Raw genomic sequence first — 56926 nt, 5'->3', positions numbered from 1 at the left:
TACAACACCGTGTGGTCGGCGACGTTCGAGCCCGTGCCCACGTTCTCGTTCCTGCAACGCCTCGGCCGCCAGGGCGGGTTCGCGAGCCGCCATGACCAGCCGTACCACGTCGTCGGATCCGACGCGGCGGGCGTGGTCGTGCGCGCGGGCGCGGGCGTGCGCCGCTGGGCCGCGGGAGACCACGTCGTGGTGAGCTGCGTCCAGGTGGACGACCAGGAGCCGGCCACGCACGCCGACGGCATGATGGGCGCCGAGCAGCGCATCTGGGGCTACGAGACGAACTTCGGGGGCCTCGCCCACTACGCCGTGGTGCGGGCCAGCCAACTGCTGCCCAAGCCCACGCACCTGACGTGGGAGGAGGCCGCGTCCGTGCTCCTGACCGCGGCCACGTCGTACCGCATGCTGGTGAGCGACAAGGGGGCCCGGATCAAGCAGGGCGACATCGTGCTGATCTGGGGCGCTGCGGGCGGACTCGGCGGCTACGCCCTGCAGATGGTGAAGAACGCCGGGGGCATCGCTGTGGGCGTCGTCGGCTCCGAGCGCAAGGCCGAGGCGCTGCGGCAACTCGGCTGCGACGTCGTCATCAACCGCGCCGAACTCGGTCTGGACGCGGCGAACGACCCCACGCCGGAGCAGACCATCGAGCTCGGCAAGCGGCTCGGGCGGGCCGTCAGGGACGCGCTCGGCGAGGATCCGCACGTCGTCTTCGACTACGTCGGCAAGGCGACGTTCGGGCTCTCCGTCTTCGTGGTCCGGCGCGGCGGCACCGTGGTCACCTGCGGTTCGAGCACCGGCTACGACCACCACTTCGACAACCGCTACCTGTGGATGAACCTCAAGCGCATCGTGGGCAGCCACGCCGCCAATCTGCAGGAGCAGTGGGAGTGCAACCGGCTGTTCCAGCTCGGCCGCCTGACCCCGGTCCTCTCCGACGTCTATCCGCTGGAGAAGGTCGGCGAGGCGGCCGCCCTGGTGCAGCGCAACGAACACCTCGGCAAGGTGGGCGTGCTGTGCCTGGCGCCCGAGCCCGGTCTCGGCGTCACCGACCCCGAGCGGCGTCTTGCCCTCGACCCGGAGGGCAAGAACCCCTTCGCGGCGCGGCGGCCCGCGCGGGCCTGACGGGCAGACGAGTGCGGGCCCGCGCGCTGCGCGGGCCCGCATCGGTCGGGACGGCTACTGCTGCTTGCGGTAGACCGAGACCGCGTCCCTGCTGTCGTAGTGGAACGGCTCCTTGCGCCAGCCGCCCCAGCGGTCCTCCAGCTCCAGACCGCCCAGGCGGGCCATCAGGTCCTGCTCCGACGGCCACACGAACCGCATGGTCGCCGCGATGATCTTGTTGCCCTTCTCGCTCATGATGACGTCCGTGCGCTTGACCATCTGCGTCGTCGGGTCGACGTGGTTCATCTCGAACCAGGCGAGCCGGGGGTGCCCGGCGAGGCGCCCGGAGATGCGGAACGGCTCGGTCATGCCGTAGTCGTTCTGCCGCCCGCGCTGGTAGTACGTCATGTCCGGCACGATGTTCTGGACGACGACCCGCCCGCCGGGCTTGAGCGCCTTGGCGCTGTTGGCGAGGCAGCGTGCCTGCTCGTCCTGGTCGGGCAGGACGAACAGCGTGGCCAGGGCGATGAAGACGACGTCGTACTTCTCCTCGACGTCGACGTCGGCGAAGTTGCCCTCGATGGCCTCGATCTGGTCCCCGCCGGGCTTCTCCTTGAGCTTCTGCAGCATCTTCGGGGACGCGTCGATGCCCGCCACCCGCACGCCGCGCTGCGCAAGCGGCAGGGCCACGCGGCCGGTGCCGATGCCCAGTTCGAGGGCCGTGCCGTCCTTGGCGAGCGCCGCGAGGAAGTCCGCGGCCTCCTCCGCGTCGTCCCGGCTGTCGTCGGGCGTCCAGCTGTCCCAGATGTCGGCGTAGCGGTCCCACTCCTCCGCCGCCTCTTCCTGCCACTGCTTGCTGGTCTTGCGACCGGTGTGCTGACTGGCCATCTCGTCACTCACCTCTCATCACGTGGAAAAATCCCGTTGTCACGCCGTGGCCCTGGGACGTCATCCCATGGCCTTGGCGAAGCCGGACTCGGGAAGGCGGCCCGACTTCACATCGGTGAGCGCGCCGTCGAGCGCGCCGGCTATCTCCGCCACGTCGTCCTCGGTGATGACGAGCGGCGGCATGAGCATCAGGTTCGGCACCACGCGCAGGCTGGAGCTGAGCACGCCCCGGGCCTCCAGGGCCATGCGCAGCTTGTTGACCTTGCCGGGCGACCACGAGGGGCCGCCGGGCTCGCCGAGTTCCAGGCCGCAGAACAGGCCGAGGCAGCGGAAGCCGGTCAGCTCGGGGTGCTGGGCCTGCAGCTTGCCCAGGGCGGCGAGGAGGTCCGCCTCGCGTCGGCGCACGTTCTCCAGGACGCCGTCCTCGGTGAGGGCCCCGATCACGGCGAGGGCCGCCGCCGCGGCCACCGCGTGCCCGTCGTTGGTCGAGCCGACGCTCAGCGCGGTGTCGCCCGTGGTGCGCTCGTGCAGCTGCTCGTAGAGCCGGTCGTGGATGGCGACGGCCGACATCGGTACGTACCCGGAGGTGATGCCCTTGCCCAGGGTGATGATGTCGGGCGTGACGTCGGGCAGTTGCCCGGCGCGGGTGAAGTCGCCGACGCGGCCCATGCCGGTGACGACCTCGTCGAAGATCAGGTGGATGTCGTGCTCCCGGCAGAACCGGCCGAGGGAGCCCAGGTACTCCGGGGACAGGATGTGCCCGCCCTCGCCGACGACGGGCTCCACGATCACCGCGGTCACCCGCTCGGGGCCGAACTCGCGGATCAGCCGCTCCATGTCGCTGACGCCGGGCGTCGCGCCGTGGGAGAACGGGCCCGGGGCGTGGTGCACCTCGGGGAGCATGGGGCCGGTCTGGTGGTGCAGATAGGGGACGCCGGTCACCATGCCGGCGCCGGGGCCCTGCCCGTGGAAGCCGTCCCACATGGCGAACACGGCCATGCGCTCGGGCTGTCCGGCGCGCAGCCGAAGGAAGCGGGAGAGCTGCAGGGCCATCTCCACCGCCTGGGCGCCGTTGCTGGCGAACCGCACGTGGTTGATGCCCTCGGGCAGGTGCCCGACGAGGGCCTCGGCGCAGTCCACGGTGACCTGGGCGGGCCTGCCGTAGCCGTAGCTGTTGGCGAACGGCAGCTTGTCGACCTGCTGCTTGATGGCTTCCTTGACGCGTGTGTTGCCGTATCCGAGCGTCACGTTCCACAGTCCGGAGCGGCCGTCCAGGTACCAGCGTCCGCCGGAGTCACGGACACGCACACCGTCGGACTCGGCGAGCAGGTCGTCGGAGGACAGCGCCTTGAGGTAGGGGCGCGGCACGCCGCTGTTCCACAGGGCGTAGTCGGCGGGGTCGATCACGATAGGTCCCTTTCTCTTCTCTGCTGGGTTCTGCTGGGTGCGCTCGCTGACGGTGGTCGGGGGTGTGGGATGGGGGTGGGGTGCGGGTGGGGCGGGAGGTGTCGCCGGTGCGGGTGGGCCTTGGGGCGTCGGCGGCGCGGGTCGGCGCACGGGCGTCAGCCCGGTCCGAGCCCGAGCAGCCGGGCCGCGTTGCCGTACAGCCAGGCGTCGGTGACCTCGTCGCCGAGGCCGAGGTCGGCCACCTGCCGGGCGAGCGCGGCGACCGGGTCGGCGTTGACCCAGGTCGCCGAGCCGAACAGGACGCGGCCGCGCAGCGCGGTGCTGCCGTAGGTGAGCAGTGGCTCCCAGCCCGATCCGGGGCGGGCCATCCACGGCGGCCGGTGGGAGGAGATGTCGAGGTAGACGTGGCGATGGCGCTGGGCGACGGAGACCAGGTCGAGCACCCAGGGCCAGGCCGCGTGCCCCGCCACGATGGGCAGGCCGGGGTGGCGCAGGGCGATCCAGTCGACGTTGCGGGGGTGGCACAGCTCGGCGGCGTGCCGCGAGAAGTGGTGCCCGGTGTGCAGCCACAGCGGCATGCCGAGCTCCTGCGCCCGGGCGTAGACCGGGTCGTACGCCGCGTCGCGGGGGTCGACGCCCTGCCAGAACGGGGTCACGGCGAAGCCGCGCATGCCGAGGCCGTGGCAGCGTTCCAGCTCGGCGACGGCCAGGTCGGGGTCGGTGAGGTCGATGCCCGCCCAGGCCTGCAGCCGGTCGGGGGCCTTGGCGGCGACGGCGGCGACGCGGCTGTTGACGTCGTCGCCGTCGGCCGTGGCGCCGCCGCAGCTCATCAGGACCTGGTGGACGACGCCGTTGTCGTCCATGGTCGAGAGCAGCGCCTCGGTGTCCACGCGCTCCGGCCGGCCCGCCACCAGCAGGTCGACGGCGCCGTCCTGGTCGCCCGCGTCCAGGCGGGCCCGGAAGCGGGGGTACTCGGCGCCGAAGACCGCCGTGGCGTGGCGGCCGAAGGCCCGCAGATACGTCGGTGCCACCGCGCCGAGCCCCTGGAAGTACGTGCGCCAGCACTCCCGGTCCAGGGCCAGCGCGCACACGTCGATCACGCGGTGCGCGGCGCCCGGTTCAGCGGATGCGGTCACGGGTGACCTCGATCCCTGCGGCCACCCGGTCCCAGGTGTCGGGGGTGACGCCCTGGGCGCGCAGTGTCTCCTTGCGGACCTTGCCGGTCTCCGTCACGGGCAGCTCGGCGACGACCCGCAGATAGCGCGGCACCATGAAGTGGGCCATGCGCGGCCGTAAGTGGGCGAGGAACTGCTCCGGGTCGAAGCGGACCCCGGCCCGCAGCACGAGGGCGGCGAGTATCTCGTCCTCGGACTGGTCGCTGGGCACCGCCACGGCCGCGGCGAGGGCGACGGCCGGGTGGCTGAGGAGTTCGGCCTCGACCTCGGCGGAGGAGACGTTCTCGCCCCGGCGCCGGATGGCGTCCTTGATGCGGTCCACGAAGAAGTAGTCGCCGCCCTGTTCACGAAGGACGGCGTCCCCGGTGTGGAACCAGCCGTGCCGCCACGCCGCCGCGGTGGCCTCCGGCATGCCGTGGTAGCCGTGGAACAGCGACCACGGCCGGTCGGCGCGCAGCACCAGCTCCCCCACCGTGCCGTCCGGTACGTCGATGCCGTGCTCGTCGACGACCCGGCACTGCACGCCGGGGCGCGGCCGCCCGCAGCTGCCGGTGCGCTGCGGGTTGAGCGGGGACACCAGCGGCGCCGACGTCTCGGACATGTTGAAGCCGGTGTAGACGTCCACGCCGAAGCGGCGGCCGAAGTCGAGGGCCTGGCGCGTCAGCGGGATCACGCACGCGGCCCGCAGCGGATGGTCGGTGTCGCCCGGGCGGGGCGGCAGGCCGAGCAGGAAGTCCACCATGGCGCCGAGGAGGGTGCACATGGTGACCTCGTGCCGCCGGACCACCTCCCAGAACTCGGCTGTCCTGAAGCCCTCGGTGACGACCATCGAACCGCCGAACAGGAGCATGCAGTACGCCACTTCGGTGCCGCCGCCGTGGCACAGCGGCAGGTTGAGCAGGTACCGGTCGTGCTCGGTGATGTCGTCGTCGAGCAGCGCCGTCACCGTCGAGTAGTGGTGGACGTAGGAGACCAGGACGCCCTTGGACGGTCCCGTGGTGCCCGAGGTGTAGATCACCGCCATGGTGTCCCAGGGGGCGACCGGCCGCTCCGGCGGCACGAAGTCCTCCGGCCGTCCGCGCAGCGCCGACGGGCCGTGGACGCGCGGGGCGCCGGGCAGGGCGTCGGGCCACGGGTCGTCGGGGCCGCCGCCGATGACGACGACCTCCTGGAGCTGGGCGCCGTCGGTGTGCTGGAGCCGGTCGACGAGCAGCGCGTGGGCGACCAGGACGCGGGCGCCGGAGTTGGCGAGCACGTGCCCGAGCAGGCTGCCCCGGTAGGCGGTGTTGACGGGGACGTGGACGGCGCCCAGGAGGTTGACGCCGTACCAGACGCGCAGCGCGTCCCGGCCGTTGGGCAGCCAGCACAGCACGGTGTCGCCCTGGCGCACGCCCAGCCGGTACAGAGCGGCGGCGGTGGCCCGCGCGTCGTCGTAGGCCTGGCCGTACGTCCACTCGGTGCTGTCGCCGCCGTCGGCGGCGGCAGCGTCGTTGTCGAACACGGCGTACACGCGGTCGGGGTGGGCCTGGGCGCGGGCGGCGAGCAGGTCGCCCGTCACGCAGTGTGCGGCGTCGGGCACCCGGGGGTCGCCGGGCGGCAGGATCTCGACGAGGCGTTCGGCCTCCTGCTCGGCCTGCTTCGTCGCCGCGGCCGGGCCGGGGGCGGTCGTGGCGCCGGTCATTCCGGGATCCCGGGTACGTCGACCATGTGGCCGCCGGAGGTGTCGTAGTGGCGCAGCGTCCGCAGGTACTGCTCCCAGTTGACGAGGGTCTGCGCGTTCCTGCTGACGGGGCGCACGGGTATCAGCGGGCCGATGCTGACCGCGGGCGGGCGGGTGACGGCCCACAGCACGACGTCGGCGATGTCCGCGGGGTCGAGGAGGTCCCTGACCTCCACGCCGAGGGTCTCGGGGTCCTGCGCCAGGTCGGTGCGCACCCAGCCCGGCAGCACGGCGACGGCGCGCACACCCAAGTGCCGGTTCTCCAGGTCGATCTGGGCGGTGAGCGCGTTCAGGGCGCGTTTGGTGATGGAGTACGGGGCCGACCAGTCGGCCTGCAGCAGGCTGCCCTCGGAGCTGATGTTGACGATCCAGCCGTGGCCGCGTTCACGCATGCCGGGCAGCACGGCGCGGGCCAGCAGGAACGGCACGTCCAGGTTGAGGTGGAAGGCCTGCCGCCAGTGCCGGGGGTGGGTGTCGTGGATGGGTCCGGTGCGGGCGAGGGCGGCGTTGTTCACCATGATGTCGATGGGGCCGAGCGCCCGCTCGGCGGCGGCCACCGTGTCCTTGGGGGCGCCGTCGGCCGCCAGGTCGGCGACGAGGGTGACGGCGGGCACCTCGTGGCCCGCCACGTCCTGCTCCACGGCGGCGAGCTGCTCCCCCCGGCGGGCCACGAGCGCGACGGAGGCACCCGCCTGTGCGAGCGAGCGGGCGATGCTCGCCCCGATCCCGGAGGAGGCGCCCGCGACCAGCGCCACCTTGCCCTTCAGAGGCCTGTCGTCGATCACCTGCGGTCTCCTTCCGGCACGGTGGGGTGGGGGCGCGGCACGGAGGGCGTCACTGCCGTGGTCCTTCCTCTAGGGGGTGCTCGGACGGGTCCAGGTGCGGCAGTCCGGCCAGGCAGTGGCCGCCGCCGTCCACGCGCAGCTTCGCTCCGGTCAGACCGGCCGCCGCGGGGCTGATGAGGTAGCAGACGAGCGCCGCGACCTCCGTGGGCTCGCTCATCCGGCCCGTGGGCACGAGCCGGTTGGTCGCGTCGAGGAACGCGGGGTTGGTGACGTCCGTCATCGGGGTGCGGACGAAGCCGGGGAGCACGCTGTTGGCCCGCACCTTGTACCGGGCGGCCGAGGTGGCGAAGTGGCTGGTGAATTGGGCGGTCGCGGCCTTGCTCAGGCCGTAGCTCGCCAGGTTCGCCACCGGTGCGCTCACCGCGGCGAGCGAGGAGACCACGGCCACCGCGCCGCCCCTGCGGGACGCCGCCCAGTGCTTGAGCAGCGCGTCGCACGTACCGGCGTACGAAAGGGAGTTGAGGGCGAGGAGCCGCTGCCGGTTGTCGGCGTTGTCGCCGGTGCCGTCGAAGGATACGGCGCCCGCGGCGTAGGCGAGGGCGTCGACGCCCCCGGTGCGCTCCCAGGCCTCGTGCACCAGGCCGGCCACCCGCGCCGGGTCGGACAGGTCGGCGGTCACCACCCAGGCCCTGCGGCCCAGTTCGCGGACCTCGGCGGCGAGCTTCTCCAGCTCGGGGCGGCGGCGGGCGACGAGGACGACGTCGGCGCCGCGGGCCGCGCTCTCCCGGGCGATGCCGGCGCCGATGCCGCTGCTGGCCCCGGTGACCATCACGACGTGCCCGGTGAGCCGGAACGGATCGGCCCCCTCGGTGTCGGCGGCGGCCGGGACGGGACGCGGCGGGCGCGCCGACGGCATGGGCACGATGCCCGCGTCGAGTCCGCCGTCCAGGGGCAGGGTCTCCCCCGCCACGCTGCCGAAGCCGCGGGAGGCCACCAGGCGTAAGGCCCCGGTGAGTTCGGGCGGGGTGACGGGGCGGCGGGTGACCAGGTGGCGGAGCAGTTCGCCCTCGGCCTCTGCGGTCAGCTCGTGCCCGAGGAACGGGGCGTAGCCGACGCGCACGGTGTTCGCGAGTACGCCTTGGGTGGCGCACCGCTTGGCGAGGTGCTGCCACCAGGCGTGGTCGGCCGCCCGCTCCGCCGCGCACTCGGGCTCCGCGTCGTCGTGGACGTGCGGGCCCGCGTCGGTGACCAGGACGGCGCGGCCGTCGCCCCGGCGGGCCATGGCCTCCAGGACGCGGGCCACGTGCGCGCGGCGCAGCGACGCCGAGGCGCGGCTGCCGAGCGCTTCGTTGCCGAGGGCCACGACGCAGTACACGTCGGGCGGTTCGGGGGTGTCCGCGCCGTTGACGGCGGTGACGTGGAAGCCGAGGCGCTCCCAGGCCTCCTTGACCGCGCGGGTGTGGACGGCCCCGGGGGTGGATTCGAGGAGGACGTGGCGGCCGACGGGGGCGAGGGAGTCCGTCTCGAGGCGCGGCGCGGGGGCCGACTCGGCCGTGCGCTGCTCAGTCGACTCGGCCGTGCGCTCTTCAGTCGTCGTCCGCTGTTCAGTCATCGGAGCCTCCCACGAGGATGGCGCTGGCGACGGAGCCGATCGTGTAGTTGAGGCTGAGGGCGAGGTCGACGCGCGCGGTCCTGCCCTCGGTCCCGGGCACCGGGTCGAAGGTGCACACCTCGGCGGGCTTCTCGCAGTTGGCGGTCGGGGCGATGTGGCCGTGGCCCATCATCTGGAGCGTCGCCGCCACCCCGATCACGCCGAGCGGCGCCCCGCTGTGACCGAACACGGCCTCCTGGACGGTGACGGGCAGCCCGGCCGTCCGCTCCCCGAAGATCGCGGGCATGATGTTGCCCTCCATGAGGTTGAACGCCCGGTCCCCGGTCGCGGCGCCGTTGACGTAGTCGATCTCGTCCGGCGAGGCGCGGCCCGCCATGCAGGAGCGCGCGGCGCGCACCGCCCCGGCGCCGTCGGTGTCGAGGGCCAGGTTCGGCTGGGCGTTGCGGGTGGTGGTCTGGCCGAGGATCCGGCCGTAGCTGCGCGCTCCCCTGCGGCGGGCGTGCTCGCGGCTCTCCAGGATCAGCGTGGCGGCGCCGTTGCCGTAGTTGAGGCCGGCGGCCCGCTCGTCGTAGGGGCGCATGGGTTCGTCGATGAGGGTGGCGGTCTGGGGTTCGGAGCCCATGACCGACCGGGCCTCGAGCTCGGCGTACTGGCGCAGCCGGCTCTCGCGCCAGTAGTCGGCGCCGGTGACGACGGCGATGTCCGTCTCGCCCGCCGCGATCATCCGGGCCGCGTTGCCGATCAGGACGGCGGACGAGGCGCATCCGCACGACAGCGTGTAGCTGGGTCCGGTGGCGCCCACGAGGCCGGCCTGGGTGGTCTCGACGTCCGACATCACCGCGTTGAGGACGTTGCGGAACAGCACCGCGCGGGCCTCGCGCGGGCTGATGTGCCGGGTGTCGGCGAGGAGCACCGGCAGGTACGTGTCGACGATGGCGTCGGCCGTGGCGTTGCGGCCCGCGAGCACCGCGGCCTCGCGGAGAGCGCCCGTGCGCCAGTCGAGCGTGGCGTCCTCGCACGCCTCCAGGAGGGCGAGGAGTCCGTAGAGGTGGATGTCGGAGTACTTCGCGAGGAAGCGCGGCGGGATCTCCGGCAGCCGGGCGACGACGGACTCCGGGTCGAGCGGAACGCTGCCGAAGTACGTGCCGTCGTCCTGTGCCAGGAACGAGTCGCCGTGCGCGACGGCCGTCCAGAACTGCTCCGGTGTCGCCGTCGGCGCCCCGCGCCCCGGCAGACAGAAGCCCATGCCGGTGACGAGTGCGTCCCGGGGGCTCTTGGTCGTGGTCACCGCTCGGACCCCTTTGATCGGATTCGCCACGTATCCCCAGCTCGCTCGGTGCGCTCAGATCCGGTAGAGGAGGCTGCCCCAGCACCAGACCCCGCCGCCGATGGACGGGGACAGGACCAGGTCGCCGGATTTCACGACGCCGCGCTCGCGCAGCTCGGAGACCGTGGTGGGGATCGAGGCGCTGGAGACGTTGCCGCGGAAGGAGAGGTTGGTCAGGACGCGTGCCGGGTCCGCGCCCAGGTTGTGCTGGATGCCCTTGGCGAGCGGCTCGGTCCCGGAGTGCGGGATGAGCCAGTCGATGTCGCCGATGGTCAGCTTGTTGCGGCCGAGGATCTCCTCGACGGTGTCGGCGATGTGCGCGAGGGCGACGTCGTTGAGGTCCGGGTGGCTCTTGACCCAGCCCTTGTCCCCGCCCGCCGCGGACATGTTGGCGAGGCTGCCGTCGGTGTGGAACACGGAGTCGATCAGGCCGGGCGCGGCGCCGGGGGTCGCCTCCAGGACGACGGCACCGGCGCCGTCGGAGACGAGCATCGAGCCCTTGGAGCCGGGCCGCACCCGCCGGGTGACGCGCTCGGTGGTCGCCACGAGTGCCTTGCGGTAGCCGGTCGGTGAGGTGAGGAACGAGGCCGCGGTGTGCACCGCCTGGATGAACCCGGCGCAGGAGCCGCACACCTCGAAGGCCATGGAGCCCTTCATGCCGAGCTCCGCGGCGGTCAGCGCGCCCACCTCGTGGACGTAGTTGCGGTCCGTCCAGTGGCTGACGACCACCACGTCGATGTCGTCGGCGTCGACCCCGGCCTCCTCCAGGGCCTGCCGGGAGGCCTCCGCCGCCATGAGGACGGGCGTCTCCCGCTCACTGGCCCGATAGCGGGTGCGGACGCCGACCCCGCCGATGACGCGGTCCTCCACGACGCTCGTCGTGGCGTCCTCCACGCCCTCGTTGTGTATTTCCTCGGAGCCGAAATAGTGGCCGAATCCGGTGAAACGTATTCCGGCGTCTTCCCAGATGCCGTGGTGGCCTGTCGTCATGGACGGAAAACTAGTGGCGTCGGCATTCGACTGCATCTGGCCTCCAGTACTCGATGATTCATTCCGCGGGTACTCGACGTACCCCACTCATGGCCGCACTCGCCCGGCCCGGCCTCTTTCGTCAGGGCACCCAGCCGGGCGGCCCGCCGCCGTCGACTCGAATCACGGAACCGGTGACGTAGGGGTTTTCCGCGGCGAAGCACACCGCGTCCGCGATCTCTTCCTCGGCGCCCCAACGGCCCAGCGGCACAAAGCGCTTGAGGCCGTCCATGTAGTGGGCGTGGCGCGGGAAGGCGGTGCTTTTCTCCCGCAGCGCCTCGCCGTCCATGACGCCCGGCGCGACGGCCGCCACCCTGATGCCGTAGGGGCCGAGTTCGTAGGACCAGGTACGGGTCAGCGCCTCCACGCCCGCCTTCGCGGCGGTGTACGCGGACTGTCCGTAGGCGCCGGCCGCGAGGCCGGACGAGACATTGACGATGGCGCCCGCCACCTGGTGCCGGACCATGCTCGCCGCGGCCTCGCGCCCGACGAGGAACACCCCCGTCAGGCACAGCCGCAGCGTCTTCTCCCAGTCGTCCAGCGGATGCGTGAGCAGCTCGGCGGCGCTCTCGTCGCGCGGCTTGCGCAGCAGCAGGCGGGACAGGTTGCGGCCCGCGTTGTTCACGCACAGATGCAGGGGCTGATCCGCCGTCAGCTCGGCGAAGACCTCCCGGACGGACTCCTCCGACGTGACGTCGGCGCGCACCGCCCGCAGGTCGAGGCCCTCGGCCTCGGCCATGGCCCGCACCTTCTCGAGGCGGCCCGGGTCGAGGCCGAGGACCGTGGTGCGCCACCCCCGCTCGGCCAGCATCCGGCCGACGGCCAGGCCCAGGCCCCGGGTGCCCCCGGTCACCAGCGCGTTCCTGGAATCGGACAAGACCGTTCACCTCTCGCTCTCGGGTTCAGCCGCGGTCCGGCGCTCTCCGGCATCGCGCCTCATGGGTACGGCGATTCGCTGGTACGACGATTCACTGGTACCGGAAAACCATGGCGCCCCAGCTGATTCCGCGCCCGATACTGACGCCGAGGAGCAGTTCGCCGGGTTTCACCGTGCCGTCGCGCACGTATTCGGAGAGCGCGCTCGGCATGCCGACGCTGGAGGTGTTTCCGCGCCGCGGCAGGTTCAGGAGCATGCGTTCGCGCGGAATACCGAGACGGTCCGCCATCGGGTGCAGGAGATTGGTGTTGGCCTGATGAGGAATGCACCAGGAAATCTGTTCCGCTGACAGGCCGTTGCGCTTGAGTACCGTCTGTCCGGCGTCGACGAGCATGTCCGGGGTGACCTCGGAGAGCACTCCTCCGCGCATCACCATCTTGTCGTTCTCGTCGATGTCGAAGGCGTCGTAGTAGCGGCCGTCGGCGCGCAGGACGACGTCGATCAGCCCGCTGCGGGTGGGCAGTCCGTCGGCGCCGCCGCCCACGGAGTCGCCGCGCCGCCACACCGCCGCCGCGGCGCCCGCGCCGAACAGCGCGGAGTTCTTGAAGTCGAAGTTCAGGATGGCGCGGGGGCTCTCGGCGCACACCACGAGGGCGGTCCGCGCACCGGTCGTCGCGAGGAGGCCGCGGGCCACCACGCTCGCGTACAGGAACCCCGCGCAGGCCACCGCGGTCACGTCGAAGGCGAACGCGTCGCGGGCGCCCAACTGCCGTTGCACCGGCAGGGAGATGTCCATGTAGTTGTTGCCGATCGAGGACGGATTGGCGCGGGGCCGCGCGGTCGCGCTGCTGCCGACGATCACGTCCACGTCGGAGATGTCGAGGCCCGCGTCGTCGAGGGCGGCCCGTGCCGCCTTGACGCCCATCTCGGCGAACCGCTCCTCCGGGCCTGCCCAGTGGCGGGTGCGGACGCCCGTGTACTTGGTGATCCAGGCGTCGTCGACGTCGAGGCCGGGCAGTCGGGCGAAGTGGTCGTTGGTGACCGGCTCCCCGGGGAAATAGTGGCCGACGCCGCTGAGCACGACCGGCGGACCGCCGTTGTCGAGCGGTGACTGGGTTTCGGACATGGGGGAGGTCCTTTCCTCGTCTTCCCGTCGTGTGCGTGCTGTCTCGTCCCGGAGCCGGAGTCTCAGAACTGGGGTCTCAGCACCGGGGTCTCGGAGTCGGCGTCTCAGAGCTGGTAGAGCAGGGCTCCCGAGAACCAGCCGGCGCCGGCCGCGGGCGACAGGATCACGTCGCCCTTGCGCAGTTCGCCGGACTCGGTGAACTCCGACAGCGCGCTCGGGATGGTCGCGCTGGTCGTCTGGCCGCGGGTGCGCAGGTTCGTCAGGACCATCGCGGGATCGGCGCCGATGCGCCGGATCAGCTCCTCGCTGATCCGGGTCGACCCGGGGTGCGGCACCACCCAGTCCACGTCGGCCATCGTCAGCCCGCCGCGCCGCAGCACCAGATCCGTGGCCTCGCCCGCGGTCGCCGCCGCCACCTGCGCGATCGAGGGCAGGCTCACCGTCCAGCCGTCCTTGCCGCGGGCCTTGGAGACGCCCGCGTGCTCGCCGTAGCTGAGCACGACGGAGTCCCGCAGCCGGGAGTCGTCCGGCGGCCCGGCCTCGATCACCGCCGCGCCCGCCCCGTCCCCGCCGACGTAACTGCCGCGCCGTCCTGGCTTGAGCCGCTGCGAGAACTGGTCGGAGCAGACCACGAGCGCGCGCCGCCACTGGTGGCTGGTCAGCATCGCCGCGGCCGTCTGCACGGAGTGCACGAAGCCGACGCAGGCCGCGCACACGTCGAAGGCCAGGGCCCGCCCCGCGCCGAGCCGCATCGCGATCCGGGGCGCGTCCTCGGGCGCGTACCTGCGCTGCGACCAGGAGGAGAAGACCACCAGGTCGAGGTCGGTTGCTTCGAGTCCGGCATTGCGCAGGGCGTGTCGTCCGGCCTCCACGGCCATGTACGGCACGGTCTCGACGTCGTCGGACAGGTGCCGCCGCTCGACGCCGAGGTCGGGGCCGAGGACCGCCGCCTCCATCTCGGGGGCCTCGGGCAGGTCCGCCGGGATCTCCTCGCAGTGCCGCGGGAAGTAGTGCCCGAAGCCTCGGAAGGACAGGCCCTTGCCCATCCAGATGCCACCGCTCACACCGTGCTCCTCACCTGTAGTGACCCTGCGGGTCGAGACTGCGCAGCCAGGCGATCTCCGCCTCGGTGACCTCCGGTTCCGCGGTGCAGCCCGCGCTGCTCACAGGCCATCGGGTCAGCGTCGCCACGGCGTCCTCGGGCCGGGTGGGCCCGTCGCCGCCGGGCGGCAGCCAGGTGGCGAGCCGGAAGGGCCCGGGTACGTCCGTGCCCGCCTTGTCCTCCGTGCGCCGGAACCGGCCGAAGTGGCTGACCACTTCGCGCACGCGGGTGCCGGGGCTGGTCACATAGGCGACGCGCTCGACGAACTTGCGCGGCGACGCCGTGGAGAGGACCAGGCAGTCGGTGCTCGTGGCGATGTCGTTGGCGCCGCCGGAGCCGGTCAGCCAGCGGCCGTCGGCGAGCAGACTGGTGTTGACGTTGCCGTCCGCGTCGACCTCGCCGGCAGCGAGGACACCGAGGCAGCGCGGGTTCGCCGACACCATGCCGCCGAGGATCTCGGGGATGCCGCCGAGCTGCTGGGAGCGCGTCGCGTGCAGCTGGCTGAAGAGGAAGACGTCACCGGGCTCGGGGTCCGTGGCGTAGAAGCCGAGTTCGGCGCAGACCGGCACCCGGATGCCCCGCTCGCGCAGCAGCGCGGCGGCCAGCCAGGCGGCCAGGTGGGACACGCCGATCCCGGCGAGCAGGGTGTCGTAGTCGCCGCTGGTGACCCGCTCGACGATGGCGCGTGCCCCGAGGACGACGGTGCGCTCCGCGCGGGTCACCGGCTCGGCGGTCGCGGGCAGCGGCGGCGGGGCCGTGGGCTCGCGCGGGGTCAACGGCTGGGTGGCGAGGGTCAGTTCGGAGCGTCGCTCGGCACCGAGCTTGCGCACGTACGCGGCGTGTCCCGCGGGCTCCTCGACCCACTCGCGGTACCACTCCTTGGCCCCGTCCTCGGTGGCGAGGCGCTCGACCAGCTCGGTGAGGAAGACGTAGTCGTCGCGGTAGCCCGCCAGGTCGCCGCTGTCGTCGCCGGTGGCCAGGCCGCGCAGGGACTGCGGGTGGGCGCCGAGCGGAGCCTCGCACAGGGCGATGACGCGCTGTCCGGGGATGACGACCCGCTCGGGGTGCGCGTCGACGAAGTCGTCCGGCACGATGCGCTCCACCGTGGCGATCACGCCCTGTTCGGCGGCGTACGCGGCCCAGGGGCCCTCGCCAGCGGGCGGCACGAGCACGATGTTGCCGCGCCGGTCCGCGCAGGCGCCGTGCACCAGGGTGAGGTCCGGACGCAGCCGCTCCACCAGGGCGAACGGCCGCTGCCCCGGGGTGGGTTCGCCGACCCGCAGGTACTTCGCCCCGGCGTCGGGCCGCGCGTCCGGGGCGTCGGCGGTGAGCCCGCGCTCCAGGTCGCTGCCGACGAGCGAGGACGTCACGGCGTACGGCAGGCCGGTGGCCCCGGCCATCAGGCGCTGCGTGAAGCTGAGCAGGGACCACAGCTCGCAGCTGAACGGGGTGCCGCGGACCAGGTCGCGGTAGAGCGGGTTGGGGCGCGGCGTCGGGTAGGTGTCGCCGAGGAAGCACGTGATCAGGTGCTTCACGGCGCCCGACATGGTCAGCGCGTGCATCGCGGTGTGCGTCGCGGAGGTGCTGACGGTGAACTCGCCCCGGCCCGCGAACTGTCGCGCGAGGGCGTAGACCATGGCGTTGGGCCGGGCCATGGTCATCGCCAGGTGCAGATGCATGCCGGGCGTCACGTACCGGGACACCAGGGAGTCGACGTCGGGGACGACGGCGGGGCGGGACACCGTGCCGCTGTGCGTGCTCATGGTCTCCTTCAGGGTTTCGGTCCGCGGGAGCGGCGCAACCGTCACGCGGCGCCCAGGGCGAGCACCGAGGTCTGGCTGCCGATGGCGAAGGCCAGGGACACCGCGAGGTCGGTGCGGGTCGGGCGGGGGCCCTCGGCGACGTGGTCGTGGTCGCACTCGGGGTCGGGGACGGCGCCCGCGTAGTTGGCGGTCGAGCACAGGCACTGGTGGTGCAGGGCCAGGGAGGTGGCGGCGGCGTTGACCATCGAGGCCGCGCCCAGGAGGTGGCCGTAGACGGGCTTCACGGAGCTGAGGGGCGGCCAGGCGGACCGCGGCCGGCCCTCGTACAGCGCGGCGAGCATCCGGCTCTCCGCCACGTCGTTCTTGGGGGTGGCGGTGCCGTGCGCGCAGAACCAGTCGACGTCCCGCGGGGTGCGGCCCGCGTCGTGCAGCGCTTCGGTGACGGCCGATGCCGTGACCTGCCCGCTCATGTCCATGCCGAAGGGGTGGGTGGCCTCGTTCAGGGCCCGGTGGGACAGGAAGCGGGCGTAGCCGGCGGCGCCGCGGGCGCGGGCGTGGCTCTCCCGCTCCAGGCACAGGGCGACGGCGCCCTCACCGAAGGCGAAGCCCTCGCGGTCGCGGGTGTAGGGGCGGATGGCGCGCCGGGGGTCGTCCGACTCGGTCGAAAGGACGCGGTTGCCCATCGCCTGGAAGGACTGGAAGACCAGGGGCGTCAGGGGGAATTCGTAGCCCACGACGACCACGGCGTCGGCGGTGCCCGCGCGGATCAGGTCGGCGGCGAAGGAGATGGCGTGGTGTCCGCCCACGCAGGCGCTGCTCAGCGTGGTGACGAACCCGCGCACGTCGCCGTAGATGGCGGACAGGGTGGCCGGGGCACCGGGCATGCCGCGCAGCATGGCGCCGCTGTCGCCGAAGTGGTCCGTGCCGACCGGTTCCTGGGCCTCGCCGCCGTCCGCCGTCAGTGCCTCGCTGACCCACTCCAGGGGGCCGCGCGACGACGAGGCGATGAGGGACAGCCGCCGGGGGTCGATGTCGTCGGACCCGAGTCCCGCGTCGCGGCGGGCCTCCTCCACGGCCGACATGGTGACCAGGGCGTCCCGGGTGTACCGGGCGGCGAACTTCTCGTTCAGCTCCGGCAGGAACTTCCGGTGGTCGAAATCGCGCAGCTCGCCGGCCGCGCCGACACCGGCCCGTTCCGGATCGACGCGGGTCAGACGGCCGATCCGGGAATTGCCGTCGCGCACGTCCTGCCAGAATTCATTGACGTGGGTCGCGCCGGGGAGCATGACGCCGATACCGGTGACCAGTACCGAGCCCCGGCGGTCTTTCCGTCCAGCGGATCCAGCCAGTTCAGCCATGCGGGAAAACTATCCGGCGGCTTCCCGTGCGACATCGGTCCGCAGGTACCCGGCACCATTCACCGCCGGTACTTGAAGTACCAATTATTGATTGCGGTACTTCCGATACCTGCCGCGGGCGAGAACCGGGTACCGGGGGCCGGTTACGCCCCCACACCTTCGGCGCCTAACGTCGGCAGCCGTCACCGGCACAGCACGGTGCATCAGCATGCGCCCACTGCGTGCGGGCGACCTGTCGACAGTGGCACGCAACACAGGGAGTCTCATGGCGGACCAGCAGCAGGATTCCGGTCGCGACACATTGATCACGGGCATGGGATTCGCACTGCCAGGCCCTGGCGGACTGTGTGCGACTTCCGCGGAATTCCTGGAAATCGTCTCCACCGGCGCCTGCCACGTGGAAAACAACGGTGTCTTCTTCGGCCAAGTGCGCACCGATGTCGCGGATGTGAAGGAGCGTTATCCCGAACTTCCCGTCAAGGCACTGAAACTCTATTCCCCGGTGCAGTTGCTCGGCCTCACCTCCATGGCGGAGGCCTGTGTCGACGCCGGGCTCGACTGGCGTGCGGGCGCGCTGTCCGAAGCGGCGATCCTCGCCGCCCGCGACGGCGGTGACTGCTGGTCGGCCCAGTACGCCGACATCCTCGCCACCGACCGCGCCAAGGCCACCAAGGACGAGATCAACGAGCTCGGCACCCGGCTCGCCCTCACCGGCATCCCCATGGACGTGGCCAACGTCCAGGTGTCCGTCGTCGCCGGGACAGGACCCAACTTCACCGTCTCCAACGGCTGTACGTCGTCGGCGGTGCTGCTCGGCATGGCGCAGCGGATGATCGCGAGCGGCGAGGTGGACGTCGCGGTGGTCACCGGCGCCGACGTGTTCGGCCTCGACTTCCTGCGGCACTACGCCGACCTGCTCGACCGCTACGCCGAGCTGAGCGTCGAGGAGGGCGTCACCGTCGACGCGATGGAGGACGCGGCCCTGGCGATGGGCGCGCAGATGCGCCCGTACGACAAGAACTCCCCGGGCTCCAACATGGGCAACGGCTCCATCACGATCGTCGTGGAGAGCCGCGCGCACGCCGAGCGGCGCGGCGCGACGCCCTACGCCCGGATGCTGTCGCAGCGCACCCGGCGCAGCCCGCAGCACAGCGCCTTCGCCATCGACCGGGCGGGTGTCGGCATGGTCCAGGCCGCCCGGGACGCCATGGCGGGCCTGGTCGAACCGGACCGGATCGACTACGTCAACGGCGGCGCCGAGGGCGACCGCGTCTTCCACGAGACGGAGTCGAACATCGTGCACACCCTCTTCGGGGACCGTGCGACGCGCATGCCCGTGACCGTGCAGGAGGCCTGCTTCGGGCACAACGGCGGGCCGCTCGGCGGCCTCGGCGTGGCGGCCACGTCGCTGATGATCCAGCGCGACCAGGTGTTCCCGACGGCGGGCTGTGTCGACCCCGACGACGCCTGCCTGTTCGACCCGGTGCCGGGCACCACCGCCCGGCCGCTGCGCGTGGAGCACGCGCTGTCCTTCAACTACACCGTCGGCATGGTCAGCAGCGCGATTCTGCTGGGGAAGGCCTGAGGCCAAGGAGATGGACAAGCACCGCACCCGCGCGGCCGTCCTGACGGGCGTCGCCGGTTATGTGCCGCCCGGCACCGTCACCAACGCCGAGCTCGAGGCCCGGCTCGACACCACCGACGAATGGATCCGCAGCCGCACCGGCATCGCCGAGCGGCACACCGTCCCTCCGGGCACCGCCACGCGTGAACTGGCCGTCGAGGCCGGACAGTTGGCCCTCAAGTCGGCGGGCCGCGACAGCGTCGACTCCGTCGTCCTCGCGACGGCGACCCCGGACCGCCTCTGCCCGGCCACCGCGCCCGAGGTCGCCGCCGCCCTCGGGCTCGGCCCCGTCGCGGCCCACGACATCTCCGCCGTGTGCGCCGGGTTCCTCTACGCCCTGTCGACCGGGGTCGGGGCGATCGCCGCGGGCTTCGCCGACCACGTCCTCGTCATCGGCGCCGAGACGTTCTCCGCCATCGTCGACCCCAAGGACCGCAACACGGCCGTCATCTTCGGCGACGCCGCGGGGGCCGTCGTGCTGCGCGCCGGGGACCCGGACGAGCCCGGCGCCATCGGCCCGGTCCGGCTCGGCAGCGACGGCCAGTACAGCGACCTGATCCAGATCCCCGCGGGCGGCGCCCGGCAGCGCTCCTCCGGCACCGTGCCCGAGGCCGCCGACCACCATCTGCAGATGCAGGGCCGCAAGGTCTACCGGCACGCCAAGGAGCGCATGACCCAGGCGGCGCTCGACGTCCTGGAGCGCTCCGGCTGGAGCGTCGAGGACGTGGACCGGCTCGCGACCCACCAGGCCAACGCGCGCATCAGCGAGGCCGTCGCCGACGAGCTGGGCGTGCCGCGCGACCGGGTCCTGTCCAACATCGAGCACGTCGGCAACACCTCGGCCGCGTCGCTGCCGTTGCTGCTCGCCGACTCCGCGACCCAGGGCAGGCTGCGCCCGCACGACCGGGTGCTGCTCGCGGCGTTCGGCGGCGGGCTCGCCTGGGGCGCGGCTTCGCTGACCTGGCCGGACGTGACGGCCTTCGCGGCCCACACCTATCGCGGGTGAGGTTCTCCCGGCGCGGCCCCGCGCCGGCCCCACCGACACTGCGCTCCCGGGAGGAAACGGTGTACGAAACGGTCAAGACCCTGCTCACCCAGGAATTCGACATCTCCGAGGATCAGATCGCCCCGGAGTCCACGCTGGAGGACCTGGGCCTGGACTCCCTGGCCTCGGTCGAGTTCGCCCTGGCCCTGGAGAAGGGGCTCGGCATCGAGATCAGTGACGACGAGGTGGTGGAGCTGGAGCGGCTCGACAAGATTCTGGAACTCGTCGAGCGCCGCAAGCGCGCGTCCTGAGGCGACCGTGCGCCGGCCCGTCGAGAGAGCCGCGCGCACGGGCGTGAACACCGACGCAGGACAGCCGGGACCCGTGACGGGCCCCGGCTGTCTCGACGTGCGCCCCGCGCGGGACTCCCCCATGCGCCTCACCGATCGTTCCCCGCCACGGCCGGCACGCCCAGCGCGTAGCTCCCACCCGCGTGCCGGGCACCACTCACCGGCACGGTCCGCGCGCCGCACCCGCCCATGGACCGGGCGGCTGCGACGCGCGGGCGGCGTACGGCTGCGAGGCGCCGAGCGCCTGCGCTCAGGCCCGGTCCGCGGACTCGGTCCGGTTCTCCACCGACTCCCCCGGCGCCTGCTTCACCAGGTCCACGCTCCCCTCGGGGTCGCCACCCGCGTCCTCGGCCGCCGGGGTGAGCCGCCCGGCCTCGCGCGGGATGAACAGGAACACGGCGATCGCCACCAGGACGAGAAGGATGCCGGTGCACAGCGACGTGAACCCGAAGGCGTCCGCGAACGCGTTGTCGGCCTGCCGCTCCAACGCGTCGCCCCCGGAGCCCGGCAGCGCTTTGGCCACCCCGACGGCATCGGCGATGCCTTCCCGCGCCGCGTCCATGGACTTCTCGTCCACGCCGGGGACGGAGGTGTCCATCTCCCTGCGGAACAGCGCGGACGCCACACTGCCCATGATGGCGACGCTGAGCCCGTTGCCGAGTTCGTAGGAGGTCTCCTCGATGCCGGCGGCGCCGCCCGCGGTCTCCGCCTCGGCCGTCGACATGATGGCGTCGGACGCGGCCGTCATGGCGCAGCCCGCCCCGGCGCCGATGCCCGCGAGGGCGATGGCGAAGACCCAGTACTCGGTGTCGGGCTTGACGTTCATCAGGACGAAGAACGCCCCGCCGATCAGGCCCATCCCGATCATCATCGCGTACCGCGTGCCGTACCTCGGCACGATGACCGACATGATCGGAGCGCCGATCATGGTGGCGAGAAGGAGCGGCAACAGCCTGAGGCCCGACTCCATCGGCGAGGCGCCGCCGATGAACTGCCAGTGCTGGGTGAGCAGGAGCATCAGGCCGCCCATGCCGAACATGGCGAGGACCACGCTCACGACCGCCACGGAGAAGGCGCGGTTGCGGAACAGCGCCGGATCGAAGAGCGGATCGGGCACCCGGAGCACCCGCAGCACGAGGGCGGTGAGCAGGACGAGGCCGAGGACGCCCGTGACAATCGTCTGGGCCTCCAGGCCCTCCGCGCCGCCGTGCTGGATGGCGTACACCAGCGAGATCAGGCCGGTGATGGACAGGACCGCGCCGATGGTGTCCCAGCGCGGCGGGTTGGGGTGCTTGGACTCCGGCACCAGGGTCACCGCGGCGAACAGCGCGAAGATCATGATCGGCACGTTGATGAGGAAGACCGAGCCCCACCAGAAGTGCTCGATCATGACGCCGCCGACCACGGGTCCGACCGCGGCGCCGGCCGCGGACATGGTGGCCCACACGGCGAGCGCCACGGTGCGCTCTTTGCGATCTGTGAAGACATTGCGAATGATCGACAGCGTCGACGGCATGATGATCGCGGCGCCGATGCCGAGCAGCGCGCGGGCCGCGATCAGCATCTCGGGCCCGTTCGCCCAGGCCGCGGCGGCCGATGCGGCGCCGAAGACGACGAAGCCCAGGCACAGGAACCGCTTGCGGCCGAGGCGGTCGCCGAGGGTGCCGCAGCTGATCAGCAGCCCCGCCACCACGAGCGAGTAGACGTCGACGATCCAGAGCAACTGCACCGACGACGGCTCGAGTTCGGTGCTGAGCGTGGGCAGCGCCACGTTCAGCACGGTCAGGTCAAGGGCGACGACCAGCAGGCTCAGAGAGAGAACCCCGAGCACCGCCCACCGGTTCTTCGCCCCGGGGACTTCGCCGCCCCCTCCCTTGTCCCCGCCTTGCCTGTCGTCCACCACGCCATCCATGGCCGGCCTCCTTCGGGATTCCGTCGACTGTGTTCCCGTACGGCATACCATCTATCGTACGGCGTACGAGTCTGCGTTAGCATAGAGACGTGACTGAAACTTCTGGACGAGACACGACACCGAACGGCCCACCTGGCTCGATCTGGCTGCGGGAGCTCAAACAGCGGCCGGCGAAGCAGCCGCTGAGCCGGGAGCAGATCGTGCGGGCCGCAGTGCGGCTCCTGGACGAAGGAGGGGTGCGCAACCTGCGCATGCGCCAGCTCGCCGACTCACTGAACTCGGCGCCGATGTCGCTCTACTGGCACGTACCGACCAAGGACGACCTGCTGGAACTGGCCATCGACGCCGTCTTCCCCGACCCACCCACGCCGTCCGGCTCGGGGAACTGGCGCGCCGACATCCAGACCTGTGCGACGGACCTGTTCGACGTGCTGCTCGAGCACTCGTGGATGATCGAACTGATGGGCGGTCACCCTCCGGTGGGACCCCGGGCCCTCGCCCACACCAGCGCCATCATCCAGATCCTGGAGCAGGCCCGCTTCTCCCCCCGCCAGCTGGACTCGGCGCTCTCCGCGATCTACTACTACACCGTGGGCGCGGCCCTCTCCGAGGCCTCCTGGCAGGCCATGGCCCGGCAGAGCGCCGAGAGCGAGGAGGAGTGGGCGAGCCGCCTCGGGCCCTACCTCAGCACGGCCACGCAGGACCATCCGGAATCCCTCACCGACTACGTCAAGCGCAGCGCCTCCAGCAGCACGGGCCAGCGCTTCCGTGACGGCCTGGAGTGCATGGTGTCCGGTATGGACCAGATGCGGTCGATGAACTCATGACCGAAACGGACACCCCGCCCGAGCGTCCCGTCCAGACGTCGTTAAGAAACCGTAAATCCCAACCTCGTTGTCCGGTACATTTGGCACGCTCCCGGGATGTCAACAGCTGCTGACTCCCGCCCGGGGCACCGGCAATCAGCGACACGCGCCGTATACGGAACCCCAAAGGGGATTGCCATGAATGATGTGGTCGTGCGTGCCGAGCTTCGAGAGCCGTACGAAGACGAACAGCGCATCCCGGACATCATCGTGGCCAGTTCGCACGAGGCCTGCGACCTGTCCGGCGGAACCGACCAGGTCGGGGAGTTCGCCCGCACCCTGGAGTGGGCGTTGCTGCTCCTTCGCACCCTGGAGCGGGACGGCCGCGACCGCGTCCCCGAGGAGGACCTGAACCGCCTGCACTCCCTCGTCCGCGCCCTGGACCAGCGGCTCATCCCGGCGCTCGAGGGCGTCAGGGACGCCGCCGTCCGCCGCTACCGCGAACTCGGCGGCTCCTACGGCGGCCTGGCCAAGGCGATGGGCGTGCCGCGCTCCACGGCGCAGACCAGATCGATGGCCCTCCTCGGCCGCGAACCGTCGGCCCACGAACGCTGGGCCTCCGGCCAGTGACACGGCGGCGCCCACCCGCCGCCGAAGCCACCGCTCGACAACAGGACAGTCCCCCACGCACAGCCCCGGAGCAGCCCCGCGCCCGGGGCTGCGTGCTGTGCGGACCGTCGCGCGGCAGGCGGGTGGCACGCGGCGCGATACGGCACACCGCGTGCGTCGCCGATCTCCCCGTCCCATAACCTCATGCTGGGAGACGCCGGATGCGGCGTGTGGCCATGTGGAGGAGGCGGCGGTGCTCGGAAGGGCCACGCGGTTGCTGGCGGGCGCCATGACGCTGGCCTGTCTGATGCTCATCGGCCCCAGTACGCCGAGCGGTGCCCACTTCGCCGGGGCACCGCCCGTCGAGCCGGTCAAGGACATCGTGCCCAACCGGGTCATGACGTGGAACATCTGCAACCCCTGCGGCGACGAGAACAACGTCGGCAGGGCGGCGGAGATCGCCAAGTACGCGCCGCAGGTCATCGGGATGCAGGAGGCGTGCGTGCGGGACGTCGAGCGGATCCGGGACTATCTGCGGCACCTGCACGGGCTGGTCTACCACGTCGAGTACGGGTCGGTGCTGCGCAACCGGAGCCGGTGCGGCGGCTGGCCGTGGAGCCCCGGTGGCTTCGGGCAGGCGATCCTCTCGGCGGCGCCGATGACGGACCGCGTGCACGTGGAGTACCCCGAAGGCGGGTCCGAGGACCGCGGGTACATGGCCGTCACCACGAAGGTGGGCGGCCGGAACATCCGGGTCTTCAACACCCACCTCGCCCAGCGACAGCAGCCCGAGTTCCGCGAGAAGCAGGTCGACGTCCTCGCCGCCGCCGTCGCCCGGCACGACCGCGCCATCGTCCTCGGCGACTTCAACGCGGTGCCGGACACCCCAGAACTCGGCAAGATGTGGCCGCTCGCCACCGACGCGGACCCCCAGTGCCGTCCCTCGCTCACCGGGAGCGGCACCTGCGAGCCGACCACGGACTGGCAGCTCAAGTTCGACTACATCTTCCTGCGGGACATCGCCCCGCTCGAACAGAGCGTGCGCCCCAGCGCGTACTCGGACCACCACCCCGTGTACGCCGACGTGGACGTGAAGTAGGCGCGTCCGGCCGTCCGGTCCGGCCCGAACCAGCGTTCCGCCGCCCCTGCGCGTGGCTGCTTCTCGCATTGCTCCGGTCCGCCAACTCCCCAGCGGGCCCCAGACTCCGTATCGTTCGCCTGCGCACATGATCTGACCGACCCGAGGCGAGTCTGGGAGGACGCATGCGGGGGGACGGCATCATCACCGGGCGGGGAGGGCAGCCCCGGTTAGGGGCGGTGCTGCGACAACGGCGGGAAAGTCGGGGTATGTCGCTGCGCCAGATGGCGCGGCTCCTGCACTACAGCCCCGGCTGGATCAGCCGGGTGGAGAACGGGCGGGCCATCCCCACCGACGAGTTGGCCCGCGCCTGCGACGAACTGCTCGCCCTCGACGGCGAGTTGATCGCGCTCGCCCGGGCCGACCGGAGCGGCCCCGTCGGACTGCTCCGGCCCGCGCAGCTGCCGCCGGGAGCGTCCGCCTTCGTGGGCCGTCGGGCCCTCCTCAAGGAACTGGACGTACTCCTCGCGGATGCAAATCGAAGAGAGAGCGTCCTGACGGTCGCCCTCGACGGTCCCGCGGGCGTCGGCAAGAGCACGGTGGCGCTCCGGTGGGCCTACGAGATCGCCGACCGGTTCCCCGGCGGCGTGCTGTTCACCGACCTCCAGGGCAACTCCCCCGAAGCACGGCCGCTCGCCGCGGCCGACGTACTCGAACAGTTCCTGACCGCGTTCGGCCTTCCCGCCGCCGCCGTTCCCGCGGACGAGGCCGAGCGGGCCGCGGTCTTCCGCAGCATCGCCGTGCGGCGCCCCATCCTCGTGATCCTGGACAACGCCGCGGGCTCACGGCACGTCGAACCCCTGCTCGTCGGCGCGCGCGGCTGCGTCGCCCTCGTCACCAGCAGACGCCGTCTGACCGGGCTCGCCGTCAAGGCGGGCGCCCACCGGCTCTCGGTGCGGCCGATGGACCAGTCGGAGTCCGCCGACCTCCTGAGCGCCGTCGCAGGACCGGAGCGGGTCGCGGCCGAGCCGACGGCGACGGCGGACCTGGCGAGGCGCTGCGCGCACCTGCCGCTGGCCCTGCGCATCGCCGCCGAGCGCCTCGCCACGTTCCCGCACCGGTCCATCGCCGACGCCGTCGCCGAACTCGCCGACCGGCAGCACCGGTTGAACGTCCTCACCGACATCGACGACCCGCACCTCGCGGTGCGCGCGGCCCTGTCGTCCTCGTACCGCGCCCTGGACGCCGAGGCCGCCCGGACCTTCCGGTTCCTCGGCCTGTTCCCCGGAGCAACGATCGGTGCGGCCGCCGCGGCCGCCCTCGTGGACCGGCCCCTCGGCCACACCCGGCGCCTCCTGGAGGTCCTGGCCGCCGTGCACCTCCTCGAGGAGACGGGGCCCGACCGCTACCTCCGCCACGACCTGCTGCGGGACTACGCCGCCGAGCGCGCCGCCGAGGAGGAGTCGGCGACCGCGTGCCAGGAGGCCCTGCGTCGGCTGGTCGGCTGGTACGTGGGCACCGCGCGGGACTGGCCGCCGCACGAGCCCGGGGAGGCAGAGGCGGCTGAGGTGACTGAGGCAGCCGAGCGGGTCGAGCAGGTCGAACAGGGATGAAGTGTGCCCAGTCCGGGCCGCGTTCATCGCTGCCCCCTGTTGCGCAACGGAGAAACACTGTCGGGCGCCGGGCCCGCTGACCACAGTAGGACCGCGTCGTTCCGGGCAGCTCCGGGCGGACCGCGCGTGACCTGCGCGACGTACCGCCGCGCCCGGCCGAGCACCATGCGGCGCCATTCGCCGGTGCGCCACCGCGCCCGAGCACCGCACGGCACAGCACCACCGCGACAGAGCCAGCTGAGCCATCTGACCGAGCTTGGGGTGCGAAGAACCTGCCTATGGACGCCAACGACCGGCACATGAACGCCAACGACCCCCGCACACGGCACGCATGACGTCCGGGCGTCGCCTGGGAGCGCGAAGGAACGCGGTCGGACGGGCACTCGACACGCACCCGGCACGCGACGACACGGCCCTGCGCCAGGTGCTCGAAGACGCCTCGATGGGCCGTTGGGAAGGCCCACGCGACCTCCTCACGGCCACCGGCGCGAACTGGGACCGCAGGATCTTCCAGCTCCAGGTACTCGCCGAGGCGGGCGCGCGGCTGCGGTTCGCCGACACCTGGGCCGAGGCGGAGCCGCGCTCCCCGCACGCCCTGGCCCTGCTCGCCAACGTGCAGGCCCTGCGCGCGATGATCGCCGGCCGCGACGAGGGCAGGACGCTGATGGAGGACGCCTGGCACACCTGCGCCGACGTGCAGCGGCTGTGGCCCGAGGACGTGGCACCCCTGCTCGTCATGCTCGCGCTGCTGCGCACCCACGCCCCCGACCGCTACACGCTGGGGCACGTGTGGGAGGAGATCAAGCAACGCGATCCCTGGAACCGCGAGGCCCACCACGAGGTGGTGACGTATCTCTTCGCCCGCAACCACGGCGAGGAGGGCGAGGCCATGTGGTGGGCCGAGGAGCAGGCGGCCGTCGCCCCGCCGGGGCTGCCGCTGGCGGTCCTGCCCCTGGTGGTCCTCGCCGAGGCGCACCGGTCGCGGCAGGAGCGGGCCCAGGACGGGTACGGCCTGACGATCCACCCCTGGGTGGAGTGCCCGACGACCGACCTGGTCCTAGACCGCTGGTGGCGCCATCGCGCGCCCCACCCGCACGCCTGCTTCGCCGATGACGCCAACTACCTCGCCCACGCCCTGTCGTTCGCGAACCGCCACCACGAGGCCCAGGAGGTCTTCGACGCGATCGGGCCGTACGCCACGACCGTGCCGTGGTCCTACTGCGGCCCCGCCACCGAGCTGTTCAAGCGCCACCGCGCCTGGGCCCACGACCCGCCGCGCGGCCGACGCCGCTAGCACCGCCCGCTCCCCGCCCCCTTTCACAGACCAAGGACAGACGACCCGTGCCTCTTGATGTATCCCGCGTCTCCGACGAGGAACGCCTGAAGCAACTCGGCTACCAGCAGACGCTCTCCCGCTCCATGTCGGGCCGCGCCAACTTCGGCGTCAGCTTCACGATCATCTCCATCCTGTCCGGCTGCATGACCCTGTACGGCTACGGCCTGAACACCGGCGGCCCGGCGGTCATCATGTGGGGCTGGCTGTTCGTCGGCGTCATGACGCTCTTCGTCGGCCTCGCCATGGCGGAGGTGTGCTCCTCGTACCCGACCAGCGCGGGGCTGTACTTCTGGGCCCATCGGATGGCGCCGGAACGCTCGCGGGCGGCCTGGGCGTGGTTCACCGGCTGGTTCAACACGCTCGGCCAGATCGCCGTGACCGCGGGCATCGACTTCGGCGCGGCGACGTTCCTCAACGCCCTGCTGGACCTGCAGTTCGGCTTCGAGGCCACGCCGGAGCACACGATCATCCTGTTCGGCTGCATCCTGGCCCTGCACGGGGCCCTGAACACCTTCGGCGTGCGCATCGTCGCGTTCCTCAACGAGGTGTCGATCTGGTGGCACGTCATCGGTGTCGTCGTGATCTGCGGCGCTCTGGCGATCGTCCCCGACGACCACCAGTCGACCAGCTTCGTCCTGGGCGAGTTCGTCAACAACACCGGCTTCTCGTCGAGCATCTACGTGGTGGCCATCGGCCTGCTGATGGCGCAGTACACGTTCACCGGCTACGACGCGTCCGCGCACATGACGGAGGAGACCATCGACGCGGCCACCGCGGGGCCCAAGGGCATCGTCCGCTCGATCATCGTCTCGCTCGTGGCCGGGTTCGTCCTCCTCTTCGGCTTCACCTTCGCCATCCAGTCGTACTCCGGCGCCCTCGACTCGGACACCGGGGTGCCCCCGGCGCAGATCCTCATGGACGCGCTCGGCACGACGGCCAGCAAGTGGATGCTGCTCGTCATCATCGTCGCCCAGCTCTTCTGCGGCATGGCCTCCGTGACGGCGAACTCCCGGATGATCTACGCCTTCTCGCGCGACGGCGCGCTGCCCTTCTCCCGGACGTGGCACAAGCTCAACCCGACCACCCGCACCCCCACCAACGCCGTCTGGCTCGCCACCGGCGGCGCCTTCGCCCTCGGCCTGCCCTACCTGTGGAACAGCACCGCGTACGCGGCCGTCACCTCCATCGCCACCATCGGCCTCTACATCGCCTACGTCATCCCCACCTACCTCCGCCTGCGCCAGGGCGACCGCTTCGAACGCGGCCCCTGGCACCTCGGCTCCTGGTCCACGATCGTCGGCACCATCGCGATCGCCTGGGTCGCAGTGATCACGGTCCTGTTCATGCTGCCGCAGAGCTCGCCCGTCACCCGGGACACCTTCAACTACGCGCCCGTCGCGGTCGGTGTGGTCGTCGCCTTCTGCGGCACCTGGTGGCTCGTCTCGGCGCGCAAGTGGTTCCTGAACCCCGACCGTCCCCGCGACGTCTCCGGCGCGTCCGTCCCCGAGCGCCAAGAGGCACGGCGATGAAGCGCGGCGCCGTCCCGCCCGCCGACGGTGGCTCCCGGACCCGGCGGCGGGGGTGGTGCTGACGCCACCCACGCCCGGGCCCCAGGCCTCCTGACTCCCGCCCCGTACCGGAGCAGGATTCTCCGTGTCACCAGCGACGGCCCCGGCGCGAGCGCCGGGGCCCCGACACGAACGGGGTTGCACGATGACCAGTCAGACGCCCGGTCACACACGGCGCGGGATCCTCCGGGGCGCGACGTTCGCGGCGGCGGCCGGAGTGGCGGGGGGCCTCGGGCTCGGCGGGCACGCCCCGGCGGCACGGGCCGCGACGCCGGGCCCGGCCCACGCGGGGACGGGCACGGCAGCGGCCGCGGGGGCGAATCCGTTCCTGGAGGGCGCCTTCGCCCCCGTCACCGACGAACTCACCGCGTTCGACCTGAAGGTCGTCGGGCGGGTGCCGCGCGACCTGGACGGCCGGTTCCTGCGCACCGGGCCGAACGCGCTCGGCGTCGAGGACCCGCGGGCGCACCACTGGATGCTCGGCGACGGCATGGTGCACGGGGTGCGGCTGCGCGGCGGGCGCGCGGAGTGGTACCGCAACCGGTGGGTGCGCTCCTCGCAGGTGGCGAAGAAGCTGGGCGAGACCTACCCGGGCGAGGTGCCGCCGGACGACTTCGCCTGCAACACACATGTGATCCCGTACAAGGGGCGGATCCTCGCGCTCCAGGAAGGCGGGCCGCTGCCTTACGAACTGGACGGCGAGCTCAACACCCTGCGCCCGCACGACTTCCGCTCCACCCTCAAGGGCGCGTTCACCGCGCACACCAAGTACGACGCGGCCGCCGACGAACTGCACGCGGTGGCGTACTACCCGACCTGGGACCACGTCCGGCACATCATGATCGACCGGACCGGCCGCGTCGCGAGGACCACCAGGGTCCCGGTGCCGGACGCGCCGATGATGCACGACTTCGCGCTCACCGAGAAGTACGTGGTGATCGTGGACGTCCCGATCACGTTCGACGCGGAGGCCGCGGAGGCGGGCGCGCTGGTGCCGTACATCTGGAACGACGAACGCCCGATGCGGGTGGGTGTGCTGCCCCGTGCCGGCGGCTCCGCGCGCTGGTTCGAGGTCGACCCCGTGTACTACTCGCACACCCTGAACGCCTACGACCAGGGCGACTCGGTGATCGTCGACTTCACCTCCATGCCCGCCCCGTTCTACGCCGCGGGCCGCGGCAACGGCGGACCCTCCGCGACCGGGTCCCCTGCCCTCGACCGCTGGACGATCGACCTGCGCGCGGGCCGGGTCCGCAGCTCCCGCGTCGACGACCGCCCGCAGGAGTTCCCCCGCGTCAACGAGTCCCTGATCGCGCGCCGGCACCGCTACGGCTACACGGCCAGCGCGGCCGCCATGTGGACGGCGTACGAGACGGTCGACGGGGTGCCGCCGGACACCAAGTTCACCAACTGCCTGGTGAAGCACGACTTCCTGCGCGGTACGCGGCAGGTGCACCGCTTCCCGAAGGGCGCGGCGGCGAGCGAGCCCGTGTTCGTGCCCCGGCGCGGCGCACGGGACGAGGACGACGGCTACATCGTGTCGTACGTCAACGATCCCGACCGGGGCGCGACCGACCTGGTGATCCTGGCGGCACAGGACTTCACGGGCCGCCCGCTCGCCCGCGTCCAGCTGCCGGGCCGGGTGCCGCTCGGCTTCCACGGGAGCTGGGTGGCGGCGTAGCCGCGCCGGGGCCCACCTCCTCCGTGCGCCGCTCCCGGATCAGGTGAGCCGACGAGGCAGGCTCAGGGTGGCGACGGCGCCGTGCGGCTCGGCGTTCGCGAGCATGACGCGGGCCCCGATGACGTGGGCCTGGCCCAGGGCGATGGTCAGCCCCAGGCCGTGGCCGTGGCCGCGTTCGGCGGCGCCGGTGCGGAAGCGCTGGGGGCCGTGGTCGAGGAGGTCGGCGGGGAAGCCGGGGCCGTGGTCGCGCACGACGACCGTGACGGCGTGAGCGGTGGTGGCGTCGACGGTGACCTCCACCGGTGCGCCGCCGTGGCGGTGGGCGTTCAGGACCAGGTTGGTGACGATGCGGTCGACGCGGCGCGGGTCGGTCTCGACGGTCGGGTCACCGACGACGGTGATCCGGGTGTCGAGGCCGGTGCGGCGCACGGACTCCGTGACCAGGTCGCCGAGCGGCACGGGCTGCGCGTCGGCGTGCTCTGCGCCCGCGTCGAGGCGGGAGATCTCGAGCAGGTCGTCCACCAGCGCCCGCAGCACCCGCACCCGGTCCTGGACCAGGTCGGTGGCCTCGCTCTCCGGCAGCAGGGAGGCGGAGGTGACGAGGCCCGCGAGCGGGGTGCGCAGTTCGTGGGCGACGTCGGCGGTGAAGCGCTGTTCGCCCCGCAGGCGCTCCTGGAGGGCGTCGGCCATGTGGTCGACGGCCGAGGAGATCTCGCTGATCTCGTCGTGTCCGCGGCTCGCGGTACGCGCGTCCAGGGAGCCGTTCCTGATCCGCCGGGCGGTGCCCGCGACCCGGCGCAGGCGCCGCAGCACCAGTTCGGCGGCGAGCAGTGTGAGGGGGACGACGACGGCGAGGGTGGCGATGGCCGCGTACCGGATGTGCCGGTCGAGCGCCTGCAGGCTGCGCTTCTCGGCGCCCATGTCCATGCGGACGGCCACATCGGTCCCGTCGACGCGGCTCGCCGCCCACATGAACGGGCCCTGCAGCGGCTTGCTCGTGTCGTACCAGGTGAGGGGGCCGGGGTCGGTGGCGAGTCGGCGGCGCAGCTCGTCCGGCACCTGGTCGCCGGCGAAATAGCCGGGAGTCTGTGAGGGGTTCCGGCTCGCGGACCTGCCGTCGCGGTACTCGAACTCGGCCACCTCCAGTTCGCGCAGCGCGGTGCCATGGCCGATGCTCATGGACCGTGACTCGGTTCTCTCGTGCACCAGGAGGCCGATGCCCACGGCCATCGCGCAGGCGGCCGCGGCCACGCCCGCGGCGATCTTCCAGCGGAGGGAGCGGGGGTCGGCGAGGCGGCGCAGGAACTGCGGGACGGAGGTGCGGCCCTCGTCAGCTGTCGTACGTCCCATGTCAGCGCCGGAACTTGTAGCCGAAACCGCGCACCGTCTCGATGTGATCGGCGCCGATCTTCTTGCGCAGTCGCTGCACGGTCAGGTCGACGACCCGGCTGTCGCCCTCCCAGCCGTAGTCCCACACCTTGCGCAGCAGGGTCTGGCGCTCCAGGACGATGCCGGGCGCGGCCACGAACTCAAGGAGCAGGCGGAGTTCGGTGGGGGTGAGCGCGAGGAGGCGGCCGTCCGCGCGGACTTCGAGGCCGCGGGTGTCGACGGTGAGGTCGCGGAAGGTGAGCAGGCCGCCGCCGTCGGGCGCCGGGGCGTCGGCCGTGGCGGGTGCGGTGAAGGTGGCGCGGCGCAGCAGGGTGCGGATGCGGGCGACGAGGACCGTGGTGTCGACGGGTTTGACGATGTAGTCGTCGGCGCCCGCCTCCAGGCCCGCGACGACGTCCAGGGCGTCGCCGCGCGCGGACATCATCAGGATGGGGGCCTGGCTCGTCTCGCGGACCCGGCAGGACAGGCCGATGCCGTCGAGGTGGGGCAGCATGACGTCGACCAGGAGCAGGTCGTGCCGTCCTTCCCGGAACATCTCCAGGCCCGTGAGCCCGTCGGGGGCCGTGGCCACCTCGTAGCCGTAGCGCTCCAGGGCCATGCCCACGGACTTGCGGATCGTGTCGTCGTCCTCGATCAGCAGGACGCGCACGGGGGCGGCGGGGCCGCCTTCCCGGGGTGCGGGGCGTCCCGCCGGTTCGTAGGGGAGCTGTGGCATCTCGTCACCTGAGGGTCGTTGCGTACGGGGTCCTGACCCGCTGATCACGACGGTATCCGCTCCCGCCGTGGTCACAGGGTCAGGGCGGCCGCGACGGGCAGGTGGTCGCTGCCGGTGCGCGGCAGGGTCCAGGACGAGGCCGGGGTGACACCTTTGACGAGGATCTGGTCGATCCGGGCGACCGGGAACGACGCGGGCCAGGTGAACCCGAAGCCGTCGCCCGCCTCCTGCTGCGCCGACCGCAGCTGTCCGGTCAGCGGGCGCAGGGCCGTGTCGTCGGTCGTGCCGTTGAGGTCCCCGACCACCACGACGCGGGGCAGCCGTTCGGCGCGGACGGCGGCGGCGAGCTTCTCGGCGGCCTCGTCGCGGGTGGCCGTGGCGAAGCCCGCGCCCGGGTGCACACGCACGGACGCGAGGTGCGCGGTGTACAGGGCGAGCGGGCCCTTCGGGGTCTCGACGGTGGCCCGCAGCGCGCGCGTCCACGGCATGATCGGGATCGGCTCCACGCCCCGCAGCGGGTACTTGCTCCACAGCCCGACCGTGCCCTGCACCACATGGTGCGGGTAGCGGCCGTCCAGGACGCGCCCGTACTCCGGTGCCGTGCCCGGGGACAGTTCCTCCAGGGCGACCAGGTCCGCGCCGGAGGCCACGAGGGCGCGGGCGGTGCCGTCCGGGTCGGGGTTCTGGTCGTGGACGTTGTGGCTGACGACGGTGAGGTCGCCGCCGTCGGAGCGCTTGTCCATGACCATGCCGCCGAACAGGGAGCACCAGACGACGGCCGGGAGCAGCACGGCGAGCGCGGCGGTCGCGGAGCGGCGCACGGCGGCGAGCACCAGGAGCAGGGGCACGCCGCCGCCCAGCCAGGGCAGGAAGGTCTCAAGGAGGCTGCCGGGGTTGCCGAACCGGTGGGGCACCCAGGTGTGGCCGAGCATGACCAGAGCGAGGAGCCCGGCGGCCGCGGCGACGAGGCGGCCACGGCGCCAGGGGCCGCCGTCGGTGCGGTCCGCTCCCGGTTTCCCGGCGGGCACCCCGGGTTTCCCGGCGGGCACCCCGGGGTCCCCGGTCGGCGCGGCCGCCCCGGAGGTCCACGCCGCCGCGAGCAGAGGCCCGTCCGTACCGGCCGTGCGCTCCGTGAGCCCGTCGTGCAAGGACGTCATGACCCCACCTGCTCCTTGGCGCGCAGGGCGCCGGGAAGGTTCCGCTGGACGGCGTCGATCAGGGCGCCGCTCCTGTCGATCGCCGCCGCGAGGCCCTCGGTGGGCGTGGTGTGGGCGCGCTGCCCGAGGACGACTCCGAGGACGAGGTGCCGCTCGGCGCCGGACTTCGCCTCGGCGGCCCACATGAGGTTGCCGCCCGCGGGGGTGCTCGACCCGGTCTTCAGGCCGATGACGCCGGGCTTCGCCAACAGCCGGTTGGTGTTGGTGACGGTGCCGGGCACGCCGGGCACCGTGGTGTCGCGCAGGGCGACCACCTCACGGAGCGCGGGCTGCTTCATGGCCTGCCGGGCGAGCTTCAGCTGGTCGTCGGCGGTGCTCTTGGTGCTGGACTCGAAGCCGCTCGCTCCGGTGTACGTGGTGCGGGTCATGCCGAGCTCGTCGGCGGCGCGGTTCATCTTCGCGACGAACGCCTGCTGGCTTCCGGCGTCCCAACGGGCGAGGAGGCGGGCGACGTTGTTGCCGGAAGGGAGCAGGAGCAGTTCCAGGAGTTCGCGCTGGGTGTGGCGGCGGCCCTCGCGGAGTTCCACGGTGGATTCGCTGAGCGAGTGCGACTCCTGTGCGGCGTCCGCGTCGACGGTGATCCGGGGCCCCTGCTCCTCCGGGTCGAGAGGGTGTTCCTTGAGGATCACGTACGCGGTCATCACCTTCGTGACGCTCGCGATCGGCACCGGCTCCCGGCCGCCCCTGCTGCCGAGGCTGCCGACGCCCCGCACCTCGATGCTCGTCTGCCCCTCGTCGGGCCACGGCAGGCCCAGCGACCCGACGGAGCCGAGCCCCCGGCCGTCCGCACCCCCACCGCCGCTCTCACCACCGGGCAGGACCATCCAGCCGCCCGCCCCCGCCACGACCAGCACGGCGGCGGCCGCGCACAGCGCCCTGCCCCGGTGCGGCCCCCGCCGCAGCGCCTCGCCCACCCCGGCAACCCGTACCCGACGCACCCTCACCGACGACCGCCTCTCCACGCCCGGAGCACGCGGGCTCTCCCGCGTGCTCCGCCAGCCTCGGAGAGCACCGCATCCGGCCGGTCAGGGCCGTGCATCCACCGGCGCGCGGTTGTGTGTCAGCCAGGTATCAGCGGTATCGGTGAGCAGGCCGGAGGGCGGAAGGTCCTCGGGGCTGCGCGGCCGTGTCGACGACGACACCGCCTGGCGCGGCGGTGCGCTCAGGCCGTCGGTCCGGCGCGTCGGCGGTCGCTGCGGAAGGCTTCCAAGGTCGCGCCGGTGACGATCGCGTTCGCCAGCGCGCCGACGCAGACGGCCAGGACGAGCCCGCCGGGGCCGCCCGGCAGACCGGGCGTGAGGAACAGGACGAAGCTGACTGGCAGGGTGGCGAACAACGGCCACACTCCGGCCAGCGAGGCGTCGGGGGTGTCGCCGGAACTCACCGAGTGGGCCCAGGCGAGGAGGAGGACGCAGGCGGCGAGGTACCCGACGGAGACGACGTTGGTGAGCGCGCGGAACAGCGTGTGGAGGGGACGGCTGGACTCGGTCACGGCACTGTGCTCCTCGCTGGCGGGCGTGTGCGGACCGCGGCCCCCGTACCGGACAACCGTCCACGACACCGCGTCGGCGTCGGCTTCGACCTCGACACCCTTGCTCCAGCGTGCTCCGCCCCGGCGCCGCCCGCCAGGGTGTCAGCGGGACACGATGTGGAGGATCGCCGTCCCGCCCTCGCCGGTCGCCGCCTGGATGACCACGGCGTCGGGCTGGGGGCTCGGCCGGGTGGCGTCGCCGAGCCCGCCGCAGGAGTTGCCGCTGCCGTTGGTACGGAGGACCGTGATGCAGCCCTGGCCGGGGCCGGTCGCGCCGCCCTTCGCCCGGCCGCTGCCCGACTTCACCGTGTACGCGACCTTGTTCGGGCCGACCTCGGTCACGGACAGGGTCGCGGGGCCCCGCGGGCCCTTGAAGCGGAAGGTCACCTTCTCGGACACCGCGATCTCGCAGTCGCCGTCCGCGCAGGCGCCGACGTCACGCCCGTCGGCGGCCGACACCGACGGCGCGGCCGAGGGCTTCCCGGAGGAGGCCTGCGCGGAGGGGGACTTCGAGGTCCGCCCGTGGGATCCGGGCTTGTCGTCGGCGTCGTCCGAGCCGCCGCAGGCGGTCACCGTCAGGGGGGCCAGCGCGGCGAGGACCAGGGTCGCCGCCCAGCGGGTCGCCCGTGGACTCGTCCGGCGGGTCGCCCGTAGATCCGTCCGGCGGATGGCCTGTGGACTCGTCAGGTGGGTCGCCCATGGATCCGCCCGGCGGGTCGCCCGTGGACTCGTCAGGCGGGTCGCCCATGGATCCGTCGATCGCGTGGACCGTCGATGCGCGGGCCGCGCCCGTCGCCCGCGTGCCGGTGGTGTCGTCGTCGCCATGATGTGCCCCCGTGTCCCGGCGTACCTGGGCGCGGTGTGCCCCGGATTCGATGTCCGGCGGTCAGCCTTCCCACTTGTCACCGCCGTCACGCGCGGCCCGCGGCCTCCGAGGCGGCGATGAGGACCGCGAGGTTCCCGATGGCCCCGCCCTGTCAGTGGCCGCTGCCACGATGGCCGGATGACCTCCACGATCTTCGACCGGCTTCGGTCCGGCGGCTTCGAGCAGGCACTCTTCCATCAGGACGCCCGAACCGGGCTGCGGTCCCTCGTCGTCCTGCACGACACCACCCTCGGCCCCGCGCTCGGCGGCGTCCGCATGCACGCGTACGCGAACGAGACCGCCGCCCTCGACGACGGCCTGCGCCTCGCCCGGGCCATGACCCTCAAGGCCGCGGCCGCTGGGCTCGATCTCGGCGGGGGTTGGAGCGTCGTCCTCGGCGACCCGGCGCGCGACAAGTCCGAGGCGCTGCTGCGTGCCCACGGCCGCTTCGTCGCCACCCTCGGCGGACGCTTCATCCCCGTCAACGACGTCGGCACCACGCAGGCCGACCTGGCGGTGATCGGCACCGAGGCCTCGCCGGTCTGTGCCGACGGCGACCCCTCCCCCATGACGGCCCTCGGCGTCCTCGAAGGGATACGGGCCTGTCTGCGCGCCACCGGCGGCGACGGGAGCATGCGGGGCGTCCGGGTGTGCGTGCAGGGCGCGGGGAACGTGGGCGCCGCCCTCGCCCGGCTCCTGGCGGCGGAGGGCGCGGAGCTCCTGGTGTCCGACATCGACGCTCGCCGTGCCGATGCCGTCGCCCGGAGCGTCGGCGCGCGCGTCGTCGACCCCGCGACCGCGGCGGCCACCGCGTGCGACGTGCTCGCGCCCTGTGCCCTCGGGGGTGTCGTCGACGACCGTACGCTGCCGGAGCTGCGCTGCCGGATCATCGCGGGCGGCGCGAACAACGTGCTGGCCGCCCCGGAGCACGCCGCAGCGCTCGAGGCCCGCGGCATCCTCTACGCGCCCGACTTCTGCGTGAACGCGGGCGGCCTGATCTTCCTGGAGGAACGGCTCCGCTGCCACGACGACGCCCGGGCCGAGCAGCGGGTCCGTCAGGTCGGCGCACGCGTGGCCACGGTCATCGAACGCGCGCGGCGCTCCGGTGTGCCCCCGACGGAGGCCGCGCTCACCCTCGCCAGGGAGCGGCTCCGCCCTCGCTGACGCGCCCCGCCGTCCAGCGTTTCCCCGTGTTTCGGACCCGGCCGAAACACCTGGAGCCGGTCGGACGGAGGCCGCGAACATGGTGGCCGGTTCAAGAGACGACAACGGGGAGATCTCATGACCAAGAACCGCACGACCACCATCGGCGTCGCCTCGCTGCTCCTCGCGGCGGGCGCACTCGGGGCGACCGGCCTGCCGGCCGCCGCCGACTCCGGCACCGGGGAGGCCCGCACCGCGACGGGGACGTCCAACGCCCAGGAGGCCAGGGCGTTCTGCTCCGGTCCCGGCGTCGGGATCTACCGGGACAGCGGGCACCGCACATACAAGGGGCGCTTCACCAGCATCGACACGGAGAGCCTCCGCGACAAGAAGGCCCGCGCCTACGCCGAGGACATCGTGAAGGGCGACAAGGTCCAGGTCCAGCGCAGCATCAAGCCGTTCAAGATGAAGAACCACGTGCAGCACCCCTCGACGAAGTACATCAAGGAGAAGAAGGGCGGCTACAAGAGCTGCAGCAAGAAGGCGAGCTGGTTCGACGCGAACGTGCGCGACTGGATGGTCACGAAGACCGTGAAGCTCCAGATCGGCGGCAACAAGTCCTACGCCGTGCGCAGCTGCGTCTTCCCCGTCTCGGGGGGCAAGGGCTGCACGAAGTGGTTCGTCGACCACAAGTAGTCCCGGGTGCGCGCACCCGCTGACTCCCGCGCGACGCCCCGCCGCCCCTCGGGTGGCGGGGCGTCGCGCCGCGTCACCCCGGGCCCGGAGCGGCGGCGCGGCCCGTCTGCCTTAAGGTACTGCGGACACCCCCGTATACCGCGCGAAACCGGAGCAAGTGCCCGTGCCGTCGTCCCTCCAGCCCGTCCTGGACCGCATCGCCACCGAGATCCAGGCCCTGCCGGGCCGTGGCCGCCCCGCCGACTACATCCCGGCGCTCGCCTCGGCCGACCCGCGGCACTTCGGGATGGCCGTCGCCGAGCTGGACGGCACGGTGTACGGCGTCGGCGACTGGCAGCGGCCCTTCTCCGCCCAGTCCATCACCAAGGCCTTCACGCTGGCCCTCGACCTCTCGCTCGACGGCGAGCTGCTGTGGGAGCACGTCGGCCGGGAGCCGTCGGGCAACCCGTTCAACTCCCTGGTGCAGCTGGAGTACGAGAACGGCATCCCCCGCAATCCGTTCATCAACGCGGGCGCGCTCGTCGTCACCGACCGCCTGCACGCCCTCACCGGCGACGCGGCCGGGACGCTCCGCGCGTTCCTGCGCGCCGAGTCCGGCAACGACCGGCTCGACTTCGACGAGGCGGTGCTCGCCTCCGAGACCGCGCACGGCGACCGCAACGCGGCCCTCGCCCACTTCATGGCGTCGTACGGCAACATCACCAATCCCGTGCCCACGCTCCTCGACCAGTACTTCCGGCAGTGCTCCATCGAGGCGTCCTGCGCCGACCTGGCCCTCGCCGCCGGCTTCCTGGCCCGGCACGGCATACGGTCCGACGGCTCCACGCTCCTCACCCGCAGCCAGGCCAAGCAGGTCAACGCGGTCATGCTGACCTGCGGCACCTACGACGCCGCGGGCGACTTCGCCCACCGCGTGGGCCTGCCCGGCAAGAGCGGGGTCGGCGGCGGCATCATCGCGGTCGTCCCCGGCCGCTGCACCGTCTGCGTCTGGAGCCCCGGCCTCGACCAGCGCGGCAACTCCGTGGCGGGGGTCGCCGCACTGGACCGCTTCACCACGCTCACGGGACTGTCCGTCTTCTGATCCGCACACCCTGCGCGAAGTCGTCGCTCCTGCTGACCCGTCCGGCTCACACGTCCGCCGGTCCCACCCGCAGCGACGGCTGCAGCCGGTCCGCGTGCGCGTGCGCCATCTCGTCGCACAGCCGCCAGATCTGATCCACCGTCAGCGTCGCCGCGGTCGCCGGGTCGGTCATGGCCGCGTGCCGGATGTGCCGCGGCTCGTCGTCGAGGGCGGCGCGGACGACGAGGTCGTTCGTGCTGAGGTAGGCGCGGTTGAGGGCGGCGAGCTGCGGGGGCAGGGTGCCGGCGCGGGTCGGCTGGATGCCGGTGGCGTCGACGAGGCAGGGCACCTCGACCACGCCGTGGGCCGGGAGGTTGTCGATGAGGCCGTGGTTCGGGACGTTGCCGTAGACGGTGCGCGGGGTGCCGGTGACCACGCTGTGGATGATCTGCGGGGCGTACTCCATGGTGCCCTCGACGGTGAGGGGCGCGCCTGCGGCGAGGGCGTCGCGGGTGCGATGGTACGTGGCGACGTTCTCGTCGACGATGTCGAGGTAGGCACCGATCGGCAGCCGCAGCCGGTCGATCTCGCTGTCGTGGCGCAGGTACCAGGGGACGTACTCGGAGGAGTGCTCGCTGGTCTCGGTCGGGTAGTAGCCGAGCCGCCGGTACATGTCGACGCGTACGCGGCGCCGCAACTGCTCGTCCCCGGCGATGAGTTCGTCGAGGCGGGGGTAGAGGTCGCGGCCCTGGTGCTCGAAGCGGAGCACCCACGCCTGGTGGTTGACGCCCGCGGCGCGGTAGGTGATCTCGGCGTAGGGGACGTCGACGAGCTTGGCCAGGTCCTGCATGGTCCAGTACACGGAGTGGCACAGGCCGACGACCCGGGTGAGGCCGGTGGCCTGGGTGAAGTACTGGATGTTCATGGCCATGGGGTTGGTGTAGTTGAGCAGCCAGGCATCGGGGCAGAGCCGCGCGATGTCCTCGCCGAGCTCCTTCAGGAAAGGGAAGGTGCGCAGCGCGCGGAAGATGCCGCCGACGCCGAGGGTGTCGCCGATCGTCTGGCGCAGCCCGTGGCGGGCGGGGATGTCGAAGTCGGTGCGGGTCGCCTCGCCCATGCCGATCTGGACGATGTTGATGACGAAGTCGGCGCCGGTCAGGGCCGTGCGCCGGTCGGCGTGGGCGGTGATGCGGGCGTCGGCCCCGCGGACGCGGGCGATGTGGCGGGCGGCAGCCTCTGCGGTGGCGAGGCGTTCGGGGTCGATGTCGTGCAGGGCGATGTGGGCGCTCCGCAGCTCGGGGAAGGCGAAGAGGTCGGCGAGCAGTCCCTGGGTGAACTCGACGCTGCCGGCGCCGACGAAGACGATTCTGGGGTGCGTCATGATCAGTGCGCTCCGGTGGGAGTGGCGTGGATGAGGGTCTCGTACCAGCTGGGCTGAGCCGCGGTGCCCCCGCGGGCCCTCGTGGACAGGGCTCCGCAGACGGCGGCGAACCGCAGCGCCTGGTGCGGAGGTTGGCGGTGGAGCGTGGCGGCGACGAATCCGGCGTCGAAGCTGTCTCCGGCGCCGACGGTGTCCTTGGGCGTCACGGCGAGGCCCGGCGCCGACATCAGCGCCCGGCCGTCGTGGCACAGGGCTCCGGCGGCGCCGTTCTTGACGACCACCAGCGGGACGCGGGTGGCGAGGAGCGCGGCCGCCCGCTCCGGGGTCACGACCGCGGGCCCGGCCGGGCTCAGGGCCCCGGCCAGGGACACGGCTTCCTGGGCATTGGGCAGCAGGATGTCGGTCTCGGCGAGCACCGCGTCGAGGGCGGCCCCGCCCCAGGTGCCGGACGGGTCGTCCTGGGTGTCCAGGGACGTGGTGGCGCCGTGCGAGCGCGCGGTGCGCAGCAGGTCCGGCAGGTCGTCGGCGAGCCGGGGCTGGAGGAAGTACGAGGCAGTGTGGACGTGTCGGGTGTCGGCGAGCAGGTCCGGCGGCACGTCGCTGCCGGAGGTGGTGGCGAGGGTGCCGGGCGAGGTCACGACGGCGCGGTCGTCGCCGCGGGTGAGGACGACGGTGAGCGGGGTGGGGCGGCTGGTGTCGAGGGTCAGGGCGCGGGTGTCGACGCCGTGGGCGGTGAGGGTGTCGCGGACGTAGCGGCCCGCGTCGTCGTCTCCGACGCGCCCGGCGAAGGCCACTCTCAGGCCGAGGCGGGCCGCTCCGCAGGCCATGATCGCGGCGGAGCCGCCGAGGACGAGGGAGCCGGTCTCGGTGAGCTGTTCGCGCTGGCCGAAGGCGAGGGGCCCGGTGAGCGGGCCGAGGATCACATCGGGGTTGGCGTCCCCGATGACGAGCAGGTCGTACGCGGGCGGCATCGCGGTCCTTCGGGTCGTGCGGCGGACGGGTGGCGGGACGAGGTGGGGTCAGCCCTTGAGGCCGCTGGAGGTGATCGAGCGGATGAAGGCCTTCTGTGCGAAGAGGAACGCGAGCAGTACCGGAAGGACCGTGATCACGTTGCCCGCCATCACCGCGGACCAGCGCGTGTGGTGCTGGCCCTGGAAGGTGGTCAGGCCCAAGGGGAGCGTGTACTGGGTGTCGTGGTTGATCGCGATGAGCGGCCAGGTCAGGTCGTTCCACGTGGTGAGGAACGTCAGGACCGCCACGGTGGCGAGCGCGGGCCGGGCCAGCGGCAGCACGATCGCGTACAGCACCCGCAGCCGTGAACAGCCGTCGATCCAGGCGGCCTCCTCCAGTTCCCTCGGCAGGGACAGGAAGAACTGCCGCAGCAGGAACACCGCGAACGGCGTGACGAGCGCGGGCACGATGAGCGCGCCGAGGGTGTCGATGAGCCCGAGCTTCTTCATCACCAGGAAGGTGGGGATCATCGTGAGCTGGAAGGGGACCACCATCGTCGCCAGCATCAGGACGAGCAGCACCCGCGATCCGGCGAAGCGCATCCGGGCGAAGGCGTACCCGCCGAGCGTGCCGAACACGAGGTTCGACGCGACCGCGACGGCGGACACGATCGCCGAGTTGAGGAGCCAGCGCGGGAACATGGCGTTGCCGAGGACGTAGCGGTAGCCGCCGAGGTCGACGCCGGACGGCCACAGCGCGGGCGGGAAGCGGTTGATCTCCGCGTTGCTCATGAAGGAGCTGAGCAGCAGCCACAGCAGGGGTACGGCGAACAGCGCGGCCAGCGGCGCGAGCAGCAGGTGCCACGGGCTGAACGGGAGGCGCGGGCGTCGCCGGGCGGCGGGCGACGCGGCCGGACGGGCACCGACTCGGGTCCGGCCGGTCGTGGTGACGGTCATGAGGCGGCTGCCTTCCTGCGACGGGTCGCGGTCATGGGGCGGCCGCCTCGGTACGAGGGGTGCGTCCGCGGACCACGCGCAGCAGGGCCGCGACGACGAACAGCGCGAGCGCGAGGACGTACGCGGCCGCGGCCCCGTATCCGGCGGTGAACTCCTTGAACGCCTGCTCCCAGATGAAGTAGACGATCACGGTGGTGGAGCCGAGCGGCCCGCCCTTGGTGGTCACATAGACCAGGTCGAAGACCTGCAGGGCCTGGATGGTCTGCCACAGCAGCAGGAAGACGCTCACCGGTGTGAGCGCGGGCAGCGTCACATGGCGCAGGAGTTGCAGCCGTCCCGCGCCGTCGAGGCGGGCGGCCTCGACGAGGGACTGCTGGACGTCCTGGAGGGCGGCCAGGTAGATGACGGTGCACAGTCCTGTGCCGCTCCACAGGGTGATGGCGACCAGGACGAGCAGGGCCTGGGAGGGGTCGGTGAGGAAGCCCTGCGGTGAGATGCCGAGGCGGTGCAGGACGGAGTTGGCGGCGCCGAACTCCGGGTCGAGGATGAAGGAGAACAGCACGCCCTGCGCCGTGGCGGAGATGACGAACGGCACGAAGAACAGAGTCCGGTACAGGCCGACGAAGCGGATCCGCCGGTTCAGGACGAGGGCGAGGGCGAGGCCGACGGCGATGCTCAGGGGCACGTACAGCACGGTGTAGACGGCGGTGTTCTTCACCGCCTGGTGGAAGTTGGGGTCCTGGCGCAGGGCGCGGTAGTTGTCGAGTCCGACCCAGCGGCTGGGCGTGACCAGGTCGTTGGCCTGGAAGGAGAGGAGCAGCGACCAGACGACGGGCAGGACGCTCAGGCCGAGGATGACGAGCACGGCGGGTGAGACGAACGCCCAGGCCGTGGCGGCCTCTCGGCGGCGCCGGCGGCGCAGCGTCCGTGGTCCTCGGCGCTCCGGTGGCAGGGTCAGCGGGGTGGGAAGTCGGGGCATGTGGGGTCCTCAACGCGGGATGAGCAGGGCGGCGTTGGACTCGTCGGCGCAGCGGCGCACGGCGTCGGCGGGGCTTGAGCGGCCGAGCAGCACGGAGACGATGGCTTGGCCGAGGGCGCGGGAGACGCGGGGGTAGGCCGGGTGCACGGGGCGGACGCGGGCGGACGAGACGGCTTCGGTGAACACCGACAGGCCGGGTGTACGGGTGGCGTGGGCGCGCCAGGCCGGGCGGTCCTCGCTGCGGCGGCTCAGCGGGAGGCTGCCCGCCTCGACGTCCCAGCGGCTGTCCTGGGCGGGCTGGGTCAGCCAGGTCACGAAGGTCCGTGCGGCCTTGGTGCGGGCCTCGCCGTTGTCGAAGAGCGTCCAGGTGTCGGGGCCCGAGATGGTCATGGGGCGGCGGCTGAAGCTGGGCAGCGGGACGACGTGGTAGTCCATCTTCGCCTGCCGGATGTCGGGCAGTTGCCAGGGCGCGGTCACCACCATGCCCATCCGTCCGGACAGGAAGACCTGGTACATCTGCTCGCTGCCCGGCTTGGGGTCGAGGTAGACGCTCTTGTCGCGCGCCAGGTCCTGGACGACCTCCAGGGCGCGGACGCCCGCCTTCACGAAGCCGATGCTCCGGCCGTCGTCGGCGATCACGTCGCCACCCAGGTCCCACACCAGCGGCCACAGCCGCCACACGGTGTCCTCGTCGCCGGTGCCTGGCCAGCCGGTGCCGAAGCGGCCCTTGCCCGGGTCGGTGAGGCGGCGCGCGGTGTCGGTGAACTCCCGCCAGGTCCAGCCCGCTTCGGGCAGGTCGAGCCCGGCGTCGGCGAACAGCTTCTTGTTGCAGACCACGGCCAGGCAGTCCAGGAGCGCGGGCAGCGCCCGCACCCGGCCGTTGACGGTGACGGCGTCCCGGGCGGGCGCCCAGTAGTTCTTCCACGGCGTCGGGCCCCGGCGCACGTGCGCGGTGAGGTCGACGACCTGCGGGCTGCGGGCGACGCTCGCGAGGTCGGAGCCGAAGACGTAGGCGATGTCGGGGTAGGAGCCCGCGGCGAGCGCGGCGGTGACCTTCTGCAGCATGGCGTCGGCGAGCACCCCGCCGCCCAGGTCGACGCGGATGTCCGGGTGGCCGCGCTCGAACTCGGCGGCCAGGCTCTTGATGACCTTGGCGGCGAGGTCGGTCTGGCCGTGCCACATCTGGATGGTGACGCGGCCGTCGGAGCCGACCCCGTCACCGGCGCCCGGGGCGCAGCCTGCCAGCACGCCGCCGGCCGCCGCCGCGACGGCCCCGGCGCCGCCGGCTCGCAGCACACCGCGCCGTGACGGCGGACCCGGCGCTCGGGGTTCTGCGGTCATCTCTGCCTCCAGGAGGGTCGGGCGCCCCTCGCCCCGCCCACGCCGCCGCGGGCAGGGCGAGCGGAGGGAACACATGAGGGGATGCGGGGGTCACGAGGCGATACGGGGTGGAGAAGGGGCAGGCGGGCCGTGACCGCCGTGTTCCGGACGGCCGGAACACGGCGGTCCCGTCGACAGGTCGAGGGGGGTTCCCGCCCGTCGACGGATCAAGGGGGATCCGCTAGCAGGTCTGGCGCAGGTACTCCGCGCTGCCCGCGGGTGAGACGCCGACGTCGCGGCGGACGATGCTCAGCCGGTCGCCCCAGCCCGAGCAGGCCGTGCGCAGGCCCTTCGCGGAGTACTCGACGACGAGGACGTGGGCGCCGAACGCGTCGGTGTAGACGCCGCATTCGTTCCACTCGCCGCACTCCTCGGCGACGGCGAAGTCGAGGCCGGTCTCCGCGCGGGACGCGGCCAGGTCCGGCGTGTTCTTCTGCGCGACGGCGAGGCCCTCGCGGTGCGCGTGGGCGGAGAGCAGCTTGATGAAGGCCTTGGCGTGGCTCGCCTGCAACAGGTCGGGGAAGCGGGTGTACGTGTCGTAGTTGTCCGGCTCGACGGCCTGGAAGCCCTTGTCCGCGCAGCCGTCGATCCACCCGTTGACCTTCGCCGCGATCCGCTGCCGCTTGTTCGCGGTGCGGATGTCGAGGACGGCCTCGCCCCACTCTCCGTCGTACACGACGTCGCCGTCTCCGTCCCGCAGGAGCAGGTCCTCGTCCCACTCCTTCTCGGCGCCGGGCTGGGCCTGGAAGGCGTTGACGTAGCAGAGGTTGTACAGGCCGGGGGCGGGAGCGGCGGCGTGGTCGCGGCTGACGACCCGGACCCCGGCGGGCGGGATGTAGGCGCCGCCGATCTGGTAGTCGAAGCCAGCGTGGGGCGGGGGCAGGGCGACCCCGCTTCCGGGGGTGGAGGCGGTCGCGGGCGCGGGGGCGAGCAGGCAGGCCGCCGCGGTGGCGGCGAGGGCGGCGGTCGCGGTCGTACACCCGCGCAGAACACGATTGAGGCTCATCGGTGAGCTCCAGCTGTGGGAGGGCACGTCCCCGCCTCGGACCCGCAGTGGTCCTGGCGACTCAGTCCGGGCTCATGGCCGAGGGCCAACTACCGGCTAGGCGTACCTCTGCGCCGAGGGCTCGTCATCGGCGTTGCCAGGGAGTAAAGCGAGCGGGTTCGACCATGTCAAGGGATCGGTTTTGACCGAACTCGTGCTTGAACACGCAGAGCAGCGCTCACCTGGTGCTCGATCGATGAGCGAACGCGCCGTCCGGAGCTATGCTCGCCGCGTGCTGAGAAGCGACCGCCATGTGCGGATACTCGACCACGTCGCCGCGCAGGGCAGCGCCGACGTGACGCAGTTGTCCCGGTTGCTCGGGGTCTCACCGGCCACCGTGCGCCGCGACCTGCGCCACCTGAGCGACCAGCGGCTCCTCGAGCGCACGCACGGCGGGGCGCTGCCCGGCGGCCTGAGCATCGAACTGCCGCTCCAGCACCGGGCGGACCAGCGCTCCCCGCAGAAGCAGGCCATCGCCCGGGCCGCCGCCGACCTCGTGCCCGAGGGCGCCGTGGTCGGCCTGACCGGCGGCAGCACGACGACGGAGGTGGCCCGGATCCTCGCCGACCGAGGTCCCGTCACCCTCGTCACCAACGCCGTCAACATCGCCGCCGCCCTCGTCCTGCGCCCCACCGTCGACCTGATCGTGATCGGCGGCACCGCCCGCAGCGAGAGTTACGAACTGGTCGGCCCCATCGCCGAGAAGACCCTCGCCGACCACCACACCGACATCGCCTTCCTCGGCGTCGACGGCATCAGCGCGGCTCACGGATGCACCACCCACGACCAGTTGGAGGCGGCCACCGACCGCGCCTTCGCCCGGCACAGCGGCCGGACCGTCGTGGTCGCCGACCACTCCAAGATCGGCAGGACCACGTTCGCCAAGATCTGCCCGGCGGCCGACGTGCACTGCCTGGTCACCGACGCCGCCGCGCCCGCGGAACACCTCGACGCGATCGCGTCCACGGGCGTCGCGGTCACGGTCGTGCAGGGCTGATCCCACCGGCTCGGGCCGGGCGCGCGTAGCCCTCCCCCTCCCTTCTCCGGAACCGCCGCCGGGCCGTCTGGCGTAGCTGTGCGGTGTCCCCCTTCGACGGGGTCGGTCGCGCGCCTACGCTGGCGGCCCGGCGCACGGGCGATGCCTCCGTGCACGCCGGTCGGGGGGCGCAGCGGGGGGCGCGATGGGATCCAGGGGCATGGCAGCGGGCGTCGTCGCGGCGCTGATCGGCGTCGCGGGGATGATCATCGCGGCCCTCATCACGGTGAACGGCGACGACGGCGACGGCAAGTCCGCCCCGAGCCCGATCATCCAGACCAACGAGAGCGGCGACAACATCCTCTGCGTCGGCGACGTCAAGATCTGCGTGGGCCGGACGGACCGTGCGAGCCCCAAGTCGTCCGCGTCGTCCCCGGCGCCCAAGAAGCCGCCCCCGCGGACGTCACCGGCGCCCAAGGACTCACCGGCGGCCCGGTCGTCCTCCCCGACGGACGAGGAGGACGACCGGGGCGGCGACGGCGGGACGGACGCGCGGCCCGACAGCGCCGAGGTCGCCTCGCTGCTCGCGCGGGCACCCCGAGTGGCGCTGCGGGGCCCCGGCCCCGGCGCCCTGCGCGTCGTCCTGCTCGACGTGCCGTCCCCGGCGCCGCGGTGGAGCACGCTCGGCATCGGGGCCGGGCGGCTGCGCGCTGCCGGGGTGGACGGGGTGCTGTTCCGGCTGCCGACGCCGGTCTCCGCCGGGGTGTCCGTCGACACCTCGCGGGCGCCGGGCGACGTGGAGTACGTCTTCTTCGACACCAACGGGTGGCGGCTCGGCACCCAGTCCTCGGTGAGCTGCGCCACCATGTGCCCGTCCCTGGCCCAGAGCCAGGTGACCGCGCCCCAGTACCAGCACGTCCTGGTGACGGACGCGGGGCGCAGCGCGGGGTGGCCGCCGGGGCAGCGGTACGTCTACACACCCGGGTGAGCCGTCGCCGGACCGGACCGTCCGTGGTGCGGGTGGCGCCCCGTCCGTACCGGCGACGGCCTACTGGTGGAAGGTCGTGACCGTTTCGAGCGCGGCCCGTGCGGTCGTGACGCGGTTCACCGGCGCGGCCTCGTCCGCGTAGCCGAAGGAGACGCCGACGAGCAACTTGCCTCCGGTGACGCCGAGTTCGCCGCGGATCGTGTCGGCGTAGAAGCTCAGTAGCCCTTGCGGGCAGCTCGCCACGCCGTACGCGGCCATCGCCAGGAGCAGGGTCTGCAGATAGGCGCCGACGTCCGCGGCCAGGCGCGGTCCGCCGTCACCGGTGACGAACAGGAACGCGGCGTGCGGGGCGTCGTAGAAGCCGAGGCTCCGGGCGTCGTAGGCCGCGCGGGCCGCGTGGTCGTCGGGGCCGATGCCCAGCGCTCCGTACAGCTCGGCGCCGAACGCCGCCCGGCGCTCCTGGTGCACCTCCGTGTAGATGTCCTCGGAGTACGGAACGTCGATCGAGGTGCGCCCCGCGGCGTGGGCCGCCCGCAGGGCGTCCGCCAGGCGCAGGCGTGCCGCGCCGCTCGCCACCTCCACCTGCCACGGCTGCGCGTTGGAGTTGGACGGCGCGACGCCGGCCAGCGAGAAGATCGCGCGGATGGTGTCCTCGGGCACGGCGTCCGGACGGAAGGCGCGGGTCGCGCGCCGTCCGCGGATCAGCTTCTCCGCGCTGCCGCTCAGCTCGGTGGGGGCCAACGCGCTCATGTCTCGCTCCTCTACGGCGACTGATGTAAACGGGATCGTTTACATCACCGACCCTAGCAAGCGACTCCCTTCGAAGTAAACGCAGACGTATACTTTGCGGATGGGTACGACGACGGCGGCATCGACGGCTACGGCACCTCAGGGGCGGGGGCGCGGCGGACGGGAACGGATCCTGGTCGCCGCCGCCCGGCTCTTCGCGATCCAGGGGATCAACGCGACCGGCATGGAGCAGGTCGCGGAGGAGGCGCCGGTCTCCAAGCGCACGCTCTACGCGCACTTCCGGACCAAGGGCGATCTGGTGATCGCGCACCTCCAGGACCTCGCGTCGTCGGGGGCCACCCTGGAGAGCGTGCTGACCCGTGAGGACGTCCCGCCGAGGGAGCGGATCCTCGGGCTGTTCGACCCGCCCCCGACGGCCGGGGCCGCGGCGGACGCGGATCCGGCGGACGCGCCCCCGGTCCGCGGGTGCCCCTTCATCGACGCCGCGGCGGAGTTTCCCGACCCGCGGAACGCGGTCCACTCCTACGCCCGCGAGCAGAAGCTGCGGATGGTGGATCTGGTCACGGCGCTGGTGGCGGAGCTGGGCGTCCGGGAACCCGCCGCGCTCGCCGAGCAGTTGGTCACCCTCGCGGACGGGGCGGCGAGCCGCGCGATGGTCCTGGGCGAGGCGGACTACGGGCAGCACGCGCGGGCGGCGGCGGAGATCCTGCTCGCCCACGCGGCGGCGGACATGCCCTGACTCGGCCTGACACCGCCCGGCGCGCCCCCGGCCGTCTGACACGGCCCGCCCCGCCCCCGCTCCGCTACGCCCCGCCGCCCGCCCGCACGCGGTCCCTGCGCTCGGCGTGGGCGAAGTGCCGCGCCACGGCGTGGAACGACTCCTTCGGCTCCCAGTGCCACCGCGCCGTCGGGTGGTCCTCCGTCTTCCAGATGGCCTTGGTCAGGCTGTAGCTGGCGATGTCGAGGTCGTGGCGGCGGGCGCGCCGGTGCGGGGCGTCGGAGGTGACGAACTGGTAGACCATGGCCGCGTGCAGGTCCAACTGCTCGAACACGTTCAGGACCTGCCCGAGGTACTGGGCCTGGGTGTGCTCGCTGCGCCGCACGCCCTTGCGGACCTCCGGCTTGGGCTTGCTGTAGTCGACGATGTCCCAGCCCATGCCGCCCGCCTCGGGCGCGCCTTCGAAGGTGCAGGTGCCGCACTCCGTGATGGCGACGGGCTTGCCCCACTTCCGGTACGGCGTCAGCTCCTTGGCGTAGCCCCGCGGGTCGGCGAAGTACGAGTAGTAGTTGACGCTGACGAGGTCGAAGAGGTCCCAGTCGACCTGGTCGCCGTGTGCGGAGCCGTAGGTCAGCGGGCCGTGGAACACGCGGCGGCCGGTCTTCGCGGCCAGGCCGATGAACCGCTTGAGCTTGCGCTGCGCCGCCGCCGGGTCCCAATTGCCCTTCAGCATGTTCTCGATCCGCTCGACCGCGTTCGCCCCGGGGACGATGCCCGGCACGAACAGGATGAACTCGCACCCCACGCTCAGGTACACCCGCGCGCCCTGGCGGCGCAGGAGCTCGGCCTGACTGCCGGTCTCGGCCAGGTGGTCGAGGATCTCGCGCTCGGGGACGTCGGCCATGCGCGGCTGGAACCACACGTGCATCCCGTGCTCGGCCGCTTCCCTGGCGGTGGCGGTCAGACGCTCGACGCCGGTGCCGAAGGCGACCACCGAGTTCGCGTGCAGGTCCTGCCTGATGGCCCGCATGTCGGACCGCATCCGGGCGCGGTTCCAGCCCGTGTGCCGCCTCTCGCCGTCCTCGCACTCGTACATGACGCCGCGGTGGACCAGGCCGCGGCCGCTCGTCGTGCGCGCGTCGGCCAGGGCGGCCCCTGGGCGGCCACCTGCCCGCGGGTCCGTCGCGGGAGCCGGGTGCGTACCCGCCCGCGGGCTGGTCGCGGCGCCCGCCTGCCCGGTCAACGCCGTGCCCACGAGGGCCCCCGCGCCGACCGCCGCCGCCCCCGTCAGGAACGTCCCTCTCGTCATTGTTTCCTTGCGCATCGAGCACTCCCACGGTCGCCAACAGGTCGTGTCCCGGCGCGTCTGCGCGACATCTTCCGGAACGTCTCCAGCCTCGGCGTCGGGCGGGGTCCCGCTCATCAGCCATCGGTCCTCGGCGCCGTATCCAAAGTCGAAACCATCCGATCGGCCGCCCGACTTCCGGCCCGCCAGGGGGACGGCACTTCCGGCCCGGGGAGGGCGCGGCGGCCTCCGGCGGCTGCACCTGGGGGTGACCATGGTCAAGACGCACGCGCCGAACGCGCGCAGGCCCGCCTCCGACACCTGGAGCGGGACCCACGTCACCGCGCCGAAACCGGCGGACCGCAGACACCCCTCGTAGACCTCGCGGCGCGGGCAGGCACCGATGAAGGAGATCGGCGGGTCGAGCAGCGCCGTGATCCGTACGCGCGGGCCGGTCTCGATCTCCTCCCCAGTCGCCTCGCAGGGAAGCCGTACTCCGCCAACGACGGCCCGTCGAACCGGAATTCGGGCGTCTGGGCGAGCACGAAGAAGTCGCCGCCGGGCTTCAGGCTCCGGTGCACGTTGCGGCACATCCGCTCCATGGCGGCGATGTCCGGCGCGTAGTTGAGCAGTTGCACGGGTCGACGCCGAAGACCTCGCGGGAGCCGCGCCGCTTGACCTCCCTGCCGTAGAAGCCTGTGCCGGACGCGAGGTCGAGGACCGACTTCCCGCGGACGTCACCGAGCAAGATCCGGACGGCGTCCCGGTGTCCCGCACAACGGGACGGGCCTCAGGTCAGGTTGCGGGCCCGTTCCAGGACCTCGGCCGGGGCCTTCGCCACGGAGCCGGTGTCGAACGGGGGCTGCGGGTCGTACTCGGTGTAGAGCTGGATCGCCTGGGCGGTGGTGTCGTCGCTGAGCAGGGCGGCCAGCCGGATGGCCATGTCGATGCCCGCGGACACTCCGGCCGAGGTGATGACGCGGTCGTGGCGGACGATCCGCTCGGGGGTGTAGCGGGCGCCGTACGACGCCAGCTCGTCGATGACGCCCCAGTGGCTGGTGACGGTCAGGCCGTCCAGGAGGCCGGCCGCCGCGAGGACCAGGGCGCCGGTGCAGACCGAGGTGGTGAAGCGGGTGCCTTCGTGCACGCGGCGGACCCAGTCGAGGAACTCGGGGTCGTCCGCCACCGTCCAGGCGCCCCCACCACCGGGGATCAGCAGGACGTCGCAGCGCTCCACCTCGGAGTACCGGGTCGGGACGTGCACCGGCAGGGAGCCGAGCACGTCCTGCACCAGACCGGGTTCGGGCGCCACGAAGCGCACGGTGGCGCCGGGCACGTGGGCGAGGATCTCGTACGGTCCGATCGCGTCGAGCGGCTCGAAACGGTCGAAGAGCGGGATCACTATGTCCATGCGCCGCATCCTAGCCCGCAGTTGATCAGCGCCCCCAGGGGCCGGGAGCCCGGACGGGGCAGGTGAAGGGCCCCGCCCCGCGCCTCACTTCCGGCCCGCTCCCCCAGCCCGTACCGCGCCCGCGCTGGCCCCGACCACCAGGGCGATCGCCACGCACTGGAGCGCCGAGAGCGTCTGGCCGAGGACCAGGAACCCGGCCAGCGCGGCGACCGCCGGGGCCAGGCTCATCAGGACCGCGAAGGTGGCCGCGGGCAGACGGCGCAGCGCGAGCAGTTCCAGGGTGTACGGGACGCCGGACGAGAGAAGTGCCACGGCCAGGCCGATCCCGAGGACCTCGGGTTCGAGCAGGGTGGTGCCCGCGGCGCCGATCCCCAGCGGCAGGCTCACCAGGGCGGCCACACCCATCGCGAGGGCCAGCCCGTCCAGGCGCGGAAAGCGGGCCCCGGCCCGGGAGCTGAAGACGATGTACGCCGCCCACATGGCGCCCGCCCCGAGCGCGAACGCGGCGCCCGCCAGGCTGAGTTCGCCGAAGCTGCCCTGCCCGAGCAGGAACACGCCCGCGAACGCCATCCCGGCCCACACGAGGCTCGCGGCGCGCCGCGCGGTGACGACGGACAGGAGCAGCGGGCCGAGCACCTCCAGGGTGACGGCAGGGCCCAGCGGGATGCGGTCGATCGCCTGGTAGAAGAGGACGTTCATGCCGCCGAGGGCGAGCCCGAAGGCGCCGACGACCGCCCAGTCCGTACGGCTGTGGCCGCGCAGCCGGGGGCGGCAGACGACAAGGAGCAGGACGGCCGCGATCGTCACCCTGAGCGCCACCACGCCGAGCGCGCCCGCGCGCGGGAAGAGCAGGGCCGCCGCGGCGGAGCCGAACTGCACCGAGAGGACCCCGGCGAGCACCAGGCCGATGCCGCCGAGGCTGCCCGCGCTGGCGGGGGCGGCCGCCTTACGTATCCCGCCGGTGGCGGGTGTGCCGCGGCCGGTCGTGGCCGCCGCCCCCGTGGGGCTCACGCTCCCTGCCCCCGTGGGACCTGTCGCCCCGGTCCCGGCCGCCCCGGCCCCAGCCACCGCGGCGCTGCCCGCCGCGGTCCCCACCTGAACCCTCGTGTTTGTCATGCCCCCACGCTAGAAAGCCCCGCGCTCCGTGTGAAATGCCGTCCGAGCCGTGGTTATGCTTGCGAGGCATGACCATGGAGCTGCGTCACCTGCGGGCCTTCCTCGCCATCGCCGAGGAGGGCACCATCACGCGCGCCGCGACCCGGCTGCACACGGGCCAGCCCGCGCTGTCCCGCACGCTGCGCCAGCTCGAGACGCATCTCGGGGTGCGCCTGGTCGACCGCTCCACACACCACCTCGAACTCACGGCCGCGGGCCGGGCGTTCCGCGACCGGGCCGCAGCCGCGCTGGCCGCCGTGGACACCGCCTTCGACCCCCGTTCGCTGGCCGCCCTGCCGCTGCGCCTCGGGCACCCCTGGGCCGCACTCGGCGACCTGACCCTGCCGCTGCTGCGCCGCTGGGACGAGGAGCACCCGGGCGTGCCGCTGGAGCTGCGCCGCGTCGACGACCGCACGGCGGGGCTCGCGCAGGGCAAGGTCGACGTGGCGCTGCTGCGGGGCGAGCTGAGGTCTCCGGACCTGGTCACGGAGCTGCTGTTGCGGGAAGAGCGCGTGGCGGTGGTGCCCGCGGACAGCGACCTCGCCGACCGCGACGAGCTCGCGCTGGCCGACCTCACGCCCTGGCCGATCGCCCTCAACACGGTGGCGGGCACGACGACCCTCGACCTGTGGCCTGCCGCCGCGCGCCCCCGGACGGTGATCGAGGTCACCAACACGGACGAGTGGCTGACGGCCATCGCGGCGGGTCGCGCCGTGGGCATCTCCACCTCGGCGACGCCCCGCATGCACACACACCCGGCGATCGCCTACCGCCCCCTCACCGACGCCCCGCCGGTCCCCCTGGTCCTCGCCTGGCACCGCGGCGCCCCGGCCCACCCGGCGATCCCGGACCTGCTCCGCCTGGCCCACGAGCTGGTGGCGGAACGCTGACGGTCGGCACCGCCGGGGCGCGGCCCGCACCGGGGCCACCCGGTCCGGTCCCGGGCCACCCGGTCCTGCGGGGCAGTCACCACTCCGCCGAGGCCGGCCACGCCCTTGAGCCGGCCGTCGGTGAGGTTGCGGTGGATGTCGGTGACGGCACAGCACGCCGAGTGCGGCGCGAGGAGCGGTCGGCGGGCGTGTGCCCGTGCGTCCTCGACACCGTCCTCCTCCGAACGGGCCGTGAAATACGACCTCCAGGACCTGACGTCCCGCCTCCAACTGTGCAACCGTTCCCACGTGGTGGCCTACGCGCTGCGTGCGGGCTACATCTGAGTGCGCGCTAGGTCCGCGTGCGCGCACGCATGCCGTCGAGGGCTCCCGTCGGCAGTTCCTTGCTCGAGTTGTGTTCGCGCACGATCCGCCAGCCCTTCGGCGTTCGGTGCCAGACCAGCGAGGTCGTGGTGCGCATATCGGTGCGGGCGTCGGGCATGGTGATCCGCGCGACGAAGGCGAGGGTGGACGCGGCCAGTTCACCGCCGACGACGACGTGCGGTCCGTCGTCGACGGCATGGCGCGCGGAGATCATCTTCCGGAAGGCGGGCTCCCAGATCGCCCCGTACGCGACGGCTGTCGTCGCCACCCGCTGCTCGGGGTCGAAGTCGTCGTAGAGGCGGACGTCCGGAGAGTCGAAGTCGTAGAACTCGTCGAACGTGCGCCGGAAGTCGAACGGCGCGTCCCCCTCGCCGCGCTCCCATCCGAACACCCATCGGCTGTGCAGGTCCGCGATCACTTGTTCGTCGCTCATCACTCGACGCTAGGACAGCGGGCGCCGTTCGGGGTGGGCCCCGCGCACCCACCCAGCACCGCCGAGGAATGGGCTGGGCGCCGCCGTTGCCGTCGCGCGCCGCACGCCACGACTCCCGGCGCTCACTCCGCCGGTGCGGGCGTTCCGCGCCGACCGGCATGGAAGCGCGCCTTCTTCTGGCGATTCCCGCACGTGTTCATGTCGCACCACTTGCGGGTGCGACTCTGACTGGTGTCGAAGAAGGCGGCTCGGCAGGTCGGCGACGCGCACAGGGCCAGCCTTCCGTCGCGTTCGCCCGCGATGACGCTGATCGCGTCGGCGGCGATCACGCCGAGGGCGTCCTCCACGCGGGAAGCCGGGCCGAGTCGCCACTGCCGCGCCCCCTCGGGCGTCAGGACCGCCGCGGCCCGGCCCTCCGCACTGCGGTCGTTGATGACCTGGAGGGCCGGCGCGGGCAGGGACGCCTGGAGCGCGGCCGCCGTCGCCGCCGCGTGAATCGACTCCCTCAACTCCCGGGCGAGGTCGAGCTGCCCGGCAGTGCAGGAGTCCACCACGAGGCCGTACACCGCCAGCCAGTCGACGAGTCGGTGCGGCACGGGAATCCGCTCCACGGAGTCGCCGTGACGCTCCGAGAGCGTCCCCGTGAAGCTCGTGGCCAACACGGTACCGAGGCGGAAGTCAGGGAACTCAGCGGGCATGGAACCACCTTAGCCGGTTGCGGCACGGCGCCGACGGCTGTTAGAACCGTCTTAGCCGGTTCCGCGATGGCCAGGAGGTCCCATGCCCCGCCCGACGAACGACGTGCACCCGTTCCAAGCCCACGTGACGGACGCCGACCTCGACGATCTCCGCGCGAGACTGGCCGCGGCGCGCCTGCCGGAGGCAGAGACGGTCCGGCACGCCGCGCCCGGCCCTGGCCGCTGGGACCAGGGCGTCCCGCTCGCCGACCTCGTCGACGTCGTGGAGTACTGGCGCACCGGGTACGACTGGCGGGCGTTCGAGGCGCGCCTCGACCGGATCGGCCAGTTCCGGACGACCGTCGACGGTCTCGGCGTCCACTTCCTGCACCGCCGGTCCGCGCGCGCGGACGCGACCCCGCTGATCCTGACGCACGGCTGGCCGGGCAGCGTCGCCGAGTTCATCGACGTGGTGGACGAGCTGGCGGATCCCGAGGACCCGGCCGCGCCCGCGTTCCACGTCGTGGCCCCGTCGCTGCCGGGCTTCGGGTACAGCGACAGGCCGGCCGCCACCGGGTGGGGCATCGAGAGGATCGCGGCCGCCTGGGTGGAACTGATGGGGAGGCTCGGCTACGACAGGTTCCTGGCCCAGGGCGGCGACTGGGGAGGCGTGATCACCACGATCCTCGGCGGCAGGTACCCGGAGCACGTCCTCGGCATCCACACCACGACCGCGCAGGCACCGCCCGGGTTGACGACGGACCGGCTGACCGCGGCCGAGCGCACCTGGGCCGAGGGGACCCGCGACTTCTGGCGCCACCACGCGGCGTACGCGAAGCAGCAGGCGACCCGGCCGCAGACCGTCGGCTACGCGCTCGTCGACTCGCCGGTCGGGCTTCTCGCCTGGATCCTCGACAAGTTCGCCGCGTGGTCGGACATCGAGGACAGCCCGTTCGAGCTGATCTCCAGGGACCGCGTCCTCGACGACGTCACGCTGTACTGGCTGACGCGGACCGGCGCGTCGGCGGCCCGCATCTACTACGAGAGCCACAATTCGCTCGATCCCGACCTCAGGGTCGACGTCCCGTCGGCGATCACTGTGTATCCCCGCGACATCGAGCGGTGCCCGCGGCCCTGGGCGGA

General features: G+C 72.6%; 51 protein-coding genes and 1 pseudogene (2 of these 52 cut by a window edge). 19 read left to right on the top strand and 33 right to left on the bottom strand.

Annotated elements, in window-relative coordinates; all coding sequences use genetic code 11:
* Window positions 1-1119, top strand: partial view of a crotonyl-CoA carboxylase/reductase gene (gene ccrA, locus OO63_RS03540; RefSeq protein WP_030356416.1) — the 3' portion only. The gene continues 228 nt to the left of window position 1, outside the view; 1119 of the gene's 1347 nt are visible here — the last part of the coding sequence; its start codon lies off the left edge, out of view; its stop codon occupies window positions 1117-1119.
* Between the two features lie 54 nt (window positions 1120-1173).
* On the opposite strand, the gene OO63_RS03535 is transcribed toward ccrA, so the two are convergent.
* The 13 genes from OO63_RS03535 to OO63_RS03475 all read right to left on the bottom strand — a co-directional run bounded on the left by OO63_RS03535 (window position 1174) and on the right by OO63_RS03475 (window position 17267).
* Window positions 1174-1986 carry a class I SAM-dependent DNA methyltransferase gene (locus OO63_RS03535; RefSeq protein ID WP_030356415.1) on the bottom strand — a complete coding sequence of 271 codons (813 nt, stop codon included), beginning with the start codon at window positions 1984-1986 and terminating at the stop codon, window positions 1174-1176.
* A gap of 60 nt (window positions 1987-2046) precedes the next feature.
* A complete protein-coding gene (locus OO63_RS03530; protein ID WP_030356414.1) occupies window positions 2047-3393 on the bottom strand; it encodes an aminotransferase family protein in 1347 nt (448 codons plus the stop codon).
* Between the two features lie 155 nt (window positions 3394-3548).
* Complete coding sequence (locus OO63_RS03525) at window positions 3549-4529, bottom strand: amidohydrolase family protein (RefSeq protein WP_051810507.1); 981 nt, start codon at window positions 4527-4529, stop codon at window positions 3549-3551.
* The gene (locus OO63_RS03520; protein ID WP_234310988.1) at window positions 4513-6249 is read right to left on the bottom strand and encodes an AMP-binding protein; all 1737 of its coding nucleotides are present in this window, start codon (window positions 6247-6249) and stop codon (window positions 4513-4515) included. Before OO63_RS03520 ends, OO63_RS03525 begins: the two co-directional genes overlap by 17 nt.
* Window positions 6246-7073, bottom strand: coding sequence for an SDR family oxidoreductase (locus tag OO63_RS03515; protein WP_051810506.1), 828 nt, complete (start codon window positions 7071-7073; stop codon window positions 6246-6248). Before OO63_RS03515 ends, OO63_RS03520 begins: the two co-directional genes overlap by 4 nt.
* A 49-nt stretch (window positions 7074-7122) precedes the next feature.
* Window positions 7123-8685: an SDR family NAD(P)-dependent oxidoreductase gene (locus OO63_RS42005; protein WP_051810505.1), complete on the bottom strand. Its 1563-nt coding sequence runs from the start codon at window positions 8683-8685 to the stop codon at window positions 7123-7125.
* The gene (locus tag OO63_RS03505; RefSeq protein ID WP_030356409.1) at window positions 8678-9973 is read right to left on the bottom strand and encodes a beta-ketoacyl-[acyl-carrier-protein] synthase family protein; all 1296 of its coding nucleotides are present in this window, start codon (window positions 9971-9973) and stop codon (window positions 8678-8680) included. The genes OO63_RS42005 and OO63_RS03505 overlap by 8 nt, the downstream gene beginning before the upstream one ends.
* Window positions 9974-10027: 54 nt before the next feature.
* Window positions 10028-11002: a 3-oxoacyl-[acyl-carrier-protein] synthase III C-terminal domain-containing protein gene (locus OO63_RS03500; RefSeq protein ID WP_030356408.1), complete on the bottom strand. Its 975-nt coding sequence runs from the start codon at window positions 11000-11002 to the stop codon at window positions 10028-10030.
* Between the two features lie 121 nt (window positions 11003-11123).
* Window positions 11124-11918 (bottom strand): SDR family NAD(P)-dependent oxidoreductase, encoded by a 795-nt coding sequence (locus tag OO63_RS03495; RefSeq protein ID WP_030356407.1) that lies wholly within the window; start codon window positions 11916-11918, stop codon window positions 11124-11126.
* A gap of 91 nt (window positions 11919-12009) precedes the next feature.
* Window positions 12010-13044 (bottom strand): 3-oxoacyl-ACP synthase III family protein, encoded by a 1035-nt coding sequence (locus tag OO63_RS03490; protein WP_030356406.1) that lies wholly within the window; start codon window positions 13042-13044, stop codon window positions 12010-12012.
* A 104-nt stretch (window positions 13045-13148) separates the two neighbouring features.
* On the bottom strand, window positions 13149-14108 hold the full coding sequence (locus tag OO63_RS03485) for a ketoacyl-ACP synthase III (protein ID WP_051810503.1): 960 nt from the start codon (window positions 14106-14108) through the stop codon (window positions 13149-13151).
* Between the two features lie 10 nt (window positions 14109-14118).
* Window positions 14119-15909, bottom strand: coding sequence for a CoA-transferase (locus tag OO63_RS03480; RefSeq protein ID WP_051810502.1), 1791 nt, complete (start codon window positions 15907-15909; stop codon window positions 14119-14121).
* Between the two features lie 41 nt (window positions 15910-15950).
* Window positions 15951-17267 (bottom strand): beta-ketoacyl-[acyl-carrier-protein] synthase family protein, encoded by a 1317-nt coding sequence (locus OO63_RS03475; RefSeq protein WP_063750355.1) that lies wholly within the window; start codon window positions 17265-17267, stop codon window positions 15951-15953.
* A 397-nt stretch (window positions 17268-17664) separates the two neighbouring features.
* Between OO63_RS03475 and OO63_RS03470 the strand changes: the two genes are divergently transcribed.
* The 3 genes from OO63_RS03470 to OO63_RS03460 are packed head-to-tail and all read left to right on the top strand — an operon-like array spanning window position 17665 to window position 20187.
* On the top strand, window positions 17665-18852 hold the full coding sequence (locus OO63_RS03470) for a beta-ketoacyl synthase N-terminal-like domain-containing protein (protein ID WP_158798876.1): 1188 nt from the start codon (window positions 17665-17667) through the stop codon (window positions 18850-18852).
* A 10-nt stretch (window positions 18853-18862) separates the two neighbouring features.
* Window positions 18863-19897 carry a beta-ketoacyl-ACP synthase III gene (locus tag OO63_RS03465; RefSeq protein WP_030356401.1) on the top strand — a complete coding sequence of 345 codons (1035 nt, stop codon included), beginning with the start codon at window positions 18863-18865 and terminating at the stop codon, window positions 19895-19897.
* A 59-nt stretch (window positions 19898-19956) separates the two neighbouring features.
* Window positions 19957-20187 carry an acyl carrier protein gene (locus tag OO63_RS03460; protein WP_030356400.1) on the top strand — a complete coding sequence of 77 codons (231 nt, stop codon included), beginning with the start codon at window positions 19957-19959 and terminating at the stop codon, window positions 20185-20187.
* A 289-nt stretch (window positions 20188-20476) separates the two neighbouring features.
* Here OO63_RS03460 and OO63_RS03455 read toward each other — a convergent pair whose 3' ends face one another.
* Window positions 20477-22138 (bottom strand): MFS transporter, encoded by a 1662-nt coding sequence (locus OO63_RS03455; protein ID WP_051810501.1) that lies wholly within the window; start codon window positions 22136-22138, stop codon window positions 20477-20479.
* A gap of 89 nt (window positions 22139-22227) precedes the next feature.
* Between OO63_RS03455 and abrT the strand changes: the two genes are divergently transcribed.
* The 7 genes from abrT to OO63_RS03420 all read left to right on the top strand — a co-directional run bounded on the left by abrT (window position 22228) and on the right by OO63_RS03420 (window position 30829).
* Complete coding sequence (abrT, locus tag OO63_RS03450; protein WP_078618854.1) at window positions 22228-22965, top strand: HTH-type transcriptional regulator AbrT; 738 nt, start codon at window positions 22228-22230, stop codon at window positions 22963-22965.
* A 177-nt stretch (window positions 22966-23142) separates the two neighbouring features.
* A complete protein-coding gene (locus OO63_RS03445) occupies window positions 23143-23574 on the top strand; it encodes a hypothetical protein (protein WP_087882620.1) in 432 nt (143 codons plus the stop codon).
* Window positions 23575-23842: 268 nt separating this feature from the next.
* Window positions 23843-24652 carry an endonuclease/exonuclease/phosphatase family protein gene (locus OO63_RS03440; protein WP_078618929.1) on the top strand — a complete coding sequence of 270 codons (810 nt, stop codon included), beginning with the start codon at window positions 23843-23845 and terminating at the stop codon, window positions 24650-24652.
* 164 nt (window positions 24653-24816) lie between these two features.
* The gene (locus OO63_RS03435) at window positions 24817-26244 is read left to right on the top strand and encodes an XRE family transcriptional regulator (protein ID WP_078618852.1); all 1428 of its coding nucleotides are present in this window, start codon (window positions 24817-24819) and stop codon (window positions 26242-26244) included.
* Window positions 26245-26575: 331 nt separating this feature from the next.
* Window positions 26576-27538, top strand: coding sequence for a hypothetical protein (locus tag OO63_RS03430; protein ID WP_030356394.1), 963 nt, complete (start codon window positions 26576-26578; stop codon window positions 27536-27538).
* Window positions 27539-27585: 47 nt separating this feature from the next.
* Window positions 27586-29109 (top strand): amino acid permease, encoded by a 1524-nt coding sequence (locus OO63_RS03425; RefSeq protein ID WP_030356393.1) that lies wholly within the window; start codon window positions 27586-27588, stop codon window positions 29107-29109.
* A gap of 184 nt (window positions 29110-29293) precedes the next feature.
* The gene (locus OO63_RS03420) at window positions 29294-30829 is read left to right on the top strand and encodes a carotenoid oxygenase family protein (protein ID WP_030356392.1); all 1536 of its coding nucleotides are present in this window, start codon (window positions 29294-29296) and stop codon (window positions 30827-30829) included.
* 39 nt (window positions 30830-30868) lie between these two features.
* On the opposite strand, the gene OO63_RS03415 is transcribed toward OO63_RS03420, so the two are convergent.
* From OO63_RS03415 to OO63_RS03390, 6 genes are all read right to left on the bottom strand, one after another.
* The gene (locus OO63_RS03415) at window positions 30869-32179 is read right to left on the bottom strand and encodes a sensor histidine kinase (protein WP_051810497.1); all 1311 of its coding nucleotides are present in this window, start codon (window positions 32177-32179) and stop codon (window positions 30869-30871) included.
* A 1-nt stretch (window position 32180) separates the two neighbouring features.
* Window positions 32181-32933 (bottom strand): two-component system response regulator CseB, encoded by a 753-nt coding sequence (gene cseB, locus OO63_RS03410; protein WP_030356390.1) that lies wholly within the window; start codon window positions 32931-32933, stop codon window positions 32181-32183.
* A gap of 71 nt (window positions 32934-33004) precedes the next feature.
* Window positions 33005-34090 carry an endonuclease/exonuclease/phosphatase family protein gene (locus OO63_RS03405; RefSeq protein WP_063750354.1) on the bottom strand — a complete coding sequence of 362 codons (1086 nt, stop codon included), beginning with the start codon at window positions 34088-34090 and terminating at the stop codon, window positions 33005-33007.
* A complete protein-coding gene (locus OO63_RS03400) occupies window positions 34087-35094 on the bottom strand; it encodes a D-alanyl-D-alanine carboxypeptidase family protein (RefSeq protein ID WP_234310985.1) in 1008 nt (335 codons plus the stop codon). The genes OO63_RS03405 and OO63_RS03400 overlap by 4 nt, the downstream gene beginning before the upstream one ends.
* Before the next feature lie 218 nt (window positions 35095-35312).
* The gene (locus OO63_RS03395) at window positions 35313-35642 is read right to left on the bottom strand and encodes an SCO4225 family membrane protein (RefSeq protein ID WP_030356387.1); all 330 of its coding nucleotides are present in this window, start codon (window positions 35640-35642) and stop codon (window positions 35313-35315) included.
* Window positions 35643-35783: 141 nt separating this feature from the next.
* Window positions 35784-36254 (bottom strand): hypothetical protein, encoded by a 471-nt coding sequence (locus tag OO63_RS03390; protein WP_234310983.1) that lies wholly within the window; start codon window positions 36252-36254, stop codon window positions 35784-35786.
* A 430-nt stretch (window positions 36255-36684) separates the two neighbouring features.
* Between OO63_RS03390 and OO63_RS03385 the strand changes: the two genes are divergently transcribed.
* The 3 genes from OO63_RS03385 (at window position 36685) to OO63_RS03375 (ending at window position 39466) form a co-directional block, all read left to right on the top strand.
* Entirely contained in the window at window positions 36685-37710 is a 1026-nt protein-coding gene (locus OO63_RS03385) for a Leu/Phe/Val dehydrogenase (protein ID WP_051810496.1), read from the top strand.
* 117 nt (window positions 37711-37827) lie between these two features.
* The gene (locus OO63_RS03380; protein ID WP_030356384.1) at window positions 37828-38385 is read left to right on the top strand and encodes a hypothetical protein; all 558 of its coding nucleotides are present in this window, start codon (window positions 37828-37830) and stop codon (window positions 38383-38385) included.
* A gap of 163 nt (window positions 38386-38548) precedes the next feature.
* Window positions 38549-39466 (top strand): glutaminase, encoded by a 918-nt coding sequence (locus OO63_RS03375; protein ID WP_380831579.1) that lies wholly within the window; start codon window positions 38549-38551, stop codon window positions 39464-39466.
* Window positions 39467-39512: 46 nt separating this feature from the next.
* Here OO63_RS03375 and melA read toward each other — a convergent pair whose 3' ends face one another.
* From melA to OO63_RS03345, 6 genes are all read right to left on the bottom strand, one after another.
* A complete protein-coding gene (melA, locus tag OO63_RS03370; RefSeq protein ID WP_030356382.1) occupies window positions 39513-40826 on the bottom strand; it encodes an alpha-glucosidase/alpha-galactosidase in 1314 nt (437 codons plus the stop codon).
* 2 nt (window positions 40827-40828) lie between these two features.
* Window positions 40829-41797: a carbohydrate kinase family protein gene (locus OO63_RS03365; RefSeq protein WP_030356381.1), complete on the bottom strand. Its 969-nt coding sequence runs from the start codon at window positions 41795-41797 to the stop codon at window positions 40829-40831.
* A gap of 48 nt (window positions 41798-41845) precedes the next feature.
* Window positions 41846-42733 carry a carbohydrate ABC transporter permease gene (locus OO63_RS03360; RefSeq protein WP_030356380.1) on the bottom strand — a complete coding sequence of 296 codons (888 nt, stop codon included), beginning with the start codon at window positions 42731-42733 and terminating at the stop codon, window positions 41846-41848.
* Between the two features lie 31 nt (window positions 42734-42764).
* Window positions 42765-43712 carry a carbohydrate ABC transporter permease gene (locus tag OO63_RS03355; RefSeq protein WP_030356379.1) on the bottom strand — a complete coding sequence of 316 codons (948 nt, stop codon included), beginning with the start codon at window positions 43710-43712 and terminating at the stop codon, window positions 42765-42767.
* Between the two features lie 9 nt (window positions 43713-43721).
* On the bottom strand, window positions 43722-45053 hold the full coding sequence (locus tag OO63_RS03350; RefSeq protein WP_030356378.1) for an ABC transporter substrate-binding protein: 1332 nt from the start codon (window positions 45051-45053) through the stop codon (window positions 43722-43724).
* A gap of 220 nt (window positions 45054-45273) precedes the next feature.
* Window positions 45274-46098 carry an endo alpha-1,4 polygalactosaminidase gene (locus tag OO63_RS03345; RefSeq protein ID WP_030356377.1) on the bottom strand — a complete coding sequence of 275 codons (825 nt, stop codon included), beginning with the start codon at window positions 46096-46098 and terminating at the stop codon, window positions 45274-45276.
* 271 nt (window positions 46099-46369) lie between these two features.
* Between OO63_RS03345 and OO63_RS03340 the strand changes: the two genes are divergently transcribed.
* Window positions 46370-47134: a DeoR/GlpR family DNA-binding transcription regulator gene (locus OO63_RS03340; protein ID WP_030356376.1), complete on the top strand. Its 765-nt coding sequence runs from the start codon at window positions 46370-46372 to the stop codon at window positions 47132-47134.
* A 199-nt stretch (window positions 47135-47333) separates the two neighbouring features.
* Complete coding sequence (locus tag OO63_RS03335) at window positions 47334-48101, top strand: hypothetical protein (RefSeq protein ID WP_030356375.1); 768 nt, start codon at window positions 47334-47336, stop codon at window positions 48099-48101.
* A gap of 60 nt (window positions 48102-48161) precedes the next feature.
* Here the strand turns inward: OO63_RS03335 and OO63_RS03330 are convergent, their stop codons facing one another.
* Window positions 48162-48851, bottom strand: coding sequence for a nitroreductase (locus tag OO63_RS03330; RefSeq protein WP_030356374.1), 690 nt, complete (start codon window positions 48849-48851; stop codon window positions 48162-48164).
* Window positions 48852-48951: 100 nt separating this feature from the next.
* Between OO63_RS03330 and OO63_RS03325 the strand changes: the two genes are divergently transcribed.
* The gene (locus OO63_RS03325; RefSeq protein ID WP_030356373.1) at window positions 48952-49590 is read left to right on the top strand and encodes a TetR/AcrR family transcriptional regulator; all 639 of its coding nucleotides are present in this window, start codon (window positions 48952-48954) and stop codon (window positions 49588-49590) included.
* Window positions 49591-49654: 64 nt separating this feature from the next.
* Here OO63_RS03325 and OO63_RS03320 read toward each other — a convergent pair whose 3' ends face one another.
* The 3 genes from OO63_RS03320 to OO63_RS03310 all read right to left on the bottom strand — a co-directional run bounded on the left by OO63_RS03320 (window position 49655) and on the right by OO63_RS03310 (window position 53381).
* Entirely contained in the window at window positions 49655-50893 is a 1239-nt protein-coding gene (locus tag OO63_RS03320) for a glycoside hydrolase family 113 protein (protein WP_033263764.1), read from the bottom strand.
* Window positions 50894-51644: 751 nt separating this feature from the next.
* Window positions 51645-52265, bottom strand: coding sequence for a DJ-1/PfpI family protein (locus OO63_RS03315; RefSeq protein WP_030356371.1), 621 nt, complete (start codon window positions 52263-52265; stop codon window positions 51645-51647).
* Between the two features lie 84 nt (window positions 52266-52349).
* A complete protein-coding gene (locus OO63_RS03310; protein ID WP_030356370.1) occupies window positions 52350-53381 on the bottom strand; it encodes an EamA family transporter in 1032 nt (343 codons plus the stop codon).
* A 68-nt stretch (window positions 53382-53449) separates the two neighbouring features.
* On the opposite strand from OO63_RS03310, the gene OO63_RS03305 reads away from it, so the two are divergent.
* The gene (locus OO63_RS03305) at window positions 53450-54310 is read left to right on the top strand and encodes a LysR family transcriptional regulator (RefSeq protein WP_030356369.1); all 861 of its coding nucleotides are present in this window, start codon (window positions 53450-53452) and stop codon (window positions 54308-54310) included.
* Between the two features lie 89 nt (window positions 54311-54399).
* Here the strand turns inward: OO63_RS03305 and OO63_RS47700 are convergent.
* The 3 genes and pseudogenes from OO63_RS47700 to OO63_RS03295 all read right to left on the bottom strand — a co-directional run.
* Window positions 54400-54522, bottom strand: a pseudogene (locus tag OO63_RS47700) (membrane dipeptidase); the annotation flags it as partial.
* A gap of 119 nt (window positions 54523-54641) precedes the next feature.
* Window positions 54642-55106: a YybH family protein gene (locus OO63_RS03300; protein WP_030356368.1), complete on the bottom strand. Its 465-nt coding sequence runs from the start codon at window positions 55104-55106 to the stop codon at window positions 54642-54644.
* A gap of 122 nt (window positions 55107-55228) precedes the next feature.
* Window positions 55229-55804: a CGNR zinc finger domain-containing protein gene (locus OO63_RS03295; protein ID WP_030356367.1), complete on the bottom strand. Its 576-nt coding sequence runs from the start codon at window positions 55802-55804 to the stop codon at window positions 55229-55231.
* Window positions 55805-55886: 82 nt separating this feature from the next.
* On the opposite strand from OO63_RS03295, the gene OO63_RS03290 reads away from it, so the two are divergent.
* A protein-coding gene (locus OO63_RS03290; RefSeq protein WP_030356366.1) for an epoxide hydrolase family protein crosses the window boundary here: on the top strand, window positions 55887-56926 show its 5' portion. It continues 133 nt past the right edge of the window; 1040 of the gene's 1173 nt are visible here — the first part of the coding sequence; it begins with the start codon at window positions 55887-55889; its stop codon lies off the right edge, out of view.

Origin of the sequence: Streptomyces alboflavus, from assembly GCF_000716675.1 — a bacterium.
GTDB classification, from domain to species: domain Bacteria; phylum Actinomycetota; class Actinomycetes; order Streptomycetales; family Streptomycetaceae; genus Streptomyces; species Streptomyces alboflavus.
The sequence above is the reverse complement of the archived record's forward strand: the minus strand, read 5'-3'. Positions and strand labels throughout refer to the sequence as shown.

Bases quoted from the DNA above. Each gene is read 5' to 3' on its own strand.
- OO63_RS03300 (WP_030356368.1), bottom strand. From the start codon at position 55,106: ATGAGCGACGAACAAGTGATCGCGGACCTGCACAGCCGATGGGTGTTC.
- OO63_RS03520 (WP_234310988.1), bottom strand. From the start codon at position 6,249: ATGACCGGCGCCACGACCGCCCCCGGCCCGGCCGCGGCGACGAAGCAG.
- OO63_RS03420 (WP_030356392.1), top strand. From the start codon at position 29,294: ATGACCAGTCAGACGCCCGGTCACACACGGCGCGGGATCCTCCGGGGC.
- OO63_RS03445 (WP_087882620.1), top strand. From the start codon at position 23,143: ATGAATGATGTGGTCGTGCGTGCCGAGCTTCGAGAGCCGTACGAAGAC.
- OO63_RS03500 (WP_030356408.1), bottom strand. From the start codon at position 11,002: ATGACGACAGGCCACCACGGCATCTGGGAAGACGCCGGAATACGTTTC.
- OO63_RS03385 (WP_051810496.1), top strand. From the start codon at position 36,685: ATGACCTCCACGATCTTCGACCGGCTTCGGTCCGGCGGCTTCGAGCAG.
- OO63_RS03480 (WP_051810502.1), bottom strand. From the start codon at position 15,909: ATGAGCACGCACAGCGGCACGGTGTCCCGCCCCGCCGTCGTCCCCGAC.
- OO63_RS42005 (WP_051810505.1), bottom strand. From the start codon at position 8,685: ATGACTGAACAGCGGACGACGACTGAAGAGCGCACGGCCGAGTCGACT.
- OO63_RS03355 (WP_030356379.1), bottom strand. From the start codon at position 43,712: ATGCCCCGACTTCCCACCCCGCTGACCCTGCCACCGGAGCGCCGAGGA.
- OO63_RS03310 (WP_030356370.1), bottom strand. From the start codon at position 53,381: ATGACAAACACGAGGGTTCAGGTGGGGACCGCGGCGGGCAGCGCCGCG.
- OO63_RS03380 (WP_030356384.1), top strand. From the start codon at position 37,828: ATGACCAAGAACCGCACGACCACCATCGGCGTCGCCTCGCTGCTCCTC.
- OO63_RS03430 (WP_030356394.1), top strand. From the start codon at position 26,576: ATGACGTCCGGGCGTCGCCTGGGAGCGCGAAGGAACGCGGTCGGACGG.
- OO63_RS03415 (WP_051810497.1), bottom strand. From the start codon at position 32,179: ATGGGACGTACGACAGCTGACGAGGGCCGCACCTCCGTCCCGCAGTTC.
- OO63_RS03455 (WP_051810501.1), bottom strand. From the start codon at position 22,138: ATGGATGGCGTGGTGGACGACAGGCAAGGCGGGGACAAGGGAGGGGGC.
- OO63_RS03475 (WP_063750355.1), bottom strand. From the start codon at position 17,267: ATGGCTGAACTGGCTGGATCCGCTGGACGGAAAGACCGCCGGGGCTCG.
- OO63_RS03535 (WP_030356415.1), bottom strand. From the start codon at position 1,986: ATGGCCAGTCAGCACACCGGTCGCAAGACCAGCAAGCAGTGGCAGGAA.
- OO63_RS03490 (WP_030356406.1), bottom strand. From the start codon at position 13,044: ATGTCCGAAACCCAGTCACCGCTCGACAACGGCGGTCCGCCGGTCGTG.
- OO63_RS03365 (WP_030356381.1), bottom strand. From the start codon at position 41,797: ATGCCGCCCGCGTACGACCTGCTCGTCATCGGGGACGCCAACCCCGAT.
- OO63_RS03350 (WP_030356378.1), bottom strand. From the start codon at position 45,053: ATGACCGCAGAACCCCGAGCGCCGGGTCCGCCGTCACGGCGCGGTGTG.
- OO63_RS03465 (WP_030356401.1), top strand. From the start codon at position 18,863: ATGGACAAGCACCGCACCCGCGCGGCCGTCCTGACGGGCGTCGCCGGT.
- OO63_RS03345 (WP_030356377.1), bottom strand. From the start codon at position 46,098: ATGAGCCTCAATCGTGTTCTGCGCGGGTGTACGACCGCGACCGCCGCC.
- OO63_RS03325 (WP_030356373.1), top strand. From the start codon at position 48,952: ATGGGTACGACGACGGCGGCATCGACGGCTACGGCACCTCAGGGGCGG.
- OO63_RS03335 (WP_030356375.1), top strand. From the start codon at position 47,334: ATGGCAGCGGGCGTCGTCGCGGCGCTGATCGGCGTCGCGGGGATGATC.
- OO63_RS03360 (WP_030356380.1), bottom strand. From the start codon at position 42,733: ATGACCGTCACCACGACCGGCCGGACCCGAGTCGGTGCCCGTCCGGCC.
- OO63_RS03295 (WP_030356367.1), bottom strand. From the start codon at position 55,804: ATGCCCGCTGAGTTCCCTGACTTCCGCCTCGGTACCGTGTTGGCCACG.
- OO63_RS03405 (WP_063750354.1), bottom strand. From the start codon at position 34,090: ATGACGTCCTTGCACGACGGGCTCACGGAGCGCACGGCCGGTACGGAC.
- OO63_RS03330 (WP_030356374.1), bottom strand. From the start codon at position 48,851: ATGAGCGCGTTGGCCCCCACCGAGCTGAGCGGCAGCGCGGAGAAGCTG.
- OO63_RS03305 (WP_030356369.1), top strand. From the start codon at position 53,450: ATGACCATGGAGCTGCGTCACCTGCGGGCCTTCCTCGCCATCGCCGAG.
- OO63_RS03435 (WP_078618852.1), top strand. From the start codon at position 24,817: ATGCGGGGGGACGGCATCATCACCGGGCGGGGAGGGCAGCCCCGGTTA.
- OO63_RS03320 (WP_033263764.1), bottom strand. From the start codon at position 50,893: ATGCGCAAGGAAACAATGACGAGAGGGACGTTCCTGACGGGGGCGGCG.
- OO63_RS03315 (WP_030356371.1), bottom strand. From the start codon at position 52,265: ATGGACATAGTGATCCCGCTCTTCGACCGTTTCGAGCCGCTCGACGCG.
- cseB (WP_030356390.1), bottom strand. From the start codon at position 32,933: ATGCCACAGCTCCCCTACGAACCGGCGGGACGCCCCGCACCCCGGGAA.
- melA (WP_030356382.1), bottom strand. From the start codon at position 40,826: ATGACGCACCCCAGAATCGTCTTCGTCGGCGCCGGCAGCGTCGAGTTC.
- OO63_RS03440 (WP_078618929.1), top strand. From the start codon at position 23,843: ATGACGCTGGCCTGTCTGATGCTCATCGGCCCCAGTACGCCGAGCGGT.